Origin of the sequence: Bradyrhizobium sp. Ghvi (genome assembly GCF_900115265.1) — a bacterium.
In the GTDB taxonomy this organism is placed as follows: Bacteria; Pseudomonadota; Alphaproteobacteria; order Rhizobiales; family Xanthobacteraceae; genus Bradyrhizobium.
In genome coordinates this window covers 345,001-401,604 of record NZ_FOVU01000001.1, presented here as the reverse complement: position 1 = coordinate 401,604, position 56,604 = coordinate 345,001, and the positions used below count along the sequence as shown (strand labels likewise).

The window sequence follows — 56,604 nt, the reverse complement described above, 5'->3', positions numbered from 1 at the left end:
GTCCCGCCCGAAGTGCAAGCCGCGCTTCGGGCGAAGTTCGGCCTCGACGATCCGATCTACCTTCGCTACCTGCACTGGCTCAACGCCATGGCGCATGGCGACTGGGGCTTCTCCTTCGTCAGCCGGATGGATGTCGACACGCTCATCCTGCAGCGCCTGCCGGCCACGCTCTATGTGATCGGCTCGGCGCAGATCCTGGCGCTGCTGATCGCGATCCCCGTCGGCGTCTATGCGGCAACGAAGCCCTATTCGCTGTTCGACCAGATCGCGAACACGCTCGCCTTCGTCGGCTTCTCGCTGCCGACCTTCTTCACCGGCATCCTGTTCATCCTGATCTTCTCGGTCACGCTGGACTGGCTGCCTTTCGTCTATTCCACCGACATCAAGGCGACCGGCATCCACTGGGTGCTCGAGATGATCCGCCAGGCGATCATGCCGGTGGCGGTGCTCGGCCTATTCCAGGCGGCCTCGATGACGCGCTTCGTGCGCTCGGCGATGCTCGACGTCATCAGGCTCGACTACGTCACGACCGCGCGTGCCAAGGGCCTCGGCCAGGCCAAGGTCATCGTCAAGCACGTGATGCGCAACGCCATGATCCCCGTCGTCACGCTGATCGCGCTGCAGATGCCGGCGGTGTTCGGTGGCGCCATCGTCACCGAGCAGATCTTCCGCATTCCCGGCATCGGCTCGCTCCTGATCTCCTCCATCCTTTCCAACGACACGCCGGTGGTGATGGCCGTCACCTTCGTCTTCGCGTGCCTCGTCGTGCTGTTCAATCTCATCGCGGACGTCCTTTATGGCTGGCTTGACCCTCGCATCTCCCTCCGCTGAGCGGGGCGTCTACTCGCCCTGGCGCGAGACGTGGCGGCGTTACAGTCGCCACAGGCTCGCCGTCGTCAGCACCTTCCTGCTGCTCGTTCTGATTCTGGCGGTGGTGGTCGGTCCCTTCATCTGGCGCGTCAAGATCAACGACATCGACATCGTGGCAGGCTTGCAAGGGCCGTCGCTCGCCCATCCCTTCGGCACCGACGATCTCGGTCAGGACATCCTGGCGCGCATGATCTATGGCGGGCGCATCTCGCTCGCGGTCGGACTGGCTGCAATGCTGGTTTCGGTGTTCATCGGCACGCTGATCGGCGCGCTCGCCGGCATGTCGCGCGGCGCGCTCGGGCACGGATTGATGTGGCTCACCGATCTATTTCTGTCGCTGCCGCAACTGCCGCTGCTGCTGCTGCTGATCTATCTCTTCCGCGACGGGCTGAAGCAGGTGTTCGGACCGGAAGGCGGCATCTTCATCCTGATCGTGCTCGTGATCGGCGGGCTGCGCTGGATGCCGGTCGCGCGTCTCGTCCGCGCCCAGTTCCTGTCGATCCGCGAGAAGGAATTCGTCGAGGCTGCGCGTGCGCTCGGCGCTAGCCCGGTGCGACAGGTGGTGAAGCACATTCTGCCGAATGCGCTCGGCCCGGTGATCATCGCCGGCACCATCGACGTCGCCGCCGCGATCATCGCGGAATCCACGCTGTCCTTCCTCGGTCTCGGCTTTCCGCCTGATACCCCGACCTGGGGCCGCCTGCTGTTCGACGCCAAGGACTTTCTCGACATCGGCCCGCACTGGGCGCTGTTCCCGGGCGGCGCGATCTTCATCGCGGTGGTTGCCATCAACTTCATCGGCGACGGTCTGCGTGACGCGCTCGATGCGCGACGGGTGATCTGATGGCGCCGCTGCTCGAGATCAAGGGACTGAAGACCCACTTCTCCACCGACGACGGCATCCTGCAAGCCGTCGACGGCGTCGACATCACCATCAACAAGGGCGAGACGCTCTGCGTCGTCGGCGAATCCGGCTGCGGCAAGACCGTCACCGCAATGTCGATCCTGAAGCTGATCGCGATGCCGCCGGGCCGCATCGCGGCCGGCGAAATCATCTTCGAGGGCCGCGATCTGGTGCCGCTGACGAGCAACCAGCTCGACGAGATCAGGGCCAAGGAGATCGGCTTCATTTTCCAGGAGCCGATGACCTCGCTCAACCCGGTGCTCACCATCGGCGAGCAGATCGCCGAGAGCCTGCGCCGGCACGAGGCCGTGACCAAGAAGCAGGCGCTCGAGCGCACCATCGAGATGTTGAAGCTGGTGCAGATCCCGAACGCCGAAGGCCGCGTCCACCATTACCCGCACCAGTTCTCCGGCGGCATGCGCCAGCGCGTGATGATCGCGATGGCGCTCGCCTGCAGGCCCAAGCTCGTCATCGCCGACGAGCCGACCACCGCGCTCGACGTCACCATCCAGGCGCAGATCCTCGACCTGCTCCAGGACATGAAGGAGCGCTTCGGCATGGCGGTGATGCTGATCACCCATGCCATGGGCGTCGTCGCCGAAACGGCTCAGCGTGTCGTCGTGATGTATGCCGGCAAGGTGGTGGAGGAGGCCGGCGTCGACGCCCTTTTCGCCGATCCGCGCCATCCCTATACGCAGGGCCTGATCCGTTCGATTCCGCGTATCGATCTCGACAGCGAGCACAAGACGCGGCTCGAGGCGATCGGCGGCTCGGTGCCGATCCTGATCAATCCGCCGGTCGGCTGCCGCTTCGCGCCGCGCTGCAAGTTCGCCATGAACGTCTGCATCGAAAAGGAGCCGCGGCTGCGGGAGATCGCGCCCGGCCATCGCATGGCCTGTCATCTCGGCGATGCGCAAGTGGGAGGTGCGGCATGAGCGAGCCCTTGCTCCGCGTCGGCGGCCTCAAGAAATATTTCCCCGTGCTCGGCGGCCTGCTGTCGCGCCAGGTCGGCAGCGTCTACGCAGTCGACGGCGTGTCATTCTCGGTCAATCGCGGTGAGACGCTCGGTCTGGTCGGCGAATCCGGTTGCGGCAAGTCGACGACGGGGCGCTGCGTACTGCGCCTGATCGAGCCGACCGACGGCGAGGTCGTGTTCGACGGCCAGGACGTGCGCAAGCTCGGCGGCAACGATCTGCGCGCGATGCGGCGGAACATGCAGCTCGTGTTCCAGGATCCGTTCGCATCTCTCAATCCGCGCATGACCGTCGGCTCCATTCTCGGCGAAGCTTTCACCATCCACAATCTCGCCTCCAACGCCAGGGAGCGCGAGGAGCGCGTCGCGGGATTGCTGGTCAAGGTCGGCCTCAAGGCCGAGCATATGCGGCGCTATCCGCACGAATTCTCCGGCGGCCAGCGTCAGCGCATCGTGATCGCGCGGGCGCTCGCGGTCGAGCCCAAGCTGATCGTCTGCGACGAGCCGGTGTCTGCGCTCGACGTCTCGATCCAGGCGCAGGTCATCAACCTCCTGGAAGATCTCCAGGCCGAACTGAACCTCACCTATCTGTTCGTCGCGCACGACCTCTCCGTGGTCGAGCACATCTCGGATCGCGTTGCGGTGATGTATCTCGGCCGCATCGTCGAGCTTGCGAAGGCGAGCGACCTCTATCGCAATCCACAGCATCCCTACACCAAGGCGCTGCTCTCTGCGGTGCCGGTGCCGGATCCCAAGCTCAAGCGCAATCGCATCCGCCTCAAGGGCGACGTGCCGAGCCCGATGAAGCCGCCGTCAGGCTGTCACTTCCACACCCGTTGCCCGATCGCCCAGCCGCGCTGCGCCGAAGCCGCGCCGGAACTGAAGGAAGGCGCGGGCGGGCATTTCGTGGCATGCCATCTGGCCTAAGCCAGCGAAAGGGGGGGCGCATGAGCCAGGTACAGGACGCAACTCTGGGCGCGATTGATATTGCCCGGACGGACCGCGACGCGGCGGCGCGCCGCGCGCTGTGGGGATCGGCGCTCGGCTACGCCATGGACGGGTTCGACCTTCTCATCCTCGGCTTCATGCTGACGGCGATTTCGAAAGACCTCCATCTCACGCAGCCACAGGCGGCCTCGCTGGTGACGGGGACGCTGGTCGGCGCTGTGGTCGGCGGCTTTGTCTTCGGCATGCTGTCGGACCGGCTTGGCCGGGTCCGGGTTCTGACCTGGAGCATCGTGCTGTTCGCGGTCTTCACCGGCCTGTGCGCGTTGGCCCAGGGCTATTGGGACCTGCTGACCTACCGGGCCATCGCCGGCATCGGTCTCGGCGGTGAATTCGGCATCGGCATGGCACTGGTGGCCGAGGCTTGGCCTGCTGCCAAGCGTGCGCGGGCAACGTCCTATGTCGGGCTTGGTTGGCAGTTCGGTGTGCTCACGGCGGCGCTGGTGACGCCGGTGCTGCTGCCGATCATCGGCTGGCGCGGCATGTTTGCGCTCGGCGTGTTTCCGGCGGTGATCGCCTACGTGATCCGGCGCAAGCTGCACGAGCCTGACGTTTTCATCGCGCACAAGGCGAAGGCGGCGGATACCGGCTCGTCGCTTCGTGCGCTCGTAGCCGATGCCGAGACGACCAGGATCGGCATCGGGATGATCATCCTCTGCTCGGTGCAGAATTTCGGCTATTACGGCATCATGATCTGGCTGCCGAATTATCTCTCGACGCGGTTCGGCTATGGCCTGACGCAATCGGCGGTCTGGACGTCAGTCACCATTGCCGGCATGGCGCTCGGCATCTTCCTGTTCGGCCATGCGGCCGATCGTTTTGGCCGCCGCGCGGCGTTCCTGACCTATATGCTGGGCGCGGCCGTCATGGTGGTGGTCTATTCGCAGCTGACGACCGCCGGCGCGCTGCTGGTCGGCGGCGCCGTGATGGGCTTCTTCGTCAACGGCATGCTCGGCGGCTACGGCGCGCTGATGAGCGAACTTTATCCGACCACCGCGCGCGCCACCGCGCAGAACGTGTTCTTCAACATCGGGCGGGCGGTCGCCGGATTCGGTCCGCTGGTGGTCGGCATCGTCAGCGCAGCCTACGGCTTTCCGACCGCGATCGCAGGGCTTGCGTTGCTCTACCTGATCGACATCGTGGCACTGCTCGTGCTGATCCCGGAGCGCCGCGGCGTCGAACTGGCCTGACGCCGAACGCGCTCACCGTTCGCGAAGCAGGCCGTGCTCCGAAAGGGCCTGCCTGAAGGCCGTCACGGACGTGTAGCGGTGGCCGAAGAGGCCGGCTTCACGAGCGCCGTCGACATTTGTTGCGAGGTCGTCGACAAACAGGACAGTCTCGGGGGCGGCCCTCAGCGCGGACAGGCAGAGGTGGTAGCAGCGCGGATCGGGCTTGGCCGTCTTGAATTGAGCCGAGGCGTAGATCTTGGCGCCGAACAGCGGCCGCAATTCCGGAAACAGCGTATCGATGTGATCGGCCACCAGCGTGGTGTTGTTGGTCAGGATCGCAACATCGACGGTCTGGCGCAGCTGCTCGACAATCTCCAGCATCGCGCGATCGGCCTGCATTGAGCAGCTCCGCGCCTCCACCCATTCCTCAAGCGACAGAGGATAGCCGATCCGCTCGCCGAAGCCGCGCAGGTAGTCGAAGGCATCGAGCGTGCCGGAGTCGCCGAGCAGCTCGAAACCGCTGTCCCAGATCGCCTGATGAACGAATTCGTCGGTCGAGCCGGCTAGCTGCGCCAGGCGCGCGACGCGCTTTCCCCTGTCATAGTCGCAGAGGACATTATCCATGTCGAAAAGGACCAGCTTGATTTCATCGGTCACGGCAGCACTCTCGGCCCGGCCGGGACGTCCGGCCGCGATCCGAGTGATATCCCAGGCGTTGCCGGGCGCAAGCCCGGCTCAGCCTTCCAGTGTGAACCCGACGCGCAACGTCACCTGGTAGTGGCGCACCGCGCCGTTCTCGATGTGGCCGCGCGTTTGCACCACCTCGAACCATTTCATCTCGCGGACGGTCTTGGACGCGCGGCTGACCGCGTTCTTGATCGCGTCCTCGATCGAGGTCTCCGACGATCCCACCAGTTCCAGGATCTTGTAGACATGGTCCTTCTCGGCTGTGGCCATCGCGAGCCTCCCTCGGTTGCGCTGCGGCGTTTGCCGTCGCGTCGAGTCTGAACGGGCACCGGCCGATCCGGTTCCGTCCCCCGCGATACCTCTGCGCGCGCGAAGCTTACGCGGGCTCGCGGTGCAGGCGGACTGGCGCGGGCCTCGCCTCGCGCAGCAAAACCCATAGCAGCATGGCGAGCACCGGCATCAGGGCGAAGCCGCCGATAGCCGGCGTGGTGTAGAGCGCCAGGGCGCTCGCATCGACGTTCTCCGCGGACAGCCGCGCCGATTGCAACAGCCCGTAAGCGTTGGCGAGCAGGAGGAGCGCGTAGATGACGCCGCGTTCGCGCGGGCTCGTCATGCTGGCGAGGTCGGGAATGAGCAGCGCGAGGCCGATCCCCGCGATCGGCAGGTCATAGTCATAGGCGTAGGGACTGATCATCACGGAGGCGACCGCGACGACGCCGAGCGCGAAGCGGGGCGAGGGTCCGCGCGCAATCGCGAGTGCGACGGCGACGAGCGCGAGGGCTGTCATGACCATCTGTCCCCAGAACGCGCCGGCAGCAGGGAGACCGGCCTTATACAAGGCTGCATAGGCCGAGATCATCCGGAACAGCTGATAGCGGCCTTCCTCCAGATAGCTTGCGGCCTCCCTGATGCTGCCGAGCCATGCGATCCAGATCTGCGGCCCGAAAGCGAGCGTGCAGACGAGCGAGCTTGCAGCCACCACGATCGCGGCCGTCAGCACCGCCGGCCAGCGGCGTGTCAGCAGCATGTAGATGCCGGCTGCGATGGCCAGATGAGGCTTGATGACCATGAAGCCGAGCGCAAGGCCTGATAGCACCGGGCGCCGTTCCGCGTTGATGCAGACGAGGGCGATCAGCGCGCCGGTCAAAAGGCCGTTCTGGCCGATAGCGATCGTGATCGCGATGGCCGGGAAAAACAGGACAAGCACGAGCGCGAGATTGTGTCCCGCAACGGCGCGCAGCATCACCAGGTAGGCAGCCAGCGTGACCGCCGTGAAGAGAAAATAGGCGGCCCAGCCCGGCAGGACTGCGAGGGGGGCAACCAGCAGGTCGAATTGCGGCGGGTAGGTCCACGGCATGATTCCGGTCGGGCCGCCGGCCGCTTCCATCTGCATTTTCGCGAACGAGGCGAACCGGTAAGTTAGGTCGAGATCGCCAAGCCAGACCCGCCGCGCGACAATGTGGAAGGCGGCGAAGTCGGCGGTCTGGCTGCCGTACCAGAGACCGCCTTCGAAGAACCGAAAGGTCTTCAAGCCGAGAATTGCCACCAGCAGCACGAGGATGACGCAGACATAGATCATCCGTTTCCGAGGCGAGGCCTGGATCTGCTCCAAGGTTGCGGTGAGCATCGGTTCGCTAATCTCTACAGGGCGGCATGATCAGCCGATCTGCTGGCGAGATTGGGGATTGAACCTTAAAGTCCGGTAACGAAACGATAAGGATTTGGCAGCGCCGCGGCGCCTGTCCTTACCCGGCTACGGATCCAGCTCCGTATCCCAGTAGAGATAATCCAGCCAGCTGTCGTGCAGATAGTTCGGCGGGAAGAGGCGACCATTGCGATGGAGCTGGTGCACGGTCGGCGCGAATGCGTTCTGGCGCGGAAACATTTTTGCTTGTGCGGGCGTGAGATTGCCTTTGCGCAGGTTACAGGGCGAGCACGCCGCGACCACGTTCTCCCAGGTGGTCTGGCCGCCTTTGCTGCGCGGAATGATGTGATCGAAGGTAAGATCTTCTGGCGAGCCGCAATATTGGCAGGCGAAACGATCGCGCAGGAAGACGTTGAACCGGGTGAAGGCCGGGTGGGTGGTCGGCTTGACGAAGGATTTGAGCGAGACCACGCTCGGAAGCTGCATTTGCAGCGTGGGACTGTGAACCGCCTGATCGTAGTGAGCGACGATGTTGACGCGGTCGAGGAACACCGCCTTGATCGCGTCCTGCCACGACCACAGAGACAGTGGGTAGTAACTCAGCGGCCGGAAGTCCGCATTCAGCACCAACACCGGCCAACTGCCTTGCGAGACATGTGCGTTCAAGTAACGCTCCCGGCCTCCAATATACGCTGCGAAGCAGCATGTCCTGACATACTACATGCAGCGTGACGGGATTGTGAAGCCCGTTGAGCGACTTATTCAGGCGCAAGCAATGCGGCGGCGAGGTGGCAAAGCGCTCAAATCGCCGCGATCTCGCGCGGCCGAGACGAGGCTGGCCCGGAACCACGGCGCTGGGTATCTTACTCCCGAACTCGCCTCAGCTTTTCATCAGCTTGCCGTCCGGGGGGGCACTTGTGCTCGCGGCGCGTTGCAATAGCCCCTCGGAGATGTAGGCGACCGACGCGAGTAAATCAGGCAAGTTGCGCTGCTCGGGTGGACAATGGCGCTCCGGCCCAGGGCCCGTTCAGCCAGGCTGGGCGCCGCGCGAGCCTGCGTCCGCCCAGTAGGGATCGCGCAGCTTGCGCTTGAAGATTTTGCCAGTCGGTTCGCGCGGCAGGGCGTCCATGAGCTGGATCTGTTTCGGCACCTTGAAATTGGCCAATCGGTCTCGCAGCCAGGCCTGCACCGCGCTGGCCGATAGTTGCGCACCGGTTTCGGGTTCGATGCAGGCGCACAGCCGCTCGCCATATTCGGCGTCGGGGATGCCGAATACGGCACAATCGTGCACCCCTGGCATCGCGATCAGCACATTCTCGATCTCGGCGGGGTAGATGTTGACGCCACCCGAGATCACCATATCGCGCTTGCGGTCGCACAGGAACAGATAACCGTCCGCGTCGAGATAGCCGACGTCCCCGACGCTGACGAGACCGTCGCGCCCCGCGTCGGCACGCGCCTGCGCCTTGCCGTGGTAGTCGAAATCCGGCACTGCGGTCTGGCGCATGTAGATCTCGCCGACCTCGCCAGCACCGCAGAGGCTGCCGTCCTCGCGGAAGATCTTGACGATACCGCCTTCGATGGCGCGACCGACCGTGCCGGGTTTCTGCAGTGCCTCCTCGGCGGAGTGCCACACCGGGATTCCTGTTTCCGTCGAGCCAAAATATTCGTGAACGACCGGCCCCCACCATTCGATCATGGCGCGCTTGACCTCGGGCGGGCAGGGCGCGGCGCCGTGCACGACGAAGCGCAGCGAGGCGAGATCGTAGTGTTGCCTCACCGCCTGCGGCAAGCGGAGCAGGCGCACGAACATCGTCGGCACCATGTGGATGTGCGTGACACGGTAACGCTCGATCAGCGCCAGCAGCTCCTCGGCGTCGAACCGCGGCTGGAGGATGATGGTGCAGAAGCTGCGGAACGCAAGCATGCCGTAGGAGTGCGGCGCCGAGTGGTACATCGGCCCGTTGATCAGTACGACTTGGTCCTCGCGCGGCTTGATGCCGTAGGCGATCGCGCCGACCCGTTCGGAGGCGGCTGCCTGCTCGGGCTGCATCGGCATGCGCCGCACGCCCTTGGGCATGCCGGTGGTCCCCGACGTGTAGATCATCGCCGCAGCGCGCCGGGGCGGCTCCGTGCTCTCCGGGTAGCTGTCGCGCCAGTGGTCCCAATCGGTCAGTCCCGGGGGGACCTCGACGAGCTCAGGATGAACTTCGAACGTCGCCGCAAGTTCGGGCGGCGTCGTGGCCACGAGGAGTTTGACGTCTTCGGAAATGCCGGCGCGGATCTGCGGCAGCAAATCGGCATGGCAGACGAGAATCTTTGCGCCGCTGTCGGCGAGGATGTAGCGGACCTCGTCGGCCTTGAGATGCCAGTTGATCGGCACCACCGGGCTGCCGAGCGCCGCGGAGGCTGCAACCACCTCGAACAGAGCGAAGTCGTTGCGGAGCATCATGGCGACCGGCGCACCCTCGGCAAGACCAAGATTGCGGAAGCCGCTCATCGCCCGTCTGATGCGCGCCTGGATCTCGTCATAGCCGATCCGGCGTTCGCCGCTGATGATCATGGCGCGTCCTCGTCTTTCCGCTTTACCGATCGTCGAGCACGTCGCCGAAGCCGACCCAGCTCTTGCCGTTGAAGCGGCGGAGCTGAAGCTGCTGGAACGGTAGATAGTCGTCCGGGCCTGTTGTTACGCTCATGCCCGGCAGCAGCAGCGGCAGCTTCAGATCCTTGAGCGAAGCCGCCTGCCGCATGATGTTGTCGCGGCTGACGTCGTCCTTGCTGGCTCTCAGCACTGCCATCAGCAGCGTCGCGTAATGGTAACCGGCAGCGTAGTTGGAGTTGGAGAGATCCGCATTCGGCATATATTGCTTCATGAAGGCGAAATATTCCTTCACGCCAGGATCGTCGGCCCATTGCGGGTCCATCGTGTCCTTCTGGTTGCTCGACGAGATCAGGCCGACAGCATTTTCGAGCCCGGCCGGCTCCAGGAACGAGATCGACGAGGCCGAGGTCGGTACGAAGAACAGCTCGGGCTTCCAGCCGATCTCGGCGACGCCCTTGACCAGTTGCGAGGTGAACTTGCCGAGCACGACGCCGAACAGCACGTTCGCGCCGGAGGCCTTCAGCGTCGAGAGCTGCGAGCTGATCGTCGGCGCGCTGGTCTCGTAGGTCTGCTCGGCGACGATCATGCTCGCGGCCTTGTCGCCGAGCGCGCGCTTGAATCCGGCGACATAGTCGCGGCCGAAATCGTCGTTTTGGGACAGGATTGCGATTCTGGCGTCGGGCTTGGTCCGCAGCACGTGCTTGGCATACACTACGCCTTCGGACTCGTAGGCGGCCATGCCCGGCATCGTCCAAGGATATTTGTGCGGATCGGCCCATTTCGTGGCGCCGGAGAGCACGAACAGCTGCGGCACCTTCTTGCTGTTGAGGTAGCGCTGGACGGCACTGTTGGTGGCGGTGCCGAGCGAGCCGAACATCATCAGCACCTCGTCTTGCTCGACCAGCTTACGTGTCTGTTCGATCGTCTTCGGCGGCGAATAGGAATCATCCAGCGTGATGAACTTGATCTTGCGGCCATTGATGCCGCCTTCGGCATTGACCTTCTCGAAGAACGCCTCCTGGGTTCTTCCGATCGCGCCGAAGCCGGAAGCCGGACCGCTATAGGGCAGCGTCTGGCCGATCCGAATCTCGTTGCTGCCTTCGGCATGAGCGCCCGGTGCGGCGAGCGTCAGCAGAGCCATGCCGACCAGTGCGGTTGCCAACTTCATGATGTCCTCCCGTTCTTGTCTTCTATTTCATCCGAAACGTCAGGCGCTGGCGCGCATCAGGAATTCGTCTCTGGCCTGACCGAACTCCGCCTTCATCCGCCCCACCAATTCGGCGACATCGGGCACGTCGGTGATCTGGCCGATGCCCTGGCCCGACCCCCAGATGTCGCGCCAGGCTTTGGATTTCATGTTGCCACCGGAACCGAAATTCATCTTGGTCTTGTCGGCGACGGGCAGATTGTCCGGATCAAGGCCGGCAGCGGCGATGGACGGGCCGAGATAGTTGCCATGCACGCCTGTGAACAGGTTGGTGTAGACGATGTCGTGGGCGGCGTGCTGCGTCAGCGCGGACTTGTAGGTATCGGCGGCATTGGCCTCCCTGGTCGCGATGAAGCGCGTGCCCATGTAGGCGAGATCGGCGCCGAGAGTCAGCGCCGAGGCGATGGCAAAGCCGTCGCTGATCGCGCCCGACAGCAGGATCGTGCCCTTGAACCATTGCTTGACCTCGCGCACCAGCGCGAAGGGCGAGAGCGCGCCGGCATGTCCGCCAGCCCCGGCGCAGACCAGAATCAGGCCATCGACGCCCTGTTCGGCGGCTTTGCGGGCGTGCTTGACGTTGATGACGTCGTGGAACACCAATCCGCCATAGGAATGCGCAGCCTCGACGATCTCGGCCGGCGGCCGTAGCGAGGTGATGATGATAGGCACCCGGTGCTTCACGCAGGTCTCCATGTCCTTCATCAGGCGATCATTGGAGGCATGGCAGATCTGGTTGACCGCGTAAGGCGCGACCTTCTTGCCCGGGTTGAGCGCGCGATATTCCTCGAGCTCGTTCTCGATCCGGCTCAGCCATTCGTCGAGCTTCTCGACCGGACGGGCATTGAGTGCCGGAAACGACCCGACAACGCCCGCCTTGCACTGGGCGATCACCAGCTCAGGGCCGGAGACGATGAACAGCGGCGAGCCGACCACGGGCAGCTCGAGCGAATTCCTCAAGAGAGTGGGCAATGCCATCATGTCCTCCTCGAAAACGCGGTCGCATCCGAGGGGCGGACGGCAAGGCGTTTCCTTTTTATTCGCCGCGCGGGCGGCTGCCGCCGCGCCATTCGCGATTTGCCACCATCATAAGGGCTGGACGGTACCCCCGGATCGTTCAATATTGAACGGATGACTATTCAAGTTTGAACAGGACGATGGACTGGGACCTTTGCAAAACCTTCGTCGCGGTCGCCGAAACCGGCAGCTTCACCGCCGCCGCGCGACGGCTGCGAACCAGCCATCCAACCGTCAGCCGCAAGATCGCGGCGCTTGAGGCCCAACTCGGCACCCGATTGGTGGCGCGCGCGGCCGATGGTCTGGCGCTGACGGCGGAAGGACGGACCCTTCGCGAGCACGCCGAGGCGATGGCGGCCGCGGCGGTCCGCGCCGAGACTTCGGTCGCCTCGGGAGGGCTCAAGGCGCGCGGCACCATCAAGCTGTCGGTCGGCGCGACGCTGGCCTCGCATTGGTTGATGCCGCGCCTCCCCGCCTTCCTGCAAGCACATGACCACATTCAGCTCGAGATCATCACTCATCCGTTTCCGGCGAGCGTCCGGCGGCGCGAGGCGGATGTCGTGCTGCGTCCTTTCGACAGCGGCGAAGAGAATCTGGTCGGACGCAAGATCGGCCGGCTCGGCACGGGATTTTATGCCTCGCGCAGCTACGCTGCCGGCAGGTCGTTGCCGGAACGGCGCGGCGACTGGAAGGAGCACAGCGTCATCGGTTTCGCCGACCGGGAGTCCAATGTGCAATTGGCGCGCTGGAGCGATGTGGTCACCCGGCAGGCCCGGGTGGTGATGCGCTGCTCGTCCCAGGGCGACATGCTGGCGGCGGTCCGGGCCGGAATCGGAATCTCGGCGCTATCGTGCTTTGTTGCGGAAGCCTATTCCGACCTCGTGCGCGTCGCCCCGCACAAGCTCGCCAGCGTGGCGGACTTGTGGCTGCTGGCGCATCCCGATCTCGTTGAACTGCCGGCGGTGCGCGCCGTCATCGAATTCGTCGCCGAATGTGCGCGCGCCGACCGGGTTAGGCTGCGGGGTTAAACTGATCCCGCGAGCACGCCCTCGCGTTTCTTGACCGCGCGGTAGTAGCTCCACCACAGATGTGCGGCGGCGCCCCGCAGCGGACGCCAGGGCTCGGCGAGCGGCGTCATCTGCTTTTCCGTCGGCCGCGCCTGAAGGCCAAGACCGATCTTGATGCCCTCCTGCACGGCGAGATCGCCGGCGGGCCAGGCATCACCATGGCCGAGGCAAAACAACAGATAGACATCGGCCGTCCACGGTCCGATGCCCGGTAGCGAGATCAGCGTGTGATGCGCGGCGTCGGCATCTTCTTCGGCGAGCACCTCGAGATTCAGCCGCTCGGCAATGATCTCACGCGCGAGATGTTTTAGCGTCTTGATCTTGGCCGCGGACAGCCCGAGCCGACCCAACCGGTCGGTGCGGGCGCGGCGCACCGCCTCATGGTCGAACGGATCGAACGCCGCGGACAGCCGTCCCCAGATCGCCGCTGCGCTCGCGGTCGAAAGCTGCTGCCCGCAGACGATGTGCGCGAGCCCCGCAAAGCCCGGCTCGCGCCGACGCAGCGCCGGCATGCCCGCGATCTCCAGCACGGGCTTGAGGCGCGGATCGCGCTTGACCAGCGTGTGGACCGCTTCCTCGAGGTCGGATTGGGTTTGGAGGTGGATGGTCATTGCAGTTCGGTCAACTCTCTCCGATGGCCGGGCTTGACCCGGCCATCCACGTCTTTCTAACTCCAAGGCAATATCTAGCATGAGCCTTGGTCATCGTGTTCGTCCATGACGTTGTCACGATCAGTCTGTGATCGAAGAACGTGGATGGCCGGGACGAGCCCGGCCATGAAGAGATCTATCTGATGATGCCACCCGTTTTCCGATTTGCCCCCAGCCCGAATGGCCACCTGCATCTCGGCCACGCTTATTCGGCGCTGCTGAACTTCGGCCGCGCGCGAGAGAGCGGCGGGCGCCTGTTGCTGCGAATCGAAGACATCGATGCAACGCGCTGCCGTCCGGAATATGAGACCGGGATCTACGAGGACCTCGCTTGGCTGGGGGTCAGCTGGGAATCGCCGGTGCGGCGACAGTCGGAGCATCTGGCCGACTATCGCACCGCGCTGGAAAAGCTTTCCTCGCTCGGGCTCATCTATCCCGCCTTTGAAAGTCGCGCCGAGATCGCAAGGCTTGTCTCGACGCGTGAGGCGGAGGGACCGTGGCCGCGCGATCCCGACGGTGCGCCTCTTTATCCCGGCAACGCCCGATCACTCTCCACGGACGAGCGCGAGCGTCTGATCGCGTCAGGCGCGCCTTACGCGTTGCGCCTCGACATGACAGCGGCGTGCGGGCGCGTCGCCGGCCTGACCTGGAACGAGTTGGGCGAGGGCCCGGAGGGCGAGCGCGGCACGGTCGCCGCGCGACCCGAGGCGTGGGGCGACGTCATCCTGGCCCGCAAGGAGACGCCGACCAGTTACCATCTGTCCGTGGTGGTCGATGATGCGCTCCAGTGCGTGAGCGAGATCGTGCGCGGCCAGGACCTGTTTCATGCCACTTCGGTTCATCGCCTGCTGCAAACCCTGCTTGGGCTGCCCGAGCCCGCCTATCGCCATCACCGCCTGATTCGTGACAGCGAGGGGCGGAAGCTGTCCAAATCGAGCCGGGCAACCGGTCTGCGCGAACTGCGGGCAGCCGGGGTGACGCCGGCCGGCATCTACCAGCTGGTGGGATTAGGTCAAGTTTCTCTGGGGGTTAGCCAAACACCGCCGTGACTCCAGGGGTTTCGCCGTGCCATGCTCAGCCAATAGTCCGGGGTTCGAAGAGGGTACTTCGAAGGGAATCTATGGCGGCGAAAACGCGCCCAGCACGCACCACGCGGACGTCCAGGCGGGCCCCTCGGACGGGGGGCCGACCATCCGGCAAAGTGCCCAAGCGCAGCACCAGGGCGGTCGCGCCCGACGTGGTCCAGGCCGCGCTCGCGGCCTTTGCCCATGAGGTCCGTACACCCCTCACCGGTATTCTGGCGATCAGCGACCTGCTGTCGACCTCCGATCTCGGTGAGCGGGAACGGCGCTGGGCCGACACCATCAAGGCCGGAGCCGAGCACCTGGCAAACCTCGCCACGCTGTTCGTCGATGCCGCCAAAACCGGAAAGGGCGCCAGCGGCGGCACGCTCCGGCAGGATCTGTTCGATCTGCGGGCGCTCGCCCGCAGCACCGGCGATTCGCTGGCTGGCCGCGCCGCTGCCAAGGGTCTCCAGGCCGAAATCGGGATCTCCGACAAGCTTCCGGGCCTCGTGGTCGGCGATCCCGTCCGCCTCCGCGCCGCGCTCGAGAACCTGATCGACAATGCGGTCAAATTCACCGAACAGGGTGGCGTCGCGATCTCGGCGGTGCCCTGGCGTCCCGTCAAGGGCAGGGCAGGCAGCGCTGCCAAGGCCAGGGATAAACGCCGGGTCGGTGTCGCCTTCTCGATCTCCGACAGCGGCATCGGCCTGACCATGGCCGAGATCAAGCGGCTGTTTCGTCCGTTCACGCAGGCCAATGTCACCATCGCCTCGCGCTTTGGCGGCGCCGGGCTCGGTTTGTCCTCGGTGAAGCAGCTGGCGCGCGCGATGGGGGGCGATATCACGGTTGCGCCGCGCCGTGGTGGCGGTGCCACCTTCACGTTGACGGTCACGCTCGATGCGGCGGGTCCGGCGAAGCCGCGAAAGCCCGATGGTGACGAGGCGGATGCACTGGTGGCGCTGCGCGTCCTCAGCGTCGAGGACAATCCGTTCGGCCGTGTCGTGCTCAACACGATCCTGACCGAGCTCGGACACCATGCCGAGTTCATCGGGCGCGGCGAGGATGCGGTCGGCCGGCTTGCGCAAGGCGGCTTCGACGCGGTGCTGATGGACATGGTGTTGCCGGGCATCGACGGCGTCGAAGCTATCCGGCGGATCCGCAAGATGCAGACGCCGTTGGCTCAGATCCCCATCATCGGCGTGTCCGGCCGTGGCGAGGACGAGGCGGCCTCGCGCGAGGCCGGCGCCGACGCCTTCCTGCTCAAGCCTGTGTCCCCGCGGGCTTTAGCGACTGCGCTGCTTGAAGCGACACACCGTGAGGAAGCCGTGACTTGATGATCGCAGCGTTGAGCTCGCCGCCGTAGACGAAGATCGCAGCGATGAAATACAGAAACACCAGCGCGATGATCACCGAGGCAAGCCCGGCATACATCGTGACGTAATTGTTGGCGAAGCGCGCCAGATACTGGCCGAACACGACGCCTGAGATCAGCGACGCCACGATGGTGAAGACGATACCGGGCAGGATCTGGAAAAAGCTGCGCCGTCCCGCCGGGAGCCACGTGTGGAGGATGATCAGCGCTACCACCAGCGCACTGATGGTGATGCCGTAGCGCAGCCAGGTCAGGATGCTTTCGTTGGACTCTACGAATAGCGGGATATGGCGTCGCGCCGCCTCGATCAGGAGCGGACCGAGCACGATCAGGAACGCCATGGCGAGCGCGGTGAAAGCTGCAATCAGTGTGTAGGCGATCGATTCCAGCCGCAGCCAATACCAGCGCCGCATCTCCACCACCGCATAGGCGCGGTTGAGAGCGACCCGCAGCGCCTCGACGCCGTTCGAGGCGAAGTAGACCGACAGCACTGCGCCGATCGTCAGCACGCCGGAGCGGGTGGTGGTCAGCACGTCGTGGACTTCGCCCGAGATCGAATCGGCAACCTGCTTGGGCCAGACCTGAAGCATCAGGCTGGCGGCCTGGTCGGCGAGCTCCTTGGAGCCGAAGAAGCCGGCCAGCGACGTCAGCACGATCAGGAACGGGAATAGCGCCATCAGCGTCGACAGCGCGATATGGCTCGCGATCGCCCAGCCGTCGTCGGCCAGGAACGTGTAGAAGGCGTCCTCCACGACGCAGTAGATGGTGCGAACGGCTTTCACGGCTTGCTCCGTACTGTTCCCTCGTTCCGAAGGCAGGGAGCGGCGAAAAAGGCCGACGATGGAGGCAGATCGGAAATCATGTCGGCAGCTTCTGACATTCTCGGCTCAAAAGCCAGATCGCGAAGCGTCCCGCCGTCATTGCCGGGCGCGCGCAGCGCGAGCCCGGAATCCATTGGGCCGCAACGCAATTGGAGGAATGGATTCCGGGCTCGATGCCTCGCATGGCCCCGGAATGACGAACCGGAGAGATGGCGCGGCGCCGTACACGGTGTTATCACCCTCCAATGGCATCTCTCCTTGGTACTTTCATCCTGCCGATTGCCGTCGCCGCCGTGGCGGTGGTGCTGCTGCTCGGCCTCGTCAACATGATGCGCGGTGGCTCGCCCAACACCTCGCAGAGATTGATGCGCTGGCGCGTGCTGCTGCAATTCGTGGCGATTGTTATCGCCATGGTCGCGGTCTGGGCAATGGGACGCTGAACATGGTCGTGCTCAATCGTATCTATACGAAGACCGGTGACGACGGCACGACAGCGCTCGGAACCGGCGAGCGCCGTCCCAAATACAATCTGCGCATCGCCGCCTATGGCACTGTTGACGAGACCAATGCCGCGATCGGTGTGGTCCGCCTTCACACCAGGGATGCGCCGGAGCTCGATGCGATGCTCGGCCGCATCCAGAACGATTTGTTCGATCTCGGTGCCGATCTCGCGGTGCCCGAACGGGAAGGCAAGGCGGAACGACTGCGGGTGGTGGCGAGTCAGGTCGAGCGGCTAGAGCACGACATCGACGCGCTCAATGACAAGCTCGCGCCGCTCACCTCCTTCGTCCTCCCGGGAGGGACGCCGGCTGCCGCCTACCTCCATGTCGCCCGCACGATATGCCGCAGGGCGGAACGCGTGATGGTGGAACTGGCTGCCCGGCCCGGCGAGCCCGTGGGGGCCGTTGGCATCCAATATATGAATCGCCTTTCGGACTTCCTGTTCGTGGCCAGCCGCGCTGCTAACCTTAATGGTGCCGACGACGTGCTCTGGGTTCCGGGCCAGAACCGCTGACCCCAAGGGGTCGCTGACCCCATTGAGATCAGCACTTCAGGGGCCTAAAAATAGGCCCCGTCGCGCGTTGACCGGGCCGGATCAGGCCTTTAGGTTCCGCGCCAGTTGAATAGCCCCCCTCCCAAATTGAGTGAAAGAGGATCGATGAAGGTCTTAGTGCCGGTAAAGCGGGTGGTCGATTACAACGTCAAGGTCCGCGTCAAGGGCGATGGATCGGGCGTTGAACTCGCCAACGTCAAGATGTCGATGAACCCGTTCGACGAAATCGCGGTCGAGGAAGCGCTGCGCCTGAAGGAAGCCGGCAAGGCGACCGAAGTCGTGGTGGTCTCCATTGGACCTGCGCAGGCATCGGAGACGATCCGCACCGGTCTTGCCATGGGCGCCGATCGCGGCATCCTGGTGAAGGCCGAGGGCATCGTCGAGCCGCTCGCGGTCGCCAAGATCCTGAAGAAGGTTGCGGAAGAAGAGCAGCCCGGTCTGATCATTCTCGGCAAGCAGGCGATCGACGACGATTCGAACCAGACCGGCCAGATGCTGGCGGCGCTGCTCGGCTGGTCGCAGGCGACCTTTGCCTCGAAGCTCGAGGTCGAAGGAAGCGACTTCAAGGTCACGCGCGAAGTCGACGGTGGCCTGCAGACCGTGAAGCTGAAGGGACCGGCGATCGTCACCACCGATCTTCGTCTCAACGAGCCGCGCTATGCCTCGCTGCCGAACATCATGAAGGCCAAGAAGAAGCCGATTGCGGACAAGACCGTTGCCGATTACGGCGTCGATGTCACCGCGCGCCTCGAGGTTCTCAAGACGACCGAACCGGCGGGCCGCAAGGCGGGCGTCAAGGTCAAGGACGTCGCCGAGCTGGTCTCGAAACTCAAGAACGAAGCCGGGGTGCTCTGATGACGACGCTTCTGATTGCCGAACACGACAACGCCTCGCTCAAGGATGCGACCAACAAGGCCCTGACCGCGGCCGCTGCGCTCGGCGCGGACGTCGAGGTCCTGGTCGCCGGCCAGAACGCCAAGGCCGCGGCGGATGCCGCTGCCAAGCTCGCTGGCGTCAAGAAGGTGCTGCTCGCCGACGGCGAGACCTATGCGCACGACCTCGCCGAGCCGCTGGCCGCGCTGATCGTCTCGCTGGCTCCGTCCTATGACGCCATCGTCGCGCCTGCGACCTCGCGCTTCAAGAACGTGATGCCGCGCGTGGCCGCCCTGCTCGACGTCATGCAGGTTTCGGAGATCATCAAGGTCGTCGCGCCCGACACCTATGAGCGTCCGATCTATGCCGGCAACGCCATCCAGACGGTGAAGTCGAAGGACGCCAAGAAGGTCATCACGGTTCGCACCTCGACCTTCGCCGCTGCTGGCGAGGGTGGCAGCGCGCCGGTCGAGACCGTTGCGGCGACCGCCGATCCGGGCCTGTCGACCTTCGTCGGCGAGGAAGTCGCCAAGAGCGACCGTCCCGAGCTGACCTCGGCCAAGATCATCGTCTCCGGTGGCCGTGCCATGCAGAGCCGCGAGAACTTCGCCAAGTACATCGAGCCGCTCGCCGATAAGCTCGGCGCCGGCGTTGGTGCCTCGCGGGCGGCGGTCGACGCCGGCTATGCGCCGAACGACTGGCAGGTCGGCCAGACCGGCAAGGTGGTGGCCCCCGAGCTCTATGTCGCCGTGGGGATTTCCGGCGCTATCCAGCATCTGGCCGGCATGAAGGACTCCAAGGTGATCGTCGCGATCAACAAGGACGAGGACGCGCCGATCTTCCAGGTCGCCGATTACGGGCTGGTCGCTGACCTCTACCAGGCGGTTCCGGAGCTGACCGCCGAACTCGGCAAGCTCGGCAAGTAAAAGCCGTTCAAAACACCGGCCGGAGGTATAAACTCCGGCCGGTGTTTCATTTATGAGGCGTTTTCTTTGGCGTGGGGCGCGCCCGGGAGGCGATCCAATCTAGGTTTCGAGCCAGGATTCTGATCTAATCGGGTTTCGGGTTAAATCGGTCCTCCCGGCTCAGGGGATGTGGCAGGGCGCGATATGCGCGCCGTTCCGGTGGATGACATTATGGCGGCAGTAATCAAGAAGATCGGCGTAATCGGCGCGGGTCAAATGGGCAATGGCATCGCGCATGTAGCGGCCCTGGCCGGGTTCGACGTGGTGCTCAACGACATCTCGGCCGACCGCCTCAAGTCGGGCATGGCCACCATCAACGGCAATCTGGCGCGTCAGGTCTCCAAGAAGGCCGTCACCGAGGACGACAAGGCCAAGGCGGTTGCGCGGATCAAGCTCGCCGAGAAGCTGGATGACCTCGCCGATTGCGATCTCGTGATCGAGACGGCGGTCGAGAAGGAAGAGGTCAAGCGCAAGATCTTCCACGAGCTCTGCGCGATCTTGAAACCGGAGGCGATCGTCGCCTCCGACACGTCCTCGATCTCGATCACCCGTCTTGCCGCCGCCACCGACCGGCCCGAGCGCTTTATCGGTATTCACTTCATGAATCCGGTGCCGCTGATGGAGCTGGTGGAACTGATCCGCGGCATCGCCACCGACGATTCCACCTTCGAGGCCTCCAAGGAATTCGTCGCCAAGCTCGGCAAGCAGGTGGCGGTCTCCGAGGATTTCCCGGCCTTCATCGTCAATCGCATCCTGCTGCCGATGATCAACGAAGCGATCTATACGCTGTACGAAGGCGTCGGCAATGTCGAGGCGATCGATGCGGCGATGAAGCTCGGTGCGCACCACCCGATGGGCCCGCTGGAGCTGGCCGATTTCATCGGCCTTGATACGTGCCTGTCGATCATGCAGGTGCTGCATGAGGGTCTGGCCGACTCCAAGTACCGGCCGTGCCCGCTATTGGTGAAATACGTCGAGGCCGGCTGGCTCGGCCGCAAGACCCAGCGCGGCTTCTACGACTACCGCGGCGCCAAGCCGGTCCCGACGAGATAAAGCGGTCTCGCGCCCCGGACGCTGCGCAGCGCGTCAGCGATGCGCTGCAGAGCCGGGGTCCAGAAGCCGCGAGCGCGCTGGGGCATGTGTCCCGGCTCTGCGGTGCGTCAGTGTAGTGCGTCGAAGACGCACGTGAACGCGCTTATGGTGCCGCGCCGCGTCCGGGACATGGACAGCTTCGTGACAATTCATGTCCCGTTAACCCCTCGCGCCTAGGCTGCAGCCGGTACGAGGGTTCGCGTAATGGACATGATGGCGATGGTCAGCACCATGCTGGCCGCCCAGCAAGGCGCGCTGCAATCGAATATCGCGGCGACGCTGACGAAGCAGAACATGGATATGGAGAAATCCACCGTCCTGACGCTGCTGGGCGCCGGCCAGCCTTCCCTTGCCAATGTCGGCCCCGGTGTCGGCGGCAACCTGAACGTCACCGCCTAGCGCATGATCCGGAAAAGTGGGCACCGGTTTTCCGACCTGCGCCAATAAACAGACCTAAAGCGACGCAGCAGCCGGCCCGAGCGCGGCCCGGATCAGCCTAAGCGCGTCGTCGCTCGCCCATTCCGCCGGTCCCGCGATGGTCGCAATCTCGCATCCTTGCGGGTCAACCAGCATTGAGGTCGGCATGCCCAAGGCGCGCCCTATTGCCTTAAGATCCTGGAAAACCTTGGCTTTCTGGTCGTTGAAGTAGCTGAGCCTGGTTAGATCGGCGTCTTTCAGGAAGGCTTTGGGCTTCTCGGGGTCGCGGGTGTCGATATTGATCGCCACCACCTCGAAATTAGGTCCGGCCAGCTTGGCCTGGAGTTGGTCCAGCGCCGGCATTTCTTTTCGACACGGCACGCACCAGGTGGCCCAGAGGTTCACCAGCAGCGTCTTGCCGCGGAAATCGGACAGTTTTTTCGGCTTGCCCTCGGCATCCTCAAAAGTGAGATCGGGCAGCTTCAGTGGCGCGCTCGCCATGGTCAGCGCCGCCACCTCGCCATGGGCGAGCGGGGCAATCTTTTGCGCCGTCGCGACCGCCGGTTTGCAGGTCGGATCGCCAGATGGGGCCCGGCTCAGGCCCAGCCCGTACAGCGCGGCGAAGCCGGCCAGGCCGCCAACCACCACTGTGGCGATGACGATCGGGATCCGGCGCGTGGCGGAGGGTTTGGGGTCGAGCATATCGTTTGTCATCCGGTCGCAGATATGGCTATCAGGGGCCTCTTAATACGGCTGGCCTTCGCCAGCAAACGTGCGGCAAATCAAGGCGCGAGCAGGGGATCATGAGCAACAAGATGTGGGGCGGCCGGTTCTCGGAACGTCCCGATGAGATCATGGAAGAGATCAACGTCTCCATCGACGTCGATCGTCACCTCTTTGCCCAGGACATTGCCGCGTCCAAGGCCCACGCCGCGATGCTGGCCAGTCAGGGCATCATCACGGCCTCTGATGCGAAAAATATCGGCAAGGGTCTAGACACGATTTTGTCAGAGATCGGCAAGGGCGGCTTCGAGTTCAAGCGCGCGCTCGAGGACATTCATATGAATGTCGAGAGCCGCCTGTCGGAGCTGATCGGGCCCGCCGCCGGCCGTCTGCACACCGCCCGCTCCCGCAACGACCAGGTCGCGACCGATTTCCGTCTCTACGTCCGCGACATCGTCGACGAGACCGATGCCGCGCTTGCCGCGTTCCAGCAGGCGCTGGTGGAACGCGCGCTGGAACATGCCGGCACGGTGATGCCCGGCTTTACCCATCTGCAGACCGCGCAGCCCGTCACGTTCGGCCACCATCTGCTCGCCTATGTCGAAATGGCCGCACGCGACCGCGGCCGTTTCCAGGATGCCCGCAAGCGGCTCAACGAATCCCCGCTGGGTGCCGCCGCGCTCGCCGGCACCTCGTTCCCGATCGACCGTCACGCCACCGCGAAGGCTTTGGGTTTCGACCGGCCGATGGCGAATTCGCTCGATGCGGTCTCCGATCGCGACTTCGTGCTGGAGACCTTGTCGGCCGCCTCAATCTGCGCCGTGCACATGTCGCGCTTTGCCGAGGAGATCGTGATCTGGACCTCGCCGCTGGTCGGCCTCGTCAGGCTCAGCGACAAGTTCACCACGGGCTCCTCGATCATGCCGCAGAAGCGCAATCCCGACGCGGCCGAGCTGGTACGTGCCAAGACCGGCCGCGTCATCGGCGCGCTCAACGGTCTCCTGATCGTGATGAAGGGCCTGCCGCTCGCCTATCAAAAGGACATGCAGGAGGACAAGCAGGGCGCCATGGAGGGCTTTGCCGCGCTGTCGCTGGCGATCCGCGCCATGACCGGCATGGTCCGCGACCTCGTTCCCGACGAGGCCAAGATGAAGCTTGCGGCCGGCGAGGGCTATGCCACCGCGACCGATCTCGCCGACTGGCTGGTGCGGAAGCTGAAAATGCCGTTCCGCGAGGCCCACCACGTCACCGGCCGCATCGTCGCCAAGGCCGCCGACGGCGGCGTGGCGCTGCACGAGCTGCCGCTGCAGGCGATGCAGGCGATCGAGCCCAGGATCACCAAGGACGTGCTCGGCGTGCTCTCCGTCGAATCGTCGGTGAAGAGCCGCACCAGCTTCGGCGGCACCGCGCCGAAGAACGTGACGTCGCAGGCCAAGGCCTGGGCGAAGCGGCTGGAAAAAGAGCGAAAATTGGGCTGAACGCAAAATTTCGCTTATGTTTCATGGTCATCCGGCTCTCGCCAGGGCGCGCCAATCTCTGTATGGTGCGCCCCGCGTAGTGGGGATTTCGTCGTGACGTCAAAGTTTCGCCCGGCCGGGTCGGGGTGGGCCATCATTGTCTTGAGCGTGAGCGCGCTTGCGCTCGCCGGCTGCGGTCGCAAGGGTCCGCTGGATCTGCCGCCGGGCGCCTCCGCAGCGTCCACGGCCAATATTGCAGCTCCTGGTGACACCGAGACTGAAGCCCAGAAGACGCCGAGCGTGTTCAATCCGACCTATGGCGCGGATGCTGCGCCGGCGGCGACCAGGGGCCAGAAGAAATCGTTTATCCTCGACCCGCTCCTGGACGAACCTTCCGGCAAAAGATGAGCCGGGATTAGCTGAGCCAACGCCATGAACCATTTCGACTATCGCAACGGCGTGCTGCACGCCGAGGCGGTGAACCTGTCCGAGCTGGCCGCGACGGTCGGCACCCCGTTCTATTGCTATTCGACCGCGACGCTCGAGCGGCACTACCGCGTCTTCACCGAGGCCTTTGCCGGCGAAAAGGTGCTGGTCTGCTACGCCATGAAGGCGAACTCCAACCAGTCGGTGCTGCGCACGCTGGCCAAGTTGGGAGCCGGCGCCGACGTCGTCTCGGGCGGCGAGCTGAAACGGGCGCTCGCGGCCGGCATCCCCAGCAGCAAGATCGTGTTCTCCGGCGTCGGCAAGACGGAAGAAGAGCTGCGCGCTGCGCTCGCCGCCGACATCCTCTGTCTCAACGTGGAGTCCGAACCTGAGCTCGAGTTGCTGTCGCGCCTTGCGAGCGAGATGGGCAAGACCGCGCGCATCTCCATCCGCGTCAATCCCGACGTCGATGCCGGCACCCACGCCAAGATTTCCACCGGCAAGTCCGAGAACAAATTCGGCATCCCGATCGTGCACGCCCGCGAGGTCTATGCCCGTGCCGCGAAACTGCCGGGAATCGAGGTGACCGGTACCGACGTTCACATCGGCAGCCAGATCACCGATCTCTCCAAGATGGAGACGGCGTTCCGCATTCTCTCCGAATTCGTGCAGACCTTGCGCAGCGACGGCCACACCATCAGTCATGTCGATTTCGGCGGCGGGCTCGGGATTCCCTATTACATGGACCGCGAGGCGCCGCCCGCGCCCGACGCGTATGCCGGCATGGTCAAGCGCGTCAGCCACAATCTCGGCTGCACGCTGATGTTCGAACCGGGCCGCATGATCGTCGGCAATGCCGGCATCCTCGTCGCCAAGGTGATCTATGTGAAGCACGGCGACGGCAAGAACTTCGTCATCATCGACGCCGCCATGAACGATTTGATCCGCCCGACGCTGTACGAGGCACATCACGATATCCTGCCGGTGATAGAGCCGGAGAAGGGCGCGGCCACGATCGTGGCCGACGTCGTCGGGCCGGTCTGCGAGACCGGCGACTACCTCGCCTTGGATCGCACGCTGCCGACGCCGAAGCCGGGCGATCTCATCGCCGTCATGACATCGGGGGCCTATGGCGCCGTGCAGGCCGGCACCTACAACACGCGACCGCTGGTGCCTGAGGTGCTGGTGAAGGGCGATCAATACGCCGTGGTGCGTCCGCGTATCGAGGTCGAGCAGCTGATCGCGATGGATACACCTGCGCCGTGGCTGTGAGGCGTAGTGGCGTTTCGACAAATTCGGTGTCGTCCCCGCGAAGGCGGGGACCCATAACCACAGGAAGAGTTTATCGAGCGAAGTGGTAACTCCGAACCTTCGCCAAACTTCTCCCTGTGGCTGTGGGTCCCGGGCTCGCGCGACGCGCGCCCCGGGACGACGAGCGCCGCGAGATCGCGCTACTTCCCTGCCAACCCGCCGGTCTTTCCGCCGACCACGACACCCGCCTTCTTCTCGATCGGCTTGATTGCGGCCGTGAAATCGGACTCCGCGCCTTCCGCAGCTATCACGGTCTCCCAGAGACGCCCGACGGCATCCGCGACCTCCATCGACAGGCCGAGTTGCTTCATCTCCTCCAGCGCCAGCCGCACGTCCTTCACCATCAATCCGGTGGCGAAGCCGAAGTCGAACGTGCGCGGCAGCACGGAACGTGGAAACTTGTCGCGGCTCGCGGTGTTCATGCCCGAACCCGCATTGATGACGTCGATCATCACGGCGGGATCGAGCCCGGCCTTGACGCCCATCACCACCGCTTCCGACGTCGCCACGATCGCGGTCGCCGAGAGGAAATTGTTGGCGAGCTTCATGGTCTGCGCCGCGCCTGGTTTTTCGCCGATGAAGAACACCTTTCCGATCACATCGAGCGCAGGCTTGAGCAGCTCGAATTCCGCCTTCGGCCCTGACACCATGACCGCCAGCGTGCCTTTCTCGGCGCCGCCGACGCCTCCAGAGACCGGGCAGTCGATCTGCACGATGTTGCGCTTCGCCAGGAGAGCGTGAATCTTCGAAGCCATCTGCGAGCCCACGGTCGACAGATCGATGAAGCGTTTTGCGCGGCTGCCCTCGATCACGCCGTTCGCCCCCGTCGCGACCTCGAGCGATGCCTGCAGCGACGGCAGGCTCGCCATCACCGTCTCGACCTCGTCGGCCACGTCCCTGGGCGATGTCGCAGCGCTCGCGCCGCGCGCGACAAGCTTGTCGACGGCCTCCTTTCGGGTGTCGAACACGACGAGCTTGTGTCCAGCTTCGATCAGCCGCCGCGCCATGGGGAAACCCATGTTTCCGAGGCCGATAAATCCGATATCCATGGTGTTTCCTTGTTCTTTTCGTTGTTGTGAGAGTGCTCATTCCATCCCCACTGTCGTCCCGGACAAGCGCGCATCAAGCGCGTGCAGATCCGGGATCCATAACCCAGGGAGGAGTCGTTGCGCGAAAACGGTCACTCCAAATCCCGCTAACCACATCGGTCGGTGGTTATGGATCCCGGGCTCGCGCTTTGCGCGCCCCGGGATGACAAGTGGAGAGAGTTCGCTCATCACGCCTTCCCGTCGATCTCCGCGAACACCTCGCGCGCGATGCGAAAGCTGTCGACGGCCGCCGGCATGCCGCCATAGATCGCGACCTGCATCAGGATCTCGCGGATCTCGTCGCGGGTGACGCCGTTGGTGAGCGCGCCTTTCAGATGGGCGCGAAATTCGTGCTGGCGGTTGAGGATCGCGATCATCGCGATGTTGAGCATGCTGCGGGTCTTGCGCGGCAGCTCCTCGCGGCCCCACACCGTGCCCCAGCAATATTCGTTGAGCATCTCCTGGAACGGACGGTTGAAGTCGTCGACGTTCTTCAGCGCGTTGTTGACATAGGCCTCGCCCAGTACCGCTTTGCGGACTTCCAGGCCCTTGTCGTGCATCTTCTTGTCCATGGCGTCTCCTCTACGTCCCTTGCATTGGGGTGGCGGCGCGGAAATTACGGGGTTGCACCGGGCCAGTCACGTCCTCGTGTTATGCGGGAAAAGGGGTGTCTCCCGTACGGGAACGGATGCCTCAGTGCTGCCGTTGTGGTACGCTTCTCTACCGGGCAACCTGGAGAGTTGATTGAACGGTGTCACCCCCGACCCGTCAGACCCGATCCGCGCTGGCGATGCTCTGCCGCGGTTGAAGCTGGCGCAGGCCCTCAAGCGGTCCACTTATGCCATCGCATGGGAGCGTGCTTGGCCAGCCTTGGCTCGTGTTCTCACCGTTATCGGCCTGTTTCTGGCGCTGTCCTGGGCCGGTCTTTGGCTGGCGCTGCCCTCTGTTGCGCGCGCTACCGGTCTCGTTCTCTTTGCCGGGCTTGCCGTTGGCGCCTTGTTCCCCCTGATTCGCTTTCGTTGGCCGCGCCGCGAGGAGGCGCTCGCCCGCCTCGATCGCGGCTCCGGTATCCGCCACCGCCCCGCGACCACGCTGACGGATACGCTGAGCTCGCAGGACCCGATCGCGCAGGCCCTCTGGCAGGCGCAGCGCGAGCGCACCCTGGCCTCGCTCAAGCGCATCCGCGCCGGCTTGCCGCACCCGCGCCTTGCCATCCACGACCCCTGGGCGCTGCGCGCGTTGGTCATGGTGATGCTGGTCGCGACCTTCTTCGCCGCCGGCGACGAGCGTGCGATGCGGCTCGGTGCTGCCTTCGACTGGAACGGCGTGCTGGCGCCGACCAATGTCCGCGTCGATGCCTGGGTCACACCACCGCTCTATACCGGAAAACCGCCGGTGATCCTGTCGGCCGCCAACAAGGAGGCCGCAGCGCTTCCCGCCAGCGGCCCGCTCGCCGTGCCCGCCGGTTCGACCCTGATCGTGCGCTCCTCCGGCGGCAGCCTGGATGTCGTCGTGTCCGGCGGCCTCAAGGAAGTCGCACCCACGGAGGCCACGCCCAAGGGCACCAACGAGAAGCATTTTGCCATCGCCGGCGACGGCACCGCGCATGTTCGCGCGCCCTCGGGCCAGCCGCAATGGGTCTTTGCGGCGACGCCAGACCGCCCGCCGACGATCGCGCTCGCCAAGGATCCGGAGCGCCAGGCGCGCGGCGCACTTCAGCTCGTCTACAAGATCGAGGATGATTACGGCGTTACCGGCGCCGAGGCGCACGTGGCGACGCGTTCCGCCGATGCCGGCAAGGACGGCGATAACAGACAAGCGGCGCGGCCGCTGTTCCAGCCGCCGCAGTTTCCGCTGGTGCTGCCGAATGCGCGCACGCGTAACGGCGTCGGCCAGACGGTGAAGGATCTCAGTGAAGATCCCTATGCCGGCGCCGATGTCACGCTGACGCTGACCGCCAAGGACGAGGCCGGTAACGAAGCGAAGAGCGAACCGTTCAACATGCGCCTGCCCGAGCGGCTGTTTACGAAGCCCCTCGCACGTGCGCTGATCGAGCAGCGCCGCATTCTCGCGCTCGATGCCAACAAGAATTCCGAAGTCTATACCGCGCTCGACGCGCTGATGATTGCGCCCGAACTGTTCACGCAGGAGGCCGGGCAATATCTCGGCCTGTACAGCGTCGCGCACCAGCTCGAGGCGGCGCGCACCGACGAGGCGCTGCGGGAGGTCGTGGCGAGCCTGTGGGCGCTCGCCGTGACGATCGAGGACGGCAACATCTCCGACGTCGAGAAGGCGTTGCGCGCGGCTCAGGACGCGCTGAAGCAGGCACTGGAGCGCGGTGCCAGTGACGAGGAGATCAAGAAGCTCACGCAGGATTTGCGGGCGGCGTTGGACAATTTCATGCGCCAGCTCGCCGAGCAGTTCCGCAACAACAAGGATGCGCAGAATCTTGCGCGGCCGCTCGATCCGAACACCAAGATCCTGCGCCAGCAGGATCTCCAGAACATGATCGATCGCATGGAGCGCCTGTCGCGGTCCGGCGACAAGGACGCGGCCAAGCAGCTGCTCGAGCAGCTCCAGCAGATGCTGGAGGGCTTGCAGATGGCGCAGCCGGGACAGTCCGGCGAGAGCGACATGGAGCAGGCGCTCAACGAGCTCGGCGACATGATCCGCAAGCAGCAGCAATTGCGCGACAAGACCTACAAGCAGGGTCAGGATTCCCGGCGCGACCGCATGCGCGGCAAGCAGCAGCCGGGCGATCAGTCGATGTCGGATCTGCAGCAGGATCAGCAGGCACTGCGCGACCGCCTGAAGAAGCTCCAGGACGAAATGGCCAAGCGCGGCCTGTCGCAGAAGGGCCAGAAAGGCCAACAGGGTCAGAAGGGCCAGGAGGGACAGAAGGGCGATCAGGGCCAGCCCGGCCAGGACGGCGATCAGGATGCCGACCAGGGTGATGATGACGGCGGGCTCGATTCCGCCGACAGCGCCATGGGCGACGCTGGTTCGAAGCTCGGCGAGGGCAATGCCGACGGTGCCGTGGATTCCCAGGGCAAGGCGCTGGATGCGATGCGCAAGGGTGCGCAGAAGATGGCCGAAGCGATGCAGCAGGGTGACGGCGACGGCCAGGGCGATGGTCCCGGCAATCGCGCCGGGCGCCAGCAGAGCGGCGGCAACCAGACCGATCCGCTTGGCCGGCCGTTGCACGGCCGCGAATTCGGCGACGATTACACCGTCAAGATTCCTGGCGAGATCGACGTCCAGCGCGTGCGTCGCATCCTCGAAGAACTCCGCCGCCGCCTCGGAGACCCCTCGCGTCCACAGATCGAGCTGGACTATATCGAGCGGCTGCTGAAGGATTTTTGAGGGCGACTCTCTCGTCGCATCCGCGCAAAATTGCCGTGCAATTTTGTCGCGAGCTCCTCGCGATCACCGTGTGGAGACTTTGCTCACCAATCTATCCCCGTCACCCCGCGCAACGGCGAAGCCGTTGTCGCTGGAGGTGCTCGCCTCTTCGGCCAGCCTCGAAGGGCGACGGCCCGGCTGCATCGGGGCCGCGCATCCTTCGAGGCTCCCGGCGCGATGCTTTCGCATCGGCCGCTCGCACCTCGGGATGACGGATCGAGACCGCCGATTTATTAGAGCCTCAGCCCTTCTTCGCCGCTAGCGCATCCGCAACTGCCGAGCGGATATCCGCGACCGAGAACGGCTTGGTCACGACGTCATGCACCAGCGTATTGAGGTTCGAGGCGCGCTCGCGCTGATCGGCAAAACCCGTCATCAGCAAGATGGTCAGGTCGGGAAAATCGCGCGCGGCGGCGAGTGCGAGCGCGATGCCGTCCATGACGGGCATCTGGATGTCGGTGAGCAGCAGGTCGAATGCGCCGTCCTCACGGATCAGGATCTCGAGCGCTTCGGCGCCGTCCTGTGCGGTGACCGTCTCGTGGCCGTCCATGGCGATGGCGCGCGCCACCAACTGGCGCATCGAATCCTCGTCATCGGCGATCAAGACTTTGGGCATGAGACCAACCTTGGGACCAAACTCCGGTGCGGTCCTCGCGAGCCTGATTATACGCTGCCGCCGGCAATGTCGCGCCGGTTGAAGAAGCGAACGTCGATATTGCGGCCCTCCGGGGGCGGCGAGGCCAGACGCGAGCGGAAGAAGGCGCGCTCGCCGGGTTGCAGCACGGTCTGCTCCAGCACGGAATTCCAAGCGTAGATCTCGGCACCTTGCGCGTCGCGCACGGCAAATCGCAGGCGCGGAATATCCAGCGGCTTCTTGCCCCGGCCGACGATCACGCCCTCGATCACCAGCACCTGCTTACCGTCCACTGTCTCGGTCGAGAGCTTAACGTCCTTGAAGGCGAGCCCGCGCAGGTTCACTTCCAGCCCGACCAGCTTGTAGAAGGCGGCCGTCTGCGGCAGCAGGCGGACCATGTCGCTGCGCCAGACCACCAGCGCCACAACCAGCGCGCCCATGGCAGCGCAGGCGGTCGGCAGGCCGAAATGGGATTTCTGCCTGATCACAGCAGGGGCCGGCCGGCTCACCTTTGCTCCGCGGCGACTGAACAGGTTGCGGAACCAGGATTGGTGTTGCGCACCGACGACTTCCTCCTCGGCCGCTCGCGCTGCCGCTGACCACTCGTCCTCGGTCTCCGTGGCATCCTCGGTTGGCCAGTCACTGGCAATCGAGGGGCTCTCGACCACCGGGGTGTCGGCGGTGCCATCGTCCTTGGCGTAGGAGTTCCATTGCTCGGCGAGGTCCGACTGGTCCTCGGCCTGTCCGGTTGCGGCCATGGCCCGCACGGCCGCCTCCTCAATGGCATCCTCGGGGTGCGCGATCCAGGTCTCCTTGCAGCGGGAGCAGCGAACCGTCCGCCCATTGGCTCCAAGGCTCGCAAGCTTGATGGCGTAGGATGTCGTACAATGCGGGCAGACAATGTGCATGGACGCCTCGACGATGGGCCCTGTCGCGCGGAACCGGGCGCCAAGGATATTCCCAAGAAGAAGTGCTTCTAAGGATGCTGCCGGGGATGCTACAGGCCGACCGTTAACGAACCGGAAACCATACCGGTCGCACAACCTGTTGGTCGCATGCGGCGAGACCTCGCTGGCCGCGCGGCCTGGCGTCCCCTCCTCGAACGGAGCTGAGCTTGGTTCGGTTCGAAAATGTCGGATTACGCTACGGTCTGGGGCCGGAGATCCTGCGCGACCTCAGTTTCCAGATCCCGGCGCATTCGTTTCAATTCCTGACCGGCCCGTCCGGCGCCGGCAAGACATCGTTGCTGCGCCTGTTGTTCCTGTCGCATCGGCCGACGCGCGGCCTCGTCAATCTGTTCGGTCACGACGTTTCCCAGCTCGGCAAGGATGAGATCGCCGATTTGCGCAAGCGCATCGGCATCGTGCTCCAGGATTTCCGTCTGCTCGACCACATGACCACCTATGAGAACGTCGCATTGCCGTTTCGCGTCATGGGCCGCAGTGAATCGAGCTATCGCAAGGAGGTCATTGACCTGTTGCGCTGGGTCGGCCTCGGCGACCGCATGGATGCGCTGCCGCCGATCCTGTCGGGCGGAGAGAAGCAGCGCGCCGCGATCGCGCGCGCGGTGATCTCGCGGCCGCAACTCCTGCTCGCGGACGAGCCGACCGGCAGCGTCGATCCGACGCTCGGGCGGCGCTTGCTGCGGCTCTTCATCGAGCTCAACAAATCAGGCACGGCCGTCATCATCGCGACCCATGACATCGCGCTGATGGACCAATACGAAGCGCGCCGCTTCGTGCTGCACCAGGGGCGATTGCACGTCTATGAGTAGGACCGACCAGCGCGGCGTATTGGTCGACCTCGGACAGGAGCGTCCGCCGCTGCCGGCCAAGGCGCGCAACCTGTCGCCGATCGTGCCGCGCGCCTCGATCCACGGCCGCGCGCTGGTTGCTGTTGTCGCCATCATGACCTTCCTGGCCTCGATGACGACGGGCGCGGTGCTGCTGGTCAGCGCCTCGGCCGCGGAGTGGCAGTCGGATGTCGCGAGCGAGATCACCATCCAGGTCCGACCGCAATCGGGGCGCGACATCGAGCGCGACACCGCCGCGGTCACCGAGGCGATCCGCGCGCAAGCGGGCATCGTCGAGGTCAAGCCGTTCACCAAGGAGGAGAGCGGCAAGCTGCTCGAGCCCTGGCTTGGCACCGGGCTGTCGATGGACGATCTGCCGGTGCCGCGCATGATCATCGCGCGCGTGCAGCCGGGCACGTCGCTCGATCTCGGCGCCTTGCGCGCTCGGGTGACCCAGGTGGCGCCAAGCGCCAGCGTCGACGATCATCGCGCCTGGATCGAACGAATGCGATCGATGACCAACGCCACCGTGCTTGCCGGCATCGGCATCCTCGCGCTCGTCATCGTCGCGACCATCATCTCGGTCTCGTTCGCGACGCGCGGTGCGATGGCGGCGAACCGTCCGATCGTCGAGGTCCTGCATTTTGTGGGCGCCGGTGACCGCTACATCGCCAATCATTTCCTGCGGCATTTCCTCAGGCTCGGCCTCGAAGGCGGCGTCATCGGCGGCGGCGTCGCCATGCTGCTGTTCGGCTTCTCCGAGTCGATCGCCGGCTGGTTCTCCGGTACGCCGGTCGGCGACCAGTTCGCTGCCTTGCTCGGCACATTCTCGCTGCGACCCTCCGGCTATGTCGTGCTCGCGGTACAGGCCGTGCTGATCGGGGCGATCACCGCCGTCGCCTCGCGCCAGACGCTGTTCGCGACGCTGAATGATGTGGATTGAGCCCGATAAACCGGACTCCACTTCGCCTCAAAACGTCTTAAAATAACTCGGGGAAGGGATCACCGACATCATATGACCTCGCCGACCGACGATCGATCGCCGAAACTGCCGCGCGGCTGGCTCCGCGCGACCGTCGTGTCGACGATTGCGGTCGCCTTCGTCGGCGCGGCGGCCGGCTTCGTCGCGTTCCTGGCGCAACTGCGCGGTGCCGAGATTGCCCCTAGCCGCAAGGCCGACGGCATCGTGGTCCTGACCGGCGGCTCCTCGCGGGTGACGGATGCGATGGAGCTGCTGGCAGCCGGATACGGCAAGCGGCTCCTGATTTCGGGGGTGCACCCGACTTCGACCGCGAGCGACATCTCCCGGACACTTCCCGAGAACCAGTCGTTCATGACCTGCTGCGTCGATCTCGACCGCACCGCGCTCACGACCCGCGGCAACGCCGCGGAGGCGCGGCGCTGGGCCGAGCGGCGCGGCTTCAAATCGCTGATCGTGGTGACCTCGAATTATCACATGCCGCGCGCGCTGGTGGAATTCTCGCATGCAATGCCGGAAACAGCGCTGATCCCGTTCGCCGTGGTTGGTGACAAATGGCGCGAAGAGCCCTGGTGGACCTCGGCCTCGACGCTGCGGCTGCTCCTGTCCGAATATGTCAAGTACATTGCCGCGGAGCTCAGGGTCCGGCTGGAAGATTTCGGGATTGACCTTTCGCCTGAGATATCGGAGCAGCCTGCGGGCCTGCAATCCAGGCGGCCTGCCACCGCGCAGGCGAATTGATCGGCAAATCTAACGGATCGTCGATGTTTTTGATTTTCCTGCGTTCGCTCGTGTTCAACGTGCTGTTCTACACCGTGCTGGTGTGCCTCGCGATCGTGGCGCTGCCGACTTTCGCATTGCCGCCGCGCGCCATGCTGACGGTTGCGGAGTGGTGGGCGAAGGCGACGCTTTTTCTGATGCGCGTGATCTGCAACATCAAGGTGGAATTCCGCGGCGTCGAGAAGATCCCGGCGGGACCGCTGGTGATCGTGGCAAAACACCAATCGTTCTGGGAAACCTTCGTGTTGCCTGGCTTCTTCGATCGCCCGATCTTCATCCTCAAGCGCCAGCTCATGCAGATCCCGGTGTTTGGCCAGTTCCTGGTCAAGACCGGAATGATCGCGATCGATCGCAATGCCGGTGTAAAGGCGCTGCTGGACATGACGCGGCGCGCCCGCGAGGCGGTGCGCGCCGGTGGCCAGCTCGTGATATTTCCGGAAGGCACGCGTCGGGCGCCGGGCGCCCCGCCGAACTACAAGACCGGTTTTGCGCAGATCTATTCGTCCTGCGGCGTGCAGTGCCTGCCGATCGCCCTCAATTCCGGCCTGTTCTGGCCGCGCCGCACGTTCATGCGTTATCCCGGCACGCTGGTGGTGGAGTTTCTCGATCCGCTGCCGCAGGGTCTGCCCAAGGACGAGTTTCTCACGCGCGTGCAGACGGCCATCGAAGACGCGACCGGCCGGCTCGTCGAGGCAGGCCGCAGGGAGCAGGAACAGTTGATGGGCAGCGCGCCGAGCTACGCTCCGTCGGAGAGCTAACGGTTCTCTCGATTGTCCGTCGAAGCGCGCGCGTGCAGCGAATGTCCCTCGCCATGCAGCATTGTCGCGAGCTGATGCAGCTGCGCGTCGCGAAAGCCTTCGGCCTCGATCGCCTTCACGGTCGCGGTCACATAATCGCGGTTGGCGCCGGACTGGCCGTGGCCTTGGACGACATGGCGGTGCTGATCTGCGAGCGACAGCCGTCCGGCATATTGGACATGGCCGCGGTCGACCACATAGGTAAGCGCGGAGACGCGCTGCCGCGCATCGTTCTCCAGCCACACCGAGCGCATCACCTCGCGATAGACCGACGTCACCTGCTCGCGCTCCCGCAAATAGGCAACCACGTCCGCACGGTTCTTTTCGGCGACGCGGAAGGCGATTCCGCGGCAGGCGCCGCCACGGTCGAGTCCCAGCACCAGGCCCGGCTGCTCCGGCGTGCCGCGATGGACGAAGGAATAGACGCAGAGCGCGCGATGCTCGCCGACCAGCCGCGCCGGGACGCGCTCCTCGAATGCGAAGCCCGGCCGCCACATCAGCGAGCCGTAGCCGAACACCCAGAGATCGCCCTTGGCAGATGTGACGGAGGGGAGGGTAATTTCCGACATTTCGGGCACGGCTACCAGAAGCAGAGGCCCAAGCGAAGCGAATTCTCCGCCTTTTGTCCGGGGCAAACCCCGCTTACATTTGACAAAATCTGGGGTCAAAGGGTCGCCGCATGTCCGATATGACGATTGCCAGAGGCCGGCGCTCCCGTTGGGGGCTCTTCATTGCCCCCCTTCTCCTGCTGATCCTTGCGGCCGCCTGGAGCGGCTTCTGGTTCTATGCGGCATCACAGGCCGAGACCGCGGCCGATGCCTGGCGCGCGCAGGAAGCCAAGGCCGGCCGCATCTATGACTGCGCCAAGCGGTCGATCGCGGGTTTCCCGTTCCGCTTCGAGGTGCAGTGCTCCGGCGCCAGCGTCGCTCTGGTCTCGCAGAATGCGAGCAAGACGCCGTTCACGGCCAAGCTCGACAATATTCTGGTTCTGGCGCAGGTCTACGATCCCAAGCACGTCATCGCCGAGTTTTCCGCGCCGGCCACGCTGACCGATGGCGTCACGCAAAACACCTTCGTGGTGAACTGGAGCAAGGGCGAAACCAGCGTGATCGGCTTGCCGGCCGTGCCGGAGCGCGCCTCCATCGTGTTCGACGATCCCAGCCTCAACAGGATGAATGGCTCGGTCCAGGTGCCGCTCGCGCGCGCCAGGCAGATTGAGCTGCACGGGCGCCTTGCCGACGGCTCGACCTCCGATCATCCGGTGATCGAGACCGTGCTCCACGTCGCGCAAGGCAGCATCCAGGGCGTTCATCCCCTGCTCGCCGAGCCGTTCGAGGCGGATACGCGCGCGAAGATTGCCGGGCTCACCGACCTCACGCCAAAACCCTGGCCGCAGCGCTTTCGCGAAATTCAGGCCGCCGGCGGTCATATCGAGATCGTGCAGTCGCGGATCCAGCAGGGTGAGATGATCGCGGTCGCGGCCGGCACGCTGGGGCTCTCGGCCAACGGTCGATTGGACGGCGAATTGCAGATGACGGTGACCGGTCTCGAGCGGGTGATTCCGGCGCTCGGCATCGAGAAGATGCTGGAAGAGGGTGTGCCGCAGGCGACGCTCGATCGCGTCGCGCCCGGCGTCAAAACGCAGGACCTCAACAATCTGTTCGGTGCGCTCGACCGCGCCATTCCCGGCCTCGGCAAGGTCATCAAGCAGAACGCCAATGCCGGGGTTGCCGCCGGCATCAATTCGATCGGCACCGAGAGCACGCTCGAAGGCAAGAAGGCGAGAAGCTTCCCGCTGAGATTCGTCGACGGCGCGGTGCTGCTCGGCCCCGTCAAGGTCGGCGAGATCCCGCCGCTGTACTGATCCGCGCTCACGGCGCCTTCGCGTCAACGTGATGACGTGGCGGCTTCGCACCGGGAATGCGAAGCCGCGATCTCTGCTCTCTTTCCATGTCGGCCGTACGGTGAAGCGGGCCGCTCAGGCAGGAGAGATATCATGACCACATCCAAACTGTTCGTTGCTGCCATCGCCTTGGCGACGCCTGCGTTCGCGCAGTCGCAGTCGCAGGAGCCGGCTGCCTACGAAGCCAGTGCCCGAACGGCCACCGTAATCTGGCGAGCCCGGCGACGCGCGCCAGCGTGGCTTACGTGCCTTCTGCGAAATCACCGCGCCCCACGGTGATCCGCGCGACCAAGGGCAAATAGCCGCCATCCCCCTTGAGACCTAGCGCGTCGCGGAGTTGGGCCCGGCCATGTCCCGGCCGGGCCCAACGCACGCTGCGTCATCTGCGCGGTCATTGCGCGCGTGCGGATCGGTCGAGCGATGCAAATATTCCGGACATGAACGTCAGAAAAACGTGATGCAGAAGTTGCGCCGGCCGGCGAATAATTGCGGCCGCATTCAAATCACTCCACACCAGGGAAGCATGCACGCGCCGGGGGCGCAACGATCAGGATCGGCTTCCCAAGTGGAGGGAGGCTTACGTGCGGATCATCACTCGCGGACTCATGCTGGGAGTACTCGCTGCCTGTTCGGGACAGGCGCGTGCCGACGACAATGTTGCAACTGAAATCCAGGCGCTGAAGGCCAAGCTGAAGGAGCTGCAGCAGAAGGTCGATTCGGAGGCGCGCAAGACGCGTCAGGTCGAAGCAGCGCAGACGAGGGTCGTGTCGATGCCGGCGACCTTCAAGGCGCTGCCCATCGATCCCTGCGCGGCCGGCAAGATCTGCTACAAGGGCATCACGCTGACATTCGGCGGCTGGGTCGATCTCACCGGGATCTACCGCTCGCGCAACATCGCCTCCGACACCGGCTCGGTCTACAATTTCATCCCCTATCCCCAGGCCCACAATTTCTTTGTCCCGGAGACCCGGTTCTCAGCGCGCCAGAGCAGGTTCTCGGTGCTGGCCGAAGGCAACGCCGACGCCGATACGCATCTCGCCGGCTACGGCGAAATCGACTTCGAGGGCGCGGCGCAGACGGCGAGCTCGGTGGCCACCAACTCCTTCAATCCGCGCATGCGGCAGCTCAGTCTCGAGGTCGACCGAACCGATCTCGGCCTGCACTTCCTCGCGGGACAATCCTGGTCGCTGAATGCGCCGACCAAGTCGGGCATCGATCCCCGCGGCATTGACGCGCCTGGTGTGATCGACTTCGAATCCGTTCCGGGACTTCTGGCGGCACGCCAGCCAGGTCTGCGCGTCTGGAAGGATATCGGACCCGAGTTCAAGCTCGCCGCGTCCGTCGAAAATCCGCAGACCGCGTTTTTCGGCGGCAACACGCCGGCAGTCGGTACGCCCGCGGTGGGCCCGCAGGGCGTGCTCAACCCGAATCTCCAGGTCAATCTGACCGGGCCGGGCGGCAGCTTCTTCAACAACCTCAACAATGTCAGCTTGAACCAGGTGCCTGACGTGACCGTCAAGGCGGCGTGGGATCCCCGGCTCGGGCCCTACAAGCTGCATGTCGAGGCCTGGGCGCTCTATCGCCAGCTGTTCGATCGCTTCAACGGCGCCAACCACACGTACGATACCGGCAGCTTCGGCGGCCACGTCTTCGCCGAGCTGATTCCGAAGACCCTCGATCTCCAGCTCTACGGCGCGCATGGCGTGCTCGGCCGCTTCACGGCGACGCCGTTCCCCGACGCCGCATTGGCGCAGGACGGCACGGTGCTGCCGCTGACGATCACGGCGGCCGCGGCCGGCCTGATCTGGCACGCAACGCCGAGCCTCGATGTCTACAGCTACGCGGGTCTCGAAAAGGCCAAGGCCAATTTCGCCAATGTCGGTACGGTGCCGTTCGGTTACGGCAATCCGCTCTACAACAACACCGGCTGCTTCACCGAAAACGCGCCGGCTGCGAGCTGTAACGGCAATACCAAGGAAGTCCGGCAGGTCACCGCCGGCATCTACGACACCGTCTACCAGGGCAATTACGGCACGCTCAAAGCCGGCGTGCAGTACTCCTACACGCAGCGCTTCGCCTTCGCGGGCGTCGGCGGTGCCCCCAAGACCGACGACAACATCGTCATGACGCAGATCCGGTACTATCCGTTCTGATCTCCTGTGAGTGGCAATTGTCCGACGGTCTTCTGATCCTTCGGCTCGCGCACGTCCTCGCCCGGCTTGGCCTGGCGATGACGGGCGCGGTCGGCGCGACCTTCGTCTCCGCTTTGTTGATGCGGGCCGAGCTGCCCTGGTTCGACACCGTCGAGTTCACTGTGCTGCTGATCGCGCTCGGAATGATCGGCGCCTATCTCGGGATCGATATCCCGCGCTGGCCGCAGCTTCAGGCCGGCCCAGCGCATCGATGGCCCGCGATCGGTCTCGCCAGCGCCACCGGCACGTTTCTCGCGGCCGGAGCCGGCCTGCTCTCGCTCTATGCTTTCGTGATCGACGAGACATCCGATCCTGCCGGCAACCTGCTCTTCGGCGCCACGTGGATGCTGGGTGTGTGCATGCAGATCGGCGCCGGGCTCGCCGGCCGCCGCCAAATTGCGCGGGTCAAGAGCCGAAATTAGCCGGGTTTCTTGTCGAGCTGCCCGTGCTGGCGGCCGAAATCCGCGGCCGCCGAGTCCTGGCCGATCTCGACGATGCCGCGGCGGATGGCGCGGGTGCGGGTGAAATGGTCGAACAGCGCCTCGCCGTCGCCGCGTCGGATCGCGCGGGTGAGCTTGGCGAGATCCTCGGTGAAGGTGCCGAGCATCTCCAGCACGGCGTCCTTGTTGGCGAGGAAGACGTCGCGCCACATCGTCGGGTCGGAGGCCGCGATGCGGGTGAAGTCGCGGAAGCCGCCGGCGGAGAACTTGATCACCTCCGACTCCGTCACCTGCGCCAGCTCGTCGGCGGTGCCGACGATCGTGTAGGCGATCAGATGCGGCAGATGGCTGGTGATCGCGAGCACGAGATCATGATGATCCGGCGTCATCACCTCGACCTTGGCGCCCATCGCCGTCCAGAACGCGCGCAAATGCGCGGTGGCCGCGGCATCGACGCCTTCCGGCGGCGTCAATATGCACCACCGGTTGATGAAGAGCTCGGCGAAGCCGGAATCCGGCCCCGAATGCTCGGTGCCGGCGACGGGATGGGCCGGCACGAAATGAACGCTGTTCGGCAGATGCGGCGCCATGTCCCTGACCACTGCGCCCTTGACCGAGCCGACGTCGGAGATGATAGCGCCGGGCTTCAGATGCGCGGCGATCTCCTGTGCGACCTCGCCGCAGGCGCCGACGGGAATGCAGAGGATGACGAGATCGGCGTCCTTTACCGCTTCTGCATTGGTCGCCACGACCTGGTCGACGATACCGAGCTCGAGCACCCGCGCGCGCGTCTTCTCCGAGCGCGCGGTGGTGACGATCTCGCCGGCAAGGCCCTGGCGCTTCGCAGCGCGTGCGATCGAGCCGCCGATCAGGCCGAAGCCGATCAGTGCGACGCGCTGGAAGTGCACCTGCTCGCTCATTTGCCGGCCATGAAGTCGCGCAGGGCCTCGGCGACGAGGCGGTTGGCCTCCTCGGTGCCAATGGTCATGCGCAAGCAATGCGGCAGGCCGTAATTCTTCAGCGCGCGCAGCACGAGACCGCGTCTGGTGAGGAAGGCGTCGGCGTCATCAGCGGTCTTGCCCTTGACGCCCGGGAAGTGGATCAGCACGAAATTGGCGACGCTCGGCGTCACCTTCAGCCCGAGCTTGCCGATCTCCTCGGTGAGCCAGTTGCGCCAGGTCTCGGTGAACTGCTTCGACATCGCCTGGTGCGCGGTGTCCTCGATCGCGGCAACCGCGGCATACATCGCCGGCGTCGACACGTTGAAGGGACCGCGAATGCGGTTGACCGCGTCGATGATGTGCTCGGGGCCGAACATCCAGCCGACGCGCAGCGCCGCAAGGCCGTGGATCTTGGAGAAGGTGTGCGTCACCACCGTGTTCTCGGTGGTGGCGACCAGCTCGATTCCCATCTCGTAATCGTTGCGCGAGACGTAGTCGCAATAGGCGGCGTCGAGCACGAGCAGCACATGCGGCGGCAGGCCGGCGCGCAGGCGCTTGACCTCGTCGAACGGCAGATAGGTGCCGGTCGGGTTGTTGGGGTTGGCGAGCCAGATCAGCTTCGTGCGCGGCGTCACTGCTTTCAGGATGGCATCGACGTCGGCCGTGAGATTCTTCTCGGCCGCAACCACGTTCTTGGCGCCGACCGCCATGGTGGCGATCGGGTAGACCAGGAAGCCGTGCGTGGTCGAGATCGCCTCGTCGCCGTGGCTGAGATAGGTGTGGGCGAGCAGGTTGAGGATCTCATCCGATCCGGCGCCGCAGATGATGCGATTGGGGTCGAGGCCGAAGGAGCGGCCGATCGCCTCGCGCAGCACGCGCGAAGTTCCCTCCGGATAGTCTTCCAGATGATCCGCGACGTGCTTGAAGGCCTCGATCGCCTTGGGCGAGGGTCCGAACGGCGTCTCGTTGGCCGAGAGCTTGAACACCTTGCGGCCCGGCTCCGCCACCGGGCTCTTGCCGGGCGTGTAGGGCGCAATATCGAGAATGCCGGGGTTCGGCACGGGGCGGGACATCTTCAACTCCGAAAGTGGCTGGGCGCGTATTTACGATTTCGACCCGGTCGGGGGCACCGTATAGCGCGTTGCGTGGCTGCCGACGAGGGCCGTGGAGCGCACCGAGGCCCCCGCCTCGATCAGGGCAGCCCTGATTTTGTCGATGCCGGTGGCTGACGTCACCGAGACCAGCAGCGCTGCGCCGTCGAAGGCGGTATCGGGCACCGCCACGATCTCGGCGAGCGGCGACAGCGCGCGCGCGACCTCGGCGTTCCACCCGGACACCCGCACGCTGAAGGTCTCCACTTCAGTAACCAGAGCGCTATCGGCGACGCGCGAGATCGCGAACACGGGCAGCGCCGCCGGATGGTCGGCGCGCTCGACGAAGGGCATGCGCGCGATGATCTTAGGTGCGCCGTCCGCCTCCAGCTCCAGCCACCACGGCGTGCGGCTCGAAGTCGCCGAGACCAGCGCAAGATCGCCTTTGGATTTCGCCACCGCCTCGACCGCGGCCTGTGCGCTGAAATGGGCGACGTAAGGCACCGTGAAGCCGAAATGGAAGCGCACGGAATCGCGCATGGCAGGTTCGCTCACCGAGATATCGGCATGCACGGAGAACGGCGCCTGGACATAAGTGAAGGTCGAGATGATGACGCGCCAGATGCTCTCGACCGTGTCGAGCGGCAGGATGCCGCGATGGCGCTGCACGATCTCACGCATCATCGACGCCTCGCGCGCCGGGCGGAACGCCGATCCGACCTCCTGGGTCTGCTTCACCTGGATCAGGCGATCGATGATGTCGCCACGCTGCATCAAGAGACGATGCATGGCCTCGTCGATCGCGTCGATCTCCTTGCGCAATTCCTGGAGCGATGGTGGCGCGGGCGGACGTTGGGACATATCTGACAGGCTGTTGTGAGGGAGCGGACGAGGTTCTGATTAGGCAGTCGGGGCGGCGAAAGCAAAGAGAAATGCAAAGGGAAACGAGACCTCCGAGGCCGCCGGGCGAGGCAGAAATTTGCTCAATCCGGACCGTGACTTGACGAAATCAGCCCAGGCCGGTAGGTTTTTGCCCGTTCCGTGGTCATTTGAGCCGGCCGGCTTGCAGCCACGTTAAAAAACTCGCTAAACAGGCCGGGGACGCTTCCGATCCCGGCCGAACCTATCGTTCAGGCCGGGTTTTTCATGGCCTGATGTCAGCGGCGCTTCTCGTGGCAGTCGCAAACGAGGTCGATGATGGTTGGCGTCAAGACTGTGCCCAGTCCCGCGATCAGTGCCGACGATCGCTCGCATGAGGTCGATCATCCGAGCTCGCAGCTTGCGCTGTTCGGCACCGAGCAGCCGCTGCGGCTCGATTGCGGCGTCGATCTCTCGCCGTTCCAGATCGCCTATCAGACCTATGGCGAGCTCAATGCCGACCGTTCCAATGCGGTGCTGATCTGCCATGCGCTGACCGGCGACCAGCATGTCGCCAATGTGCATCCCGTCACCGGCAAGCCCGGCTGGTGGGAGACCCTGGTTGGTCCCGGCCGGCCGCTCGATCCTGACAGGTATTTCATCATCTGCTCCAACGTGATCGGCGGCTGCATGGGCTCGACCGGGCCGGCCTCGATCAATCCCGCCACCGGCAAGGTGTGGGGCCTGGACTTTCCCGTCATCACCATCCCCGACATGGTGCGCGCACAGGCGATGCTGATCGACCGGCTCGGCATCGACACGCTGTTCGCGGTGGTCGGCGGCTCCATGGGCGGCATGCAGGTGCTGCAATGGACTGCAGCCTACCCTGCGCGCGTCTACTCCGCGTTGGCGATTGCCTGTGCGACGCGGCATTCGGCGCAGAACATCGCCTTCCACGAACTCGGTCGCCAGGCCGTGATGGCCGATCCCGACTGGCACAATGGCGGCTACGCCGATCACGGTATCCATCCGCATCGCGGACTCGCGGTCGCGCGGATGGCTGCGCACATCACCTATCTCTCCGACGCCGCGCTCCATCGCAAGTTCGGCCGGCGCATGCAGGACCGCGAACTGCCGACCTTCTCGTTCGACGCCGACTTTCAGGTCGAGTCCTATCTGCGCTACCAGGGTTCGTCATTCGTCGAGCGCTTCGACGCCAATTCCTATCTCTATCTGACCCGCGCGATGGACTATTTCGACATCGCCGCCGACCATGGCGGCGTGCTGGCGAAGGCGTTCACAGGCATACAGACTCGCTTCTGCGTGGTCTCCTTCACCAGCGATTGGCTGTTCCCGACCTCGGAATCGCGCGCGCTGGTGCACGCACTGAATGCGTCGAGCGCGCGGGTATCGTTCGCCGAGATCGAGACCGATCGCGGCCACGACGCCTTCCTGCTCGACGTGCCCGAATTCTTCGAAATCTCGCGCGCCTTCCTGCAATCGGCCGGCAAGGCGCGTGGGCTCACCGACAAGGACGGCTGACATGTCCGCGCAAGAAGTGCTGCCGTTCAACGGCATCGTGACCACGCAATCGGGAAACATCCGCGCCGACCATCTGCTGGTCGCCGAGATGGTCAAGCCGGGCTCGAAAGTGCTCGACGTCGGTTGCGGCGAAGGCGATCTGCTTCAGCTGCTCGAGACCCGCGGCATCGACGGTCGCGGCATCGAGCTGTCGCGCGAAGGCGTCAATCGCTGCGTGGCGAAGGGCCTCGCAGTGGTGCAGGGCGATGCCGACACCGATCTCGTCAACTATCCCGACGATGCCTTCGACTATGTGATCCTGTCGCAGACGCTGCAGGCAACGCGGCAACCCAAGGTCGTGCTGGAGAATCTCCTGCGCATCGGCCGCCGCGCCATCGTGTCGTTTCCGAATTTCGGCTTCTGGCGGATGCGCCTCCAGCTCCTGATCGGCGGCCACATGCCGCGCACGGAAAACCTGCCGGCCAGCTGGTACGACACCGCCAACATCCATTTCTGCACCATCAAGGATTTCGTCGAGCTCTGCGACGAAATCCACGTCAAGATGGAGCGTGCCGAGGCGCTCGACCTCTACGGCCGCCCGCTGCGCCTGCGGTTGCCATGGTGGGTGTGGAATCTGTTCGGCGAGCAGGGCGTGTTTCTGCTGAGCCGAGGCGGCGGGAAGTGACCCCGTAGAGGTCAGCTCCATCCACCGTCATTGCGAGCGCAGTCATCGGACCCGTCATCCTGAGGCGCGAGGCAAGCGGCGCAAAGCGCCGCTTGAGGAGCCTCGAAGGATGAACGGCCCGGGTGCTTCGTCGTGCTGCCGTGTCCTCCGGGTGAGAGTTGGGCCGTCGCCCTTCGAGGCCCGCTGAAGAAGCGGGCACCTCAGGGTGACGGTGTGGGATGGTCGGATTCAGCTGAAAGGATTTCGGATTGCGCTCGCGCCGTCAGGTGACGCAACGGCATGCTTGGTGGCGTCCTAATGCGCCACCATCGACCGCGGATCGCGCACCGGCCAGCGGCCTGCTTCCACCAGCGTCACGAACCGCTCCACGCTCTCGTTGAACAGCGCGGGCTCTTCGAGATTGAGCACGTGGCCCGATTTCGGAAACATCGCGAGGCCCGCGGCCGGCAGATGCTTCTTCAGAAACAGGCTCGGGCCGACGCACGGATCATCCTCGTCGCCGCAGATGATCAGCGCCGGCGTCGCCGTCTTCGAGATTGCATCGGTCATCGTGTAGATCGACGGCCTGCCGCCCTGGAATCCCCGCATCGTATTGGCCGAACCCTTGGCATCGTGCCGCGCCAGCGCAGCATAGAAATCGGCGTGACCTCTCGGGTCCTTCACCAGGAAGGAAATCCGGCTCGGCGCCTCGCGCGTGACCTTGGCGACCTCGGTCGAGCCAAGCGTCTCGAACTGCTCGGCATTGGCACGGCACTGCTTGCGCCAAGCCTCCAAAGTCTCGAGCTCCGAGCCGGAGCCGACGCCGGCCAGCGTCATCGACAGTGCGCGTTGCGGCGCGTTCAATCCGATCTGGAGCGATGAGTAGGCGCCCATCGACAGGCCGACGAGATGCGCGCGCTCGATTCCGAGATGATCGAGCACCGCGAGCGCATCGGTGTAGAAATGCGTGTAGCTGTAGAACTCGCCCTCGGGCACATCAGACGGCGTGTAGCCGCGCGCGGAATAGGTGATGCAACGGTGACCGCGCGAGAAGTAGCGCATTTGCGGCTCCCAATTGGTGTAGTCAGCCGCGAACTCGTGCAGAAAAAGTATCGGCGTTCCCTGACCCGCTTCTTCGAAATAGATGCGGACGTCGTCCCTTGTCGTGGCGTGGGGCATTAACCGTTTCCCTCTCTTCAAGCCGTGATTTGAGGATCGCAGTTAATGCTGATGTCCGCAATGAGGCAGCTTCACGCCAGTACCGACGCAAAATCATCGCAGCTATTCGCCGGCGCCGCGTCTTTTTCTCGCCACATCCGGAAGCTTTACGGCCCGTCGGATGTCGGCCACCGCACGGGCCGACGGGAAAGTGGGGTGTCAACGTAGGATGAAGAATGGTTGAGTTGTTTGCGTCTCGCCTGTCGCGTTGTATTGTCGCGCTGGCGATCTTCGTCGCGGCTTTTGCCGCATTCGTTTCTCCGGCCTCAGCGCGGCCGCATCATCGTCATAGCGCAGAGCGGCACGCTTACGTGCATCACGTCAGACATCATCATTATCGCCACTCCGTCCGCAGCTCGCGCTTCGAGCGCAGCGCGGCGGCGTTGCAGGCAGGTGGTTTCGCCGATACGCAGGCCAGCTATGATCCGAATGCGAATACGTCCGCGAGCATGAGCGGCGGCTTCGACGGCGGATCGGGTCTCGTCTCCGAGGCGCGGCGCTATCTCGGCGGCAATCCCACGGGGCGCGGCAGCCTGTGGTGTGCGCGTTTCATGAACATGGTGCTTCAGAAAACCGGCCATCAGGGCACGGGTTCAGACATGGCGAGTTCGTTCGCGCACTACGGCACGCGAGTTTCCGGTCCGCAGGTCGGCGCGATCGCGGTGATGTCGCGCGGCCGCCGCGGCGGTCATGTCGGCATCATCACCGGCATCGACGCGCACGGCAATCCGATCATGATCTCCGGCAACAACGGCAATCGCGTCCGCGAAGCGCCGATCTCGCGCGGCCGCATCTATGCGTATGTGATGCCGAATTGACGATGCTGCCGTAGGTTGGGTTAGCTGGCGGTCGCGCGAAGCGCGATCCGCTGGCGTAACCCACCGCTTCTTTTTTCCGCGTCAGCACAAGTGGTGGGTTACGCCGAGCGGTTTGCGCTTCGCGCAATCCGCGGGGCTAACCACCCTACGAAGGTCACACCAAGCTCGGCTGCTCCAGCGCAACCGCGTCTCCCACGCCGATCTCGCCGCCTTCAACAACCTCGGCATAGATGCCGCAATCCATGTGACCGAGATGGCGCGAGAGCGTCGGCGGAATGTCGAGATCGCGCACGGCGGTGTCGGGATCGACATTGGTAGCCGGGCAGCGCTTGATGCGCTTCACCACTTTCAGCCGGGCCTGCCCGATTGCGAGCGTCTGGTCGACCAGATCGAGCTCGGACCAGGCCGGCCAGCCTTTCACGTACAGATTGGCGCGGAAGCGCAAGGGATTGACGGCAACGCCGCCGAGCATGGTCTCGATGGCGTGGACGCTGTCGAGATTGATGATCGACACGACCTTGCGGGCAACGTCGGAAAAGCTGTGGCCGCGACCGGAGAGGACCTTCGGCGGGCCTTTCAACTCAGGCTGAAAGTTCTCGTTGAAATAGGTCTCGATGGCGGCGCGCCCAGCCGCGGTTTCGAGATCGCCGCTGGCAACGATCTGGCCGTCCTTGCGGATGGTCAGGCGATTGGTCGCGTCCTCGAACCGGCTGTCGAGGGACGCCAGTCGCTCATTGCGGGCCAGCATCAGAAATTGGATCTTCGGCTTCCACTCGGGGGCCTCGGGGTCAAACCCGCTCGGGCCGTTCTCGATGGCGTAGCGACGGTCGGCGGGCAGGGTCTGGCCTGGCCGCAAGGGGACGCAGGGTAGGGATTCCGGCGTCAGGCCCTTGATCGGGTAGCGGTAAAGGGCGGTGATCTCGGCGGTCTGGCTGATTGTCATGCCGCTACTTAGGGGATTCGACCCGCACCCGCCAAGCGGGCCGATCAGCGCACGAAATTGTGAACGGGCCTCTTCCGATCCAAGGGGGCGCTTCCCACATCTGGGTCAGGCCGGCACCAGCGCCGGCTGATAACGACCGTCTGTTGCGTTGAGGAATGTCAACGCGACGAGCGGAAACCCAATGAAGATGCCGTTTGGGGTGCCTTGGAGGGCCCCATGGGCAGGCCGAGGGAAAGAAAAGCTATGAATATCGAGAAGTATACCGAACGCTCCAGGGGCTTCATCCAGTCCGCGCAGTCGCTTGCGATGCGCGAGGGGCACCAGCAGTTCTCCACCCTGCATGTCCTGAAAGTCCTGCTGGACGACAATGAGGGGTTAGCTGCCGGTCTGATCGACCGCGCAGGCGGCAATTCCCGCGCAATCCTGAAGGCGACCGAGGACGCCCTCAACAAGGTGCCGAAGGTCAGCGGCGGCGGTGCCGGCCAGATCTATCTGGCGCCGGAACTCGCGCGCACGTTCGACGCCGCCGAAAAGGCCGGCGAGAAGGCCGGCGACAGCTTCGTCACGGTCGAGCGGCTCTTGCTCGGCCTCACGCTGGAGAAGACCAGCGAAGCCGGCACCATCTTGAATAAGGGCGGGGTGACCCCGCAAAACCTCAACGCCGCGATCGAAGCGCTGCGCAAGGGCCGCACCGCGGACACTGCGACCGCCGAGAACGCGTATGATGCGCTGAAGAAATATGCCCGCGACCTGACCCAGGCCGCGCGCGACGGCAAGCTCGACCCGGTCATCGGCCGCGACGAGGAGATCCGCCGTACCATCCAGGTGCTGTCGCGAAGGACCAAGAACAATCCCGTCCTGATCGGCGAGCCCGGCGTCGGCAAGACCGCCATCGCGGAAGGGTTGGCGCTGCGCATCGTCAACGGCGATGTGCCGGAGAGCCTGAAGGACAAGAAGCTGCTGTCGCTCGACCTCGGTGCGCTGATCGCAGGCGCAAAATACCGCGGCGAGTTCGAGGAGCGGCTGAAGGCGGTACTCCAGGAAGTCACCGGGAGCGAAGGCACCTTCATCCTGTTCATCGACGAGATGCACACCTTGATCGGTGCCGGCAAGGGCGATGGCGCGATGGACGCCTCCAACCTGCTCAAGCCCGCGCTTGCGCGCGGCGAGCTGCACTGCATCGGCGCGACCACGCTCGACGAGTACCAGAAGCACGTCGAAAAGGACGCGGCACTGGCTCGGCGCTTCCAGCCGATCTTCGTCAGCGAGCCATCGGTCGAGGACACCATCTCGATCCTGCGCGGCCTGAAGGACAAGTACGAGCAGCATCACGGCGTGCGGATCACCGATTCGGCGCTTGTTGCGGCCACGACGTTGTCCAACCGCTACATCACGGATCGCTTCCTGCCGGACAAGGCGATCGACCTGATGGACGAGGCCGCCGCACGGCTGAAGATGCAGGTCGATTCCAAGCCGGAAGAGCTGGACTCGCTCGACCGTGAGATCATCCGCCTCAAGATCGAGCAGGAAGCTCTCAAGAAGGAAAGCGACCTCGGCTCCAAGTCCCGGCTCCAGACGCTGGAGAAGGATCTTGCCGAGCTCGAGGAGAAGTCGGCTTCGCTGACGGCGCGCTGGAGCGCGGAGAAGAGCAAGCTCTCCGATGCCCAGAAGCTGAAGGCCGAGCTCGACGGCTTGCGTGTCGAGCTGGCCAACGCGCAGCGGCGCGGCGAATTCCAGAAGGCGGGCGAACTGGCCTATGGCCGGATCCCGCAGCTCGAGAAGCAGCTTGCCGACATCGAGGCCAAGGAGAACGCCGGCGAGATGATGGAGGAGGCTGTTACAGCCAACCACGTCGCGCAGGTGGTCTCGCGCTGGACCGGCGTGCCCGTCGACAAGATGCTGGAGGGCGAGAAGGAGAAGCTCCTGAAGATGGAGGAGCAGCTCGGACGACGTGTGGTCGGCCAAGCTGAGGCCGTGCGTGCGGTCGCGACCGCTGTGCGCCGTTCGCGCGCGGGCCTGCAGGATCCGAACCGCCCCACGGGTTCGTTCATGTTCTTAGGCCCGACGGGCGTCGGCAAGACCGAGCTGACGAAAGCGCTTGCGGAGTATCTCTTTAACGACGAGACCGCGATGGTCCGCCTCGACATGTCCGAATACATGGAAAAGCATTCGGTTTCGCGGCTGATCGGCGCTCCTCCGGGCTACGTCGGCTACGATGAGGGCGGCGCGCTCACCGAAGCGGTGCGGCGCCGGCCTTATCAGGTCGTGCTGTTCGACGAGATCGAGAAAGCGCATCCTGACGTCTTCAACGTCCTGTTGCAGGTGCTCGATGACGGCCGCCTGACCGATGGCCAGGGCCGCACCGTCGATTTCCGCAACACGCTGATCATCATGACCTCGAACCTCGGTTCGGAGTATCTGGTGAATCAGCCCGAGGGCGAAGACACTTCAGCCGTGCGCGAGCAGGTGATGGGCATGGTGCGGGGACATTTCCGCCCCGAGTTCCTCAACCGCGTCGACGAGATCATCCTGTTCCATCGCCTGCAGCGGAGCGAGATGGGCCGGATCGTCGAGATCCAGTTCGCGCGGCTCCAGAAGCTGTTGACCGATCGCAAGATCGTGCTGACGCTCGATGCCGCCGGCCGCGACTGGCTCGCTGCCAAGGGCTGGGACCCCGCTTACGGCGCCCGGCCGTTGAAGCGGGTGATCCAGCGCTACCTCCAGGATCCGCTCGCCGAGATGATCCTGGCCGGCGACGTCAAGGACGGGGACCATGTTGCGATCTCGTCCGAAGGCAACGTGCTGACCTTCAACGGCAAGGCGCCGCAGACCGCGGAGATCACCCAGTTCGAGGCACCGGTGTCGAAGCGGAAGCTGAACTGATCGGCGGCGCGTAGCCCACACAAATTCGTCCCGGAGAGGTCGTTCTCTCCGGGGCTTTTTTGTGGAGTTAGCCTACTAGCTGATTGCCGCCGCCGAGCCATGTCCAGCGGGGCCGTCTTCCTCGTCTTCCTCCTCCAGCTCCGACAAAATATCCACCAGCTCCCGCACCCGGCCCTGCGCCAGCGGCCGCAAATCGTTCATCATCGGCTCGTCATTGGCGAGCCAGGCTTGGGCTTCGGCAAGTTCCTCGACGGTTGCGCCGGTTCCGATGATCTGGGCGATGGTGACCTCATCGGCCCGGTCCACGGCCTTGACGACATCGTCGCGTGAGAGGCGCGTCATGGGCGATCCTCCTGCTGATGGGCTTCCCGATTGCCTCTAACCGGGAATCCCTGACTCGGTTCCGCGCACGGGCATGTCGTGTGCGAGGCTACTTCCCGCTTGCAATTACCGGTTGGTGACCTGGAGCGGCCCGCCCGTCGCGTCCGACAGGCGCGCGATGGCGCCGCCGCGGCCGCTCATCATGCCGTCGAGACGGTCGCGCTCTTTCTCGAAGCCGGCAAGCATCGGGCCTTCCAGCGAGCGGCCACGCGGCAGCTTCACACGCAGCGGATCGACGAAGCGGCCGTTGACGAGGATTTCGTAATGGACGTGAGGGCCGGTCGACGCGCCGGTCGAGCCGACGAAGCCGATCACCTGGCCCTGCCGCACCTTCTTGCCCGGCTCCATGCCCTTGGCAAAGGCGGAGAGATGGCCATAGCCCGTCTCGTAGCCGTTGTTGTGCTTGATGCGGACATATTTGCCGTAGCCGCCCTCGAGCTGGGCTCGCTCGATCACGCCATTGCCGGCGGCGAAGATCGGCGTGCCGTAGGCGGTGGCCCAGTCGACGCCGGTGTGCATCCTCACGAAACCGAGGATCGGATGGCGACGGCCGCCGAAGCCGGAGCGCATGATGGCGGTGTTGACGGGCTTCCTGACCAGGAACTTCTTCGCGCTCTTGCCGGTCTCGTCGTAGTAGTCGACGACGCCGTCGTCAGGGCTCTGGTAGCGGTAATATTTCTTGGTCTCGCCGCCGACAGTGAGGGAGGCGAACAGCACGTCGTTCTTCTCGCTCGAGGTCGTGCCGTCTTCTTCGCCGGCATAGAACACGTCGAACGAGTCGCCCGGCTGCACCTTGCGCTGGAAATCGACGTCGTAGGAGTAGATCTTGATCATGTCGTCGATGACGGGCATCGGCACTTTGTTGCGCATCGCGGTCTCGTAGATGCTCTGGTAGAGCCGCACGCCGCTGCCGTCGTCGTCGTCATCGTCCTCGCTGCTGGTGCTGGTCGTGGCGTCGGCGACGGTGTTCATGCTGGAGACGTCGACCGCGACGTATTTGCCGAGATCGGACAAGGCCGCGATCGCCTCGACCACGGTGTCGTTTGCAACCACGACGCGATAGGGCTGCAGCCGTGCACCGGGACTGGCGGGCGCCATCAGGATGCGGAGCTTTTCGCCTTCCTTCAGGCCGCCGTCGCGGCCGCGGGGACCGAGCGTCGCGGTGATCGCCTTGATCTCCTCGGTCGTGGCGCCGAGATCGCGCAGCACCGAGCCGACGCTGTCGCCCTTCTTGACCAGGTGCACGCGCTCGCCGGTGGGATTGCCGCCGGTGATCTGCTCCTTGGTCTTCGGCAGCAGCGTGACGTTTTCCGGCACCACGCGGGTTTCGAAGCCGGCATAGGGATCGGACGGTGACACTTCGGTGGCATAGGCCATCTTCATGTCGGAGGCGCCGGCTGCGCCGGAGACGTCGGCGGTTGCGTTGGACAGTGAGGCGTAGCGCACCCCGCCATTGCCACGCCAATTGGCGGCATCGCGCACCCGCATCAGGATGTCGTCGAGCGCCACCACCGCGGAAATCTTGGCTTTCGGCAGCACCGGCGAGAGATCCTTGGTGACGAAGGAGACCTCGGCGTCGGGCTCGACGGCTTCAGGATTGTTCGGATCGTCGGCGGCGGTCTTCGGATCGGAGCCGACGTCGGTGAGCAGACGCTGCGCATTGAATGGTGGAATCTTCGCCGAAAGATCGCTCGTCGTCATCGACAGATTGCCGGCGATCCGGATGAAAGGACGCACGCGCATCACGTCGCGGTTGCCGACGCGCGCCACCGTCGAGACGCGTACGATGCTGCGTGAGGCCGTGGAGTCGTTCGGAGGCGGCAGGCGATCGCTCTTGTGCAGCGTGGCGGTGCGATCGGCGGCGCCGAAGGCACCGCGCAGCGCGCCTTCCACGCGCTCCGGCACCTTGGCGAAGGTCATTTCACCGTCGAGCGATGCGAAAACGGCGCCGCCGATCAGGGCTGCGCCGCAGAGTCCGGTCAGAATTGTGCCGCTGAACCATTGCACCGAGACGCGACGGCGATCGATCACGGCGGCCTCGGAACCATCGACGGACAGCGGCGGCTCGTGGCCGAGATCGATGATCCCGGTCTCACGCCCGTAAGCGCCGCGTGACGTCCTCTGGTTCAACCCAAGTCCCCCGATCAACGAACCCGAAAGTCCCCGCTTGGCGTCCCTTCCTGGTCGCCCTCTTGAAGGGGCATCGCAGGAAAGGCCATGTCGCCCAGCTGCTCGCGCTCAGAAGCCCCCGAATGAGGCCCGGCCGAAATTACGAACAACTAGACAGGTGAAGGTCTCTCGATGTCTTGCGAATGTCCGAAGAAGGCCGCGTCATTGTCAGATCGCCTTCTCTGAACCCCATGAAAATCGCCGGTAGCCCCCACTGGCGATCCCCGCGATTCAAGCTTGTCTCTTATCAGAACGCCGCGGGATTGTGGCTCTAGTACGGCGCCCAATATTGAAAAAGTTTCCTGAGCGGCCAGGCTCGGTGTCTCGGGGTGAGGGCGCCTGAGGTCGCTTCCAGACCCCTTCAGGAGCCCCTCCCGAGCCCTCGGGGCGGCAAACTTTTTTTCAGATTTTTTGCAGGGCGTCATCGCTTGGCTCGCTCTGGGGCGATCTAATCGATTGGAATCACTTGATTTTTCCCGCAGATCCACTGTGCGACGATTTGTTGACGATTGGCGTTGACAGCCCGGAAGGTGCGGCCTATAACCCCAACCACTGAGCGCGGCGCCGCCGGGTCACTGACCAAGGCGAGCGAACGCGCCACTGATGCTCCTCAACTTGTTGAGTGACACAACAGCCGACGCAATCGGTTGGAGTCATTCGACGTCGGTAAGAGTGTCGGAACCCTTCCACTCCGGAAGGTTGGGGCCTCCACGGTCCCGGGCTGTTTGACAAGTGAAGATGAAGAAAGAGAAACGTGGACGGCGGAGTCCTTGCGGGTCTCGCTTCTGAAAAGCTTCGGCTTTTCTGATCGAGACCGGACGAAAGACTTCGGCGGTACACGTTTCAAAGGAAACACCATCGTTGCCAGCGATGTGAATCGCAGGCAGCACATCGACTTCGGTCGATAATGGTGGGACCTCGTCAAACGTTGTGATCAGCCGGTTCAAAGTTCAAGTCCAACTTGAGAGTTTGATCCTGGCTCAGAGCGAACGCTGGCGGCAGGCTTAACACATGCAAGTCGAGCGGGCGTAGCAATACGTCAGCGGCAGACGGGTGAGTAACGCGTGGGAACGTACCTTTTGGTTCGGAACAACACAGGGAAACTTGTGCTAATACCGGATAAGCCCTTACGGGGAAAGATTTATCGCCGAAAGATCGGCCCGCGTCTGATTAGCTAGTTGGTAGGGTAATGGCCTACCAAGGCGACGATCAGTAGCTGGTCTGAGAGGATGATCAGCCACATTGGGACTGAGACACGGCCCAAACTCCTACGGGAGGCAGCAGTGGGGAATATTGGACAATGGGGGCAACCCTGATCCAGCCATGCCGCGTGAGTGATGAAGGCCCTAGGGTTGTAAAGCTCTTTTGTGCGGGAAGATAATGACGGTACCGCAAGAATAAGCCCCGGCTAACTTCGTGCCAGCAGCCGCGGTAATACGAAGGGGGCTAGCGTTGCTCGGAATCACTGGGCGTAAAGGGTGCGTAGGCGGGTTTTTAAGTCAGGGGTGAAATCCTGGAGCTCAACTCCAGAACTGCCTTTGATACTGAAGATCTTGAGTCCGGGAGAGGTGAGTGGAACTGCGAGTGTAGAGGTGAAATTCGTAGATATTCGCAAGAACACCAGTGGCGAAGGCGGCTCACTGGCCCGGTACTGACGCTGAGGCACGAAAGCGTGGGGAGCAAACAGGATTAGATACCCTGGTAGTCCACGCCGTAAACGATGAATGCCAGCCGTTAGTGGGTTTACTCACTAGTGGCGCAGCTAACGCTTTAAGCATTCCGCCTGGGGAGTACGGTCGCAAGATTAAAACTCAAAGGAATTGACGGGGGCCCGCACAAGCGGTGGAGCATGTGGTTTAATTCGACGCAACGCGCAGAACCTTACCAGCCCTTGACATGTCCAGGACCGGTCGCAGAGATGTGACCCTCTCTTCGGAGCCTGGAACACAGGTGCTGCATGGCTGTCGTCAGCTCGTGTCGTGAGATGTTGGGTTAAGTCCCGCAACGAGCGCAACCCCCGTCCTTAGTTGCTACCATTTAGTTGAGCACTCTAAGGAGACTGCCGGTGATAAGCCGCGAGGAAGGTGGGGATGACGTCAAGTCCTCATGGCCCTTACGGGCTGGGCTACACACGTGCTACAATGGCGGTGACAATGGGATGCTAAGGGGCGACCCTTCGCAAATCTCAAAAAGCCGTCTCAGTTCGGATTGGGCTCTGCAACTCGAGCCCATGAAGTTGGAATCGCTAGTAATCGTGGATCAGCACGCCACGGTGAATACGTTCCCGGGCCTTGTACACACCGCCCGTCACACCATGGGAGTTGGTTTTACCTGAAGACGGTGCGCTAACCGCAAGGAGGCAGCCGGCCACGGTAGGGTCAGCGACTGGGGTGAAGTCGTAACAAGGTAGCCGTAGGGGAACCTGCGGCTGGATCACCTCCTTTCTAAGGATGGCTCTTCAGAAGCTTGCTTCTATCGAGCTGTTTTAGAAACATCAGGGGCCAACAGATCGCCAGATCGTTGAGCTCCATTGGCGGGATTTCGCCGTCTACGTTTCTCTTTCTTCGCGGACGAACACGCGCTGGGCCTGCAACGGCAGGATCCAGGGTCCTTAACGGGATAAGCGTTAGGGGCTTGTAGCTCAGTTGGTTAGAGCGCGCGCTTGATAAGCGTGAGGTCGGAAGTTCAAGTCTTCCCAGGCCCACCACTTTCATCGAGTGAGCATTCGTCTTCTGGTTACGGGGCCATAGCTCAGCTGGGAGAGCGCGTGCTTTGCAAGCATGAGGTCGTCGGTTCGATCCCGTCTGGCTCCACCAGATGGTTTGATCGCCGAGATCGTGCACCGTCGTCCGCGAAACATCACTTCGCATCCTGCTAGTCTGGATAGACAGCAGATTGCGTGTTTTCTGACATCGTAAAGAGGAGATCGATCCGAGTTGGGTCGTGTAGCAGATTGCTGCGCGAATCCTTCATTATCTCCGGATCATTTTCGGCGCTCGACGCTGACCGCAAGGTTAGCTCTCGAGTTGTAAAATGATCCTTTTAGCGAAGCTTGACCGCCTCGCTATCGGAACGATCTTACGAAGCAAGCTGGTCTTTCTAGTCAATGTCCGGCTGTAGATAGCGTTCATCGAGGGCGCGTGCCGCAAGGCAGTTCTACAGACAACATTCTGCCGAGTGTGTGGACATTGATAATGAGAGCAATCAAGTGCCTTAAGGGTGTTCGGTGGATGCCTTGGCGCTGAGAGGCGATGAAGGACGTGCTACGCTGCGATAAGCCGTGGGGAGCTGCGAAGAAGCTTTGATCCGCGGATTTCCGAATGGGGAAACCCACCTTCGATAGCCGGAACTCCAAGACCTTGTGTCTTGGTGTTCGACCAGAAATGATCGGGACCATGACCGCTGAGGTTTTGGATTTCCGGTTATCAAGAGAAGGTATGAGACTTCTGAATACATAGGAGGTTTCAAGCAAACCCAGGGAACTGAAACATCTAAGTACCTGGAGGAAAGGACATCAACAGAGACTCCGTTAGTAGTGGCGAGCGAACGCGGACCAGGCCAGTGATACATCAAAGACAATCGGAACCGGTCAGGAAAGCCGGGCCTCAGAGGGTGATAGCCCCGTACGAGTAATGCGATGATGTATCCACGAGTAAGGCGGGACACGTGCAATCCTGTCTGAACACGGGGGGACCACCCTCCAAGCCTAAGTACTCCTCAGCGACCGATAGCGAACCAGTAC

52 protein-coding genes, 2 tRNA genes, 2 rRNA genes and 1 riboswitch (2 of these 57 cut by a window edge) are annotated in these 56,604 nt (G+C 64.1%); of the genes, 33 read left to right on the top strand and 23 right to left on the bottom strand.

Translation table 11 applies throughout. The features are described 5' to 3' along the window. The 5 genes in view from BM374_RS01910 to BM374_RS01890 are tightly spaced (at most 20 nt apart) and all read left to right on the top strand, a layout consistent with a single transcriptional unit that may run on beyond the window. Positions 1-831, top strand: partial view of an ABC transporter permease gene (locus tag BM374_RS01910; RefSeq protein ID WP_092288887.1) — the 3' portion only. Its footprint begins 129 nt before the window's first position; 831 of the gene's 960 nt are visible here — the last part of the coding sequence; its start codon lies beyond the left edge, outside the window; it ends in the stop codon at positions 829-831. Beyond that, entirely contained in the window at positions 797-1,714 is a 918-nt protein-coding gene (locus tag BM374_RS01905) for an ABC transporter permease (RefSeq protein WP_092288886.1), read from the top strand. The genes BM374_RS01910 and BM374_RS01905 overlap by 35 nt, the downstream gene beginning before the upstream one ends. Continuing rightward, entirely contained in the window at positions 1,714-2,709 is a 996-nt protein-coding gene (locus BM374_RS01900) for an ABC transporter ATP-binding protein (protein WP_092288885.1), read from the top strand. Before BM374_RS01905 ends, BM374_RS01900 begins: the two co-directional genes overlap by 1 nt. Further along, positions 2,706-3,674 (top strand): ABC transporter ATP-binding protein, encoded by a 969-nt coding sequence (locus BM374_RS01895; RefSeq protein ID WP_092288884.1) that lies wholly within the window; start codon positions 2,706-2,708, stop codon positions 3,672-3,674. Before BM374_RS01900 ends, BM374_RS01895 begins: the two co-directional genes overlap by 4 nt. A gap of 20 nt (positions 3,675-3,694) precedes the next feature. After that, entirely contained in the window at positions 3,695-4,942 is a 1,248-nt protein-coding gene (locus tag BM374_RS01890; protein WP_092288883.1) for an MFS transporter, read from the top strand. 12 nt (positions 4,943-4,954) lie between these two features. Here BM374_RS01890 and BM374_RS01885 read toward each other — a convergent pair whose 3' ends face one another. The 7 genes from BM374_RS01885 to BM374_RS01855 form a co-directional block, all read right to left on the bottom strand. Continuing rightward, the gene (locus BM374_RS01885; RefSeq protein WP_349509981.1) at positions 4,955-5,578 is read right to left on the bottom strand and encodes an HAD family hydrolase; all 624 of its coding nucleotides are present in this window, start codon (positions 5,576-5,578) and stop codon (positions 4,955-4,957) included. A 78-nt stretch (positions 5,579-5,656) separates the two neighbouring features. Continuing rightward, positions 5,657-5,878, bottom strand: coding sequence for a dodecin (locus BM374_RS01880; protein WP_092288882.1), 222 nt, complete (start codon positions 5,876-5,878; stop codon positions 5,657-5,659). A gap of 106 nt (positions 5,879-5,984) precedes the next feature. Then, positions 5,985-7,235 carry a glycosyltransferase family 87 protein gene (locus BM374_RS01875; RefSeq protein WP_092288881.1) on the bottom strand — a complete coding sequence of 417 codons (1,251 nt, stop codon included), beginning with the start codon at positions 7,233-7,235 and terminating at the stop codon, positions 5,985-5,987. 126 nt (positions 7,236-7,361) lie between these two features. Then, complete coding sequence (locus BM374_RS01870) at positions 7,362-7,919, bottom strand: HNH endonuclease (RefSeq protein WP_028134115.1); 558 nt, start codon at positions 7,917-7,919, stop codon at positions 7,362-7,364. Between the two features lie 361 nt (positions 7,920-8,280). Beyond that, entirely contained in the window at positions 8,281-9,846 is a 1,566-nt protein-coding gene (locus BM374_RS01865; RefSeq protein ID WP_349509984.1) for an acyl-CoA synthetase, read from the bottom strand. Further along, positions 9,839-11,023, bottom strand: a complete 1,185-nt coding sequence (locus BM374_RS01860) for an ABC transporter substrate-binding protein (protein ID WP_092288879.1) — start codon at positions 11,021-11,023, stop codon at positions 9,839-9,841. Before BM374_RS01860 ends, BM374_RS01865 begins: the two co-directional genes overlap by 8 nt. 39 nt (positions 11,024-11,062) lie before the next feature. Then, a complete protein-coding gene (locus BM374_RS01855; RefSeq protein ID WP_092290125.1) occupies positions 11,063-12,037 on the bottom strand; it encodes an NAD(P)H-dependent flavin oxidoreductase in 975 nt (324 codons plus the stop codon). 179 nt (positions 12,038-12,216) lie between these two features. Between BM374_RS01855 and BM374_RS01850 the strand changes: the two genes are divergently transcribed. Then, the gene (locus BM374_RS01850) at positions 12,217-13,104 is read left to right on the top strand and encodes a LysR family transcriptional regulator (protein ID WP_092288878.1); all 888 of its coding nucleotides are present in this window, start codon (positions 12,217-12,219) and stop codon (positions 13,102-13,104) included. Here BM374_RS01850 and BM374_RS01845 read toward each other — a convergent pair. Next, positions 13,101-13,754: a DNA-3-methyladenine glycosylase family protein gene (locus BM374_RS01845; protein ID WP_092288877.1), complete on the bottom strand. Its 654-nt coding sequence runs from the start codon at positions 13,752-13,754 to the stop codon at positions 13,101-13,103. The two genes, BM374_RS01850 and BM374_RS01845, sit on opposite strands and share 4 nt — an antisense overlap. 185 nt (positions 13,755-13,939) lie before the next feature. Here BM374_RS01845 and gluQRS point away from each other — a divergent pair, with 185 nt between their 5' ends. Together gluQRS and BM374_RS01835 are read left to right on the top strand one after the other, a co-directional pair. Then, positions 13,940-14,842 carry a tRNA glutamyl-Q(34) synthetase GluQRS gene (gene gluQRS / locus BM374_RS01840; protein ID WP_177248136.1) on the top strand — a complete coding sequence of 301 codons (903 nt, stop codon included), beginning with the start codon at positions 13,940-13,942 and terminating at the stop codon, positions 14,840-14,842. Positions 14,843-14,913: 71 nt separating this feature from the next. Beyond that, positions 14,914-16,191, top strand: coding sequence for an ATP-binding protein (locus BM374_RS01835; RefSeq protein WP_092288876.1), 1,278 nt, complete (start codon positions 14,914-14,916; stop codon positions 16,189-16,191). On the opposite strand, the gene BM374_RS01830 is transcribed toward BM374_RS01835, so the two are convergent. Further along, positions 16,118-17,011, bottom strand: coding sequence for a YihY/virulence factor BrkB family protein (locus BM374_RS01830; RefSeq protein WP_092288875.1), 894 nt, complete (start codon positions 17,009-17,011; stop codon positions 16,118-16,120). The genes BM374_RS01835 and BM374_RS01830 overlap by 74 nt on opposite strands. A 284-nt stretch (positions 17,012-17,295) precedes the next feature. Between BM374_RS01830 and BM374_RS01825 the strand changes: the two genes are divergently transcribed. The 6 genes from BM374_RS01825 to BM374_RS01800 all read left to right on the top strand — a co-directional run bounded on the left by BM374_RS01825 (position 17,296) and on the right by BM374_RS01800 (position 21,433). After that, a complete protein-coding gene (locus tag BM374_RS01825) occupies positions 17,296-17,490 on the top strand; it encodes a twin transmembrane helix small protein (RefSeq protein ID WP_092288874.1) in 195 nt (64 codons plus the stop codon). Positions 17,491-17,492: 2 nt separating this feature from the next. Beyond that, positions 17,493-18,065, top strand: a complete 573-nt coding sequence (locus BM374_RS01820; RefSeq protein ID WP_092288873.1) for a cob(I)yrinic acid a,c-diamide adenosyltransferase — start codon at positions 17,493-17,495, stop codon at positions 18,063-18,065. Between the two features lie 144 nt (positions 18,066-18,209). Then, on the top strand, positions 18,210-18,959 hold the full coding sequence (locus BM374_RS01815) for an electron transfer flavoprotein subunit beta/FixA family protein (RefSeq protein ID WP_092288872.1): 750 nt from the start codon (positions 18,210-18,212) through the stop codon (positions 18,957-18,959). Beyond that, on the top strand, positions 18,959-19,903 hold the full coding sequence (locus tag BM374_RS01810; protein ID WP_092288871.1) for an electron transfer flavoprotein subunit alpha/FixB family protein: 945 nt from the start codon (positions 18,959-18,961) through the stop codon (positions 19,901-19,903). The genes BM374_RS01815 and BM374_RS01810 overlap by 1 nt, the downstream gene beginning before the upstream one ends. Positions 19,904-20,113: 210 nt before the next feature. Next, entirely contained in the window at positions 20,114-20,995 is an 882-nt protein-coding gene (locus BM374_RS01805; protein ID WP_092290122.1) for a 3-hydroxybutyryl-CoA dehydrogenase, read from the top strand. Positions 20,996-21,238: 243 nt separating this feature from the next. Continuing rightward, positions 21,239-21,433, top strand: a complete 195-nt coding sequence (locus tag BM374_RS01800; protein WP_027562813.1) for a putative motility protein — start codon at positions 21,239-21,241, stop codon at positions 21,431-21,433. Between the two features lie 54 nt (positions 21,434-21,487). Here BM374_RS01800 and tlpA read toward each other — a convergent pair whose 3' ends face one another. Next, positions 21,488-22,153: a thiol:disulfide interchange protein TlpA gene (tlpA, locus tag BM374_RS01795; RefSeq protein WP_092290120.1), complete on the bottom strand. Its 666-nt coding sequence runs from the start codon at positions 22,151-22,153 to the stop codon at positions 21,488-21,490. Between the two features lie 101 nt (positions 22,154-22,254). Between tlpA and argH the strand changes: the two genes are divergently transcribed. The 3 genes from argH (at position 22,255) to lysA (ending at position 25,329) form a co-directional block, all read left to right on the top strand. Continuing rightward, on the top strand, positions 22,255-23,652 hold the full coding sequence (gene argH, locus BM374_RS01790; RefSeq protein WP_092288870.1) for an argininosuccinate lyase: 1,398 nt from the start codon (positions 22,255-22,257) through the stop codon (positions 23,650-23,652). A gap of 93 nt (positions 23,653-23,745) precedes the next feature. After that, positions 23,746-24,039: an LPS translocon maturation chaperone LptM gene (lptM, locus tag BM374_RS01785; protein WP_092288869.1), complete on the top strand. Its 294-nt coding sequence runs from the start codon at positions 23,746-23,748 to the stop codon at positions 24,037-24,039. A 24-nt stretch (positions 24,040-24,063) separates the two neighbouring features. Next, positions 24,064-25,329: a diaminopimelate decarboxylase gene (gene lysA / locus BM374_RS01780; RefSeq protein WP_092288868.1), complete on the top strand. Its 1,266-nt coding sequence runs from the start codon at positions 24,064-24,066 to the stop codon at positions 25,327-25,329. 179 nt (positions 25,330-25,508) lie between these two features. Here lysA and BM374_RS01775 read toward each other — a convergent pair whose 3' ends face one another. After that, positions 25,509-26,417, bottom strand: a complete 909-nt coding sequence (locus tag BM374_RS01775) for an NAD(P)-dependent oxidoreductase (protein ID WP_092288867.1) — start codon at positions 26,415-26,417, stop codon at positions 25,509-25,511. A 227-nt stretch (positions 26,418-26,644) separates the two neighbouring features. Continuing rightward, on the bottom strand, positions 26,645-27,028 hold the full coding sequence (locus tag BM374_RS01770) for a carboxymuconolactone decarboxylase family protein (RefSeq protein ID WP_008567285.1): 384 nt from the start codon (positions 27,026-27,028) through the stop codon (positions 26,645-26,647). Between the two features lie 172 nt (positions 27,029-27,200). Here BM374_RS01770 and BM374_RS01765 point away from each other — a divergent pair, with 172 nt between their 5' ends. Continuing rightward, a complete protein-coding gene (locus BM374_RS01765; protein ID WP_092288866.1) occupies positions 27,201-29,819 on the top strand; it encodes a TIGR02302 family protein in 2,619 nt (872 codons plus the stop codon). 280 nt (positions 29,820-30,099) lie between these two features. Here BM374_RS01765 and BM374_RS01760 read toward each other — a convergent pair whose 3' ends face one another. Further along, positions 30,100-30,474 carry a response regulator gene (locus tag BM374_RS01760; RefSeq protein ID WP_092288865.1) on the bottom strand — a complete coding sequence of 125 codons (375 nt, stop codon included), beginning with the start codon at positions 30,472-30,474 and terminating at the stop codon, positions 30,100-30,102. A gap of 47 nt (positions 30,475-30,521) precedes the next feature. Then, positions 30,522-31,400, bottom strand: coding sequence for an MJ0042-type zinc finger domain-containing protein (locus BM374_RS01755; protein ID WP_092288864.1), 879 nt, complete (start codon positions 31,398-31,400; stop codon positions 30,522-30,524). A gap of 206 nt (positions 31,401-31,606) precedes the next feature. Here BM374_RS01755 and ftsE point away from each other — a divergent pair, with 206 nt between their 5' ends. The 4 genes from ftsE (at position 31,607) to BM374_RS01735 (ending at position 34,801) form a co-directional block, all read left to right on the top strand. Continuing rightward, positions 31,607-32,266 (top strand): cell division ATP-binding protein FtsE, encoded by a 660-nt coding sequence (ftsE, locus tag BM374_RS01750; RefSeq protein WP_092288863.1) that lies wholly within the window; start codon positions 31,607-31,609, stop codon positions 32,264-32,266. Continuing rightward, the gene (locus BM374_RS01745; RefSeq protein WP_092288862.1) at positions 32,259-33,227 is read left to right on the top strand and encodes a cell division protein FtsX; all 969 of its coding nucleotides are present in this window, start codon (positions 32,259-32,261) and stop codon (positions 33,225-33,227) included. Before ftsE ends, BM374_RS01745 begins: the two co-directional genes overlap by 8 nt. A 72-nt stretch (positions 33,228-33,299) precedes the next feature. Further along, positions 33,300-34,004 (top strand): YdcF family protein, encoded by a 705-nt coding sequence (locus BM374_RS01740; RefSeq protein WP_092288861.1) that lies wholly within the window; start codon positions 33,300-33,302, stop codon positions 34,002-34,004. A gap of 23 nt (positions 34,005-34,027) precedes the next feature. Next, positions 34,028-34,801 (top strand): lysophospholipid acyltransferase family protein, encoded by a 774-nt coding sequence (locus BM374_RS01735; protein ID WP_092288860.1) that lies wholly within the window; start codon positions 34,028-34,030, stop codon positions 34,799-34,801. On the opposite strand, the gene BM374_RS01730 is transcribed toward BM374_RS01735, so the two are convergent. Next, positions 34,798-35,409 (bottom strand): gamma-glutamylcyclotransferase, encoded by a 612-nt coding sequence (locus BM374_RS01730; protein ID WP_177248044.1) that lies wholly within the window; start codon positions 35,407-35,409, stop codon positions 34,798-34,800. The genes BM374_RS01735 and BM374_RS01730 overlap by 4 nt on opposite strands. A 110-nt stretch (positions 35,410-35,519) precedes the next feature. Here BM374_RS01730 and BM374_RS01725 point away from each other — a divergent pair, with 110 nt between their 5' ends. The 3 genes from BM374_RS01725 to BM374_RS01710 all read left to right on the top strand — a co-directional run bounded on the left by BM374_RS01725 (position 35,520) and on the right by BM374_RS01710 (position 39,357). Next, complete coding sequence (locus tag BM374_RS01725) at positions 35,520-36,704, top strand: DUF2125 domain-containing protein (protein ID WP_092288858.1); 1,185 nt, start codon at positions 35,520-35,522, stop codon at positions 36,702-36,704. Positions 36,705-37,324: 620 nt separating this feature from the next. Next, positions 37,325-38,896: a hypothetical protein gene (locus BM374_RS01715; RefSeq protein ID WP_177248043.1), complete on the top strand. Its 1,572-nt coding sequence runs from the start codon at positions 37,325-37,327 to the stop codon at positions 38,894-38,896. A gap of 17 nt (positions 38,897-38,913) precedes the next feature. Continuing rightward, positions 38,914-39,357, top strand: coding sequence for a hypothetical protein (locus BM374_RS01710; protein ID WP_092288857.1), 444 nt, complete (start codon positions 38,914-38,916; stop codon positions 39,355-39,357). Here BM374_RS01710 and BM374_RS01705 read toward each other — a convergent pair. From BM374_RS01705 to BM374_RS01695, 3 genes are read right to left on the bottom strand one after another with little or no spacing between them, the layout of a single operon-like run. After that, positions 39,354-40,295 carry a prephenate/arogenate dehydrogenase family protein gene (locus tag BM374_RS01705; RefSeq protein ID WP_092288856.1) on the bottom strand — a complete coding sequence of 314 codons (942 nt, stop codon included), beginning with the start codon at positions 40,293-40,295 and terminating at the stop codon, positions 39,354-39,356. The two genes, BM374_RS01710 and BM374_RS01705, sit on opposite strands and share 4 nt — an antisense overlap. Beyond that, on the bottom strand, positions 40,292-41,389 hold the full coding sequence (gene hisC / locus BM374_RS01700; protein WP_092290118.1) for a histidinol-phosphate transaminase: 1,098 nt from the start codon (positions 41,387-41,389) through the stop codon (positions 40,292-40,294). The genes BM374_RS01705 and hisC overlap by 4 nt, the downstream gene beginning before the upstream one ends. Before the next feature lie 30 nt (positions 41,390-41,419). Further along, positions 41,420-42,268 carry a chorismate mutase gene (locus BM374_RS01695; protein ID WP_092288855.1) on the bottom strand — a complete coding sequence of 283 codons (849 nt, stop codon included), beginning with the start codon at positions 42,266-42,268 and terminating at the stop codon, positions 41,420-41,422. A 170-nt stretch (positions 42,269-42,438) separates the two neighbouring features. Beyond that, positions 42,439-42,518, top strand: a riboswitch (SAM riboswitch). A gap of 86 nt (positions 42,519-42,604) precedes the next feature. Here BM374_RS01695 and metX point away from each other — a divergent pair. Next, positions 42,605-43,807, top strand: a complete 1,203-nt coding sequence (gene metX, locus BM374_RS01690; RefSeq protein ID WP_092290117.1) for a homoserine O-acetyltransferase MetX — start codon at positions 42,605-42,607, stop codon at positions 43,805-43,807. 1 nt (position 43,808) lies between these two features. Then, a complete protein-coding gene (metW, locus tag BM374_RS01685; RefSeq protein ID WP_092288854.1) occupies positions 43,809-44,471 on the top strand; it encodes a methionine biosynthesis protein MetW in 663 nt (220 codons plus the stop codon). A 294-nt stretch (positions 44,472-44,765) separates the two neighbouring features. Here metW and BM374_RS01680 read toward each other — a convergent pair whose 3' ends face one another. Next, positions 44,766-45,629, bottom strand: a complete 864-nt coding sequence (locus BM374_RS01680; RefSeq protein WP_092288853.1) for an alpha/beta fold hydrolase — start codon at positions 45,627-45,629, stop codon at positions 44,766-44,768. Between the two features lie 215 nt (positions 45,630-45,844). Here BM374_RS01680 and BM374_RS01675 point away from each other — a divergent pair, with 215 nt between their 5' ends. Next, positions 45,845-46,486, top strand: a complete 642-nt coding sequence (locus tag BM374_RS01675; RefSeq protein WP_092288852.1) for a TIGR02594 family protein — start codon at positions 45,845-45,847, stop codon at positions 46,484-46,486. Positions 46,487-46,640: 154 nt separating this feature from the next. Here BM374_RS01675 and BM374_RS01670 read toward each other — a convergent pair whose 3' ends face one another. Then, positions 46,641-47,429 (bottom strand): MOSC domain-containing protein, encoded by a 789-nt coding sequence (locus tag BM374_RS01670; protein WP_092288851.1) that lies wholly within the window; start codon positions 47,427-47,429, stop codon positions 46,641-46,643. A gap of 243 nt (positions 47,430-47,672) precedes the next feature. Here BM374_RS01670 and clpB point away from each other — a divergent pair, with 243 nt between their 5' ends. Further along, positions 47,673-50,312, top strand: a complete 2,640-nt coding sequence (gene clpB, locus BM374_RS01665; protein ID WP_092288850.1) for an ATP-dependent chaperone ClpB — start codon at positions 47,673-47,675, stop codon at positions 50,310-50,312. A 75-nt stretch (positions 50,313-50,387) separates the two neighbouring features. Here clpB and BM374_RS01660 read toward each other — a convergent pair whose 3' ends face one another. The 3 genes from BM374_RS01660 to BM374_RS37725 form a co-directional block, all read right to left on the bottom strand. After that, positions 50,388-50,654: a hypothetical protein gene (locus tag BM374_RS01660; protein WP_092288849.1), complete on the bottom strand. Its 267-nt coding sequence runs from the start codon at positions 50,652-50,654 to the stop codon at positions 50,388-50,390. A 105-nt stretch (positions 50,655-50,759) separates the two neighbouring features. After that, positions 50,760-52,823, bottom strand: coding sequence for a M23 family metallopeptidase (locus BM374_RS01655; protein ID WP_092288848.1), 2,064 nt, complete (start codon positions 52,821-52,823; stop codon positions 50,760-50,762). Between the two features lie 692 nt (positions 52,824-53,515). Continuing rightward, entirely contained in the window at positions 53,516-53,809 is a 294-nt protein-coding gene (locus BM374_RS37725) for a hypothetical protein (protein WP_143270136.1), read from the bottom strand. A 10-nt stretch (positions 53,810-53,819) separates the two neighbouring features. Between BM374_RS37725 and BM374_RS01650 the strand changes: the two genes are divergently transcribed. The 4 genes from BM374_RS01650 to BM374_RS01635 form a co-directional block, all read left to right on the top strand. Continuing rightward, positions 53,820-55,306: ribosomal RNA gene (locus tag BM374_RS01650) — 16S ribosomal RNA — on the top strand. Positions 55,307-55,492: 186 nt separating this feature from the next. Next, positions 55,493-55,569 (top strand) — tRNA-Ile (locus BM374_RS01645). 33 nt (positions 55,570-55,602) lie between these two features. Then, a tRNA-Ala gene (locus BM374_RS01640) sits at positions 55,603-55,678 on the top strand. Between the two features lie 386 nt (positions 55,679-56,064). Next, positions 56,065-56,604, top strand: a 23S ribosomal RNA gene (locus BM374_RS01635); it runs 2,307 nt beyond the window's last position. Together the 16S and 23S rRNA genes with 2 tRNA genes alongside form the textbook arrangement of a ribosomal RNA operon.

Coding starts and splice junctions, on each gene's coding strand:
- BM374_RS01905 (WP_092288886.1), top strand. CDS start 797: ATGGCTGGCTTGACCCTCGCATCTCCCTCCGCTGAGCGGGGCGTCTAC.
- BM374_RS01900 (WP_092288885.1), top strand. CDS start 1,714: ATGGCGCCGCTGCTCGAGATCAAGGGACTGAAGACCCACTTCTCCACC.
- BM374_RS01895 (WP_092288884.1), top strand. CDS start 2,706: ATGAGCGAGCCCTTGCTCCGCGTCGGCGGCCTCAAGAAATATTTCCCC.
- BM374_RS01890 (WP_092288883.1), top strand. CDS start 3,695: ATGAGCCAGGTACAGGACGCAACTCTGGGCGCGATTGATATTGCCCGG.
- BM374_RS01880 (WP_092288882.1), bottom strand. CDS start 5,878: ATGGCCACAGCCGAGAAGGACCATGTCTACAAGATCCTGGAACTGGTG.
- BM374_RS01875 (WP_092288881.1), bottom strand. CDS start 7,235: ATGCTCACCGCAACCTTGGAGCAGATCCAGGCCTCGCCTCGGAAACGG.
- BM374_RS01860 (WP_092288879.1), bottom strand. CDS start 11,023: ATGAAGTTGGCAACCGCACTGGTCGGCATGGCTCTGCTGACGCTCGCC.
- BM374_RS01855 (WP_092290125.1), bottom strand. CDS start 12,037: ATGGCATTGCCCACTCTCTTGAGGAATTCGCTCGAGCTGCCCGTGGTC.
- BM374_RS01850 (WP_092288878.1), top strand. CDS start 12,217: ATGGACTGGGACCTTTGCAAAACCTTCGTCGCGGTCGCCGAAACCGGC.
- BM374_RS01845 (WP_092288877.1), bottom strand. CDS start 13,754: ATGACCATCCACCTCCAAACCCAATCCGACCTCGAGGAAGCGGTCCAC.
- gluQRS (WP_177248136.1), top strand. CDS start 13,940: ATGCCACCCGTTTTCCGATTTGCCCCCAGCCCGAATGGCCACCTGCAT.
- BM374_RS01835 (WP_092288876.1), top strand. CDS start 14,914: ATGGCGGCGAAAACGCGCCCAGCACGCACCACGCGGACGTCCAGGCGG.
- BM374_RS01825 (WP_092288874.1), top strand. CDS start 17,296: ATGGCATCTCTCCTTGGTACTTTCATCCTGCCGATTGCCGTCGCCGCC.
- BM374_RS01820 (WP_092288873.1), top strand. CDS start 17,493: ATGGTCGTGCTCAATCGTATCTATACGAAGACCGGTGACGACGGCACG.
- BM374_RS01815 (WP_092288872.1), top strand. CDS start 18,210: ATGAAGGTCTTAGTGCCGGTAAAGCGGGTGGTCGATTACAACGTCAAG.
- BM374_RS01810 (WP_092288871.1), top strand. CDS start 18,959: ATGACGACGCTTCTGATTGCCGAACACGACAACGCCTCGCTCAAGGAT.
- BM374_RS01805 (WP_092290122.1), top strand. CDS start 20,114: ATGGCGGCAGTAATCAAGAAGATCGGCGTAATCGGCGCGGGTCAAATG.
- BM374_RS01800 (WP_027562813.1), top strand. CDS start 21,239: ATGGACATGATGGCGATGGTCAGCACCATGCTGGCCGCCCAGCAAGGC.
- tlpA (WP_092290120.1), bottom strand. CDS start 22,153: ATGCTCGACCCCAAACCCTCCGCCACGCGCCGGATCCCGATCGTCATC.
- argH (WP_092288870.1), top strand. CDS start 22,255: ATGAGCAACAAGATGTGGGGCGGCCGGTTCTCGGAACGTCCCGATGAG.
- lysA (WP_092288868.1), top strand. CDS start 24,064: ATGAACCATTTCGACTATCGCAACGGCGTGCTGCACGCCGAGGCGGTG.
- BM374_RS01775 (WP_092288867.1), bottom strand. CDS start 26,417: ATGGATATCGGATTTATCGGCCTCGGAAACATGGGTTTCCCCATGGCG.
- BM374_RS01770 (WP_008567285.1), bottom strand. CDS start 27,028: ATGGACAAGAAGATGCACGACAAGGGCCTGGAAGTCCGCAAAGCGGTA.
- BM374_RS01760 (WP_092288865.1), bottom strand. CDS start 30,474: ATGCCCAAAGTCTTGATCGCCGATGACGAGGATTCGATGCGCCAGTTG.
- BM374_RS01755 (WP_092288864.1), bottom strand. CDS start 31,400: ATGCACATTGTCTGCCCGCATTGTACGACATCCTACGCCATCAAGCTT.
- BM374_RS01745 (WP_092288862.1), top strand. CDS start 32,259: ATGAGTAGGACCGACCAGCGCGGCGTATTGGTCGACCTCGGACAGGAG.
- BM374_RS01740 (WP_092288861.1), top strand. CDS start 33,300: ATGACCTCGCCGACCGACGATCGATCGCCGAAACTGCCGCGCGGCTGG.
- BM374_RS01735 (WP_092288860.1), top strand. CDS start 34,028: ATGTTTTTGATTTTCCTGCGTTCGCTCGTGTTCAACGTGCTGTTCTAC.
- BM374_RS01730 (WP_177248044.1), bottom strand. CDS start 35,409: ATGTCGGAAATTACCCTCCCCTCCGTCACATCTGCCAAGGGCGATCTC.
- BM374_RS01725 (WP_092288858.1), top strand. CDS start 35,520: ATGTCCGATATGACGATTGCCAGAGGCCGGCGCTCCCGTTGGGGGCTC.
- BM374_RS01705 (WP_092288856.1), bottom strand. CDS start 40,295: ATGAGCGAGCAGGTGCACTTCCAGCGCGTCGCACTGATCGGCTTCGGC.
- hisC (WP_092290118.1), bottom strand. CDS start 41,389: ATGTCCCGCCCCGTGCCGAACCCCGGCATTCTCGATATTGCGCCCTAC.
- BM374_RS01695 (WP_092288855.1), bottom strand. CDS start 42,268: ATGTCCCAACGTCCGCCCGCGCCACCATCGCTCCAGGAATTGCGCAAG.
- metX (WP_092290117.1), top strand. CDS start 42,605: ATGGTTGGCGTCAAGACTGTGCCCAGTCCCGCGATCAGTGCCGACGAT.
- metW (WP_092288854.1), top strand. CDS start 43,809: ATGTCCGCGCAAGAAGTGCTGCCGTTCAACGGCATCGTGACCACGCAA.
- BM374_RS01680 (WP_092288853.1), bottom strand. CDS start 45,629: ATGCCCCACGCCACGACAAGGGACGACGTCCGCATCTATTTCGAAGAA.
- BM374_RS01675 (WP_092288852.1), top strand. CDS start 45,845: ATGGTTGAGTTGTTTGCGTCTCGCCTGTCGCGTTGTATTGTCGCGCTG.
- BM374_RS01670 (WP_092288851.1), bottom strand. CDS start 47,429: ATGACAATCAGCCAGACCGCCGAGATCACCGCCCTTTACCGCTACCCG.
- clpB (WP_092288850.1), top strand. CDS start 47,673: ATGAATATCGAGAAGTATACCGAACGCTCCAGGGGCTTCATCCAGTCC.
- BM374_RS01660 (WP_092288849.1), bottom strand. CDS start 50,654: ATGACGCGCCTCTCACGCGACGATGTCGTCAAGGCCGTGGACCGGGCC.